A 53824-nucleotide genomic window follows, 5' to 3' on the forward strand; every position below is an offset into this window, starting at 1 on the left:
GATCTTGAATTCTTCGGGGTAACGCTGACGACTCATGGCACCTCCTATTTGGGCCTCATTATGAGGCTTGGAGGTGTCTACGAAACCAGGGGCGATTCAGGTTTTACCCGCACCGTTGGCTCCGTAGATGACGTTAACCGCCCTAAGGTCATCGAGTTTTTCAAAGGTATCAGGGCTGTAAGTTGCTATTTTTTTGAGGCTTATAGACTCGATCATCTGTCTCGCGTCCATGAGAAGCAGCGATGCGTATGCCGCTGCTTGGCTTGTGAAAAGGGTTGGCCCAATCGCGTGCGCCACACCTGGCTTCTGGCGGCCAGGGAGGGTCTGATGCTGGCGATTGGCCTCAACAAGCATAGGTGGTTTGGTAGGGCTTGCTGGGTGAACGGATGAGTGGGTGGACAGGGAGGTTGGTTTGCGGCGGAGCTGTGAGCCTGGGGAGCCAGAGGAAAATATAAATCATGAGCAAAGTACAGGCCCTTGGGTTTGCACGTTCTCATTTGTGCCAACCTCATCGCCTTCGAATTTCCGCTCATTGCACCATCGACTGCGCTGCCTTATACATGCGCTTTCGCCCATGATCGGGCATCAGTCCAGACAAGGATTTTCATGACCCTCGCGCGCTGCAAGGCTGCCCTCCTTCACCTTATCGACGACCAAGAAAACCGCGTTATTGCCCTTTCGGGAAAGTGGGGAACCGGTAAAACAGAGCTCTGGAAGCAGGTTCGCGGACAAACGGTGGACGCCAAAGCCAAAGACGCTGTATTGGTTTCCCTCTTCGGCGTCAGCACGATCACTGAGCTAAAGCTCAAAATCGCTGAAGGGCTAGCGCCCAAGCTAGGCAAACGACACTTTGACTCGATCAAGGCCGGGATCACAGGGTTCAAAAAAGTGTTGAAGGGCGTTCATTCCGGCTTCTCGGCACTCGACGAGTTATCCCTCTTGGCGGTGCCCTTTATGCTGAAAGACCGATTCATCATCATCGACGACGTTGAGCGCAAACACACAAAGCTGTCCATCGATGAAATCCTGGGATTTATTGATGAGTGCGTACAGAACCACGGCTGCCGCATTCTTTTGATCCTCAACAGTGACAAGCTGAAGGATCAGGAAATTTGGGGGCAAATCCGGGAGAAGGTTGTCGATCAGGAGATTAAGCTGGAGACCTCTCCGTCCGAGGCCTTCGACATCGCACAAAAGCTGACACCCTGCCCGTGGCCTCAGCAAATGAAGCTGTCACTTGAGCCCTTTCAGATCACGAACATCCGAATCATTCGCAAGGTCATCCGCGCTGCTAACCAATTGCTAGGCAGCGACCCTACACTCTCAACGTTGATTCTCAAGCGCGCTCTACCCTCGATCAGCCTGTTAGGCGCTATTCATTATGAAGCGGTCGAGGATGCACCCAGCTCCGATTTCATCCGAAACTATGATGGATCGAAGTCGGCAACGCTCATTGCCATTAGAAAAAAGCAAACGGAACCGCTCACCAAGGAGCAGAAAGACCATGATCGCTGGCACCAGGTGATGAACCGAGCTGGCATCGCCAGCACCGACGAGCTGGAGATGCTGATCATGGCCTTCTTTGACTCAGGAGTGCTGGATGCCCCGAAAATCCAGAACTTCGTGCGAGAGTACCTGCAGCGGGGTGAACACATTGAAGCTCGCAAAAAGGCGATCACGTTCATTGATCATTTGGAATGGCATCCGCAGCTATCAGAAGAGAATCTGGTAGAGGAACTAAGGGCCCTCCTCCCAAGCGCAGGGGCGCTTCACATGGGAATGCTATCGAGGCTGGTACCTATGATCGATCAGTTAACGGATGACAAAAGGCTAGGTTTGGCTTTCGTTGAGGCCTGGAGAGCTGAGTTTCGAGCACAGCATCCTGAGGGAATCAGCGAAGATTGGCTTCAGTTAAATGGTCGCCCCCTGGAGGATCTACATTCTCTGATCCGAAACGAGATTGATTCCGCGCGCACCAGGTACGAAAAGCCCAGCACCTCTCTGGAAGTCTTCGAAAAGATAATGAAGGGGAAAGCGTTGGGTACACGCGAGGAGGAGTGCTTGAGGTCGGTCTCCTCCCAAGAGTTTGAAGCAGTACTCAAAGCAGCCAATGGCCCTGACCTGCAGCAGCTTCTTTACAAGGGAATGGAGATCGTGAACGGATATGGGGCCCCCCTTGAGCATTACGCAGGCGCCTCCCAAAATTTCCTGCAGGCTTGCCATGACATCATTCATCTGCAGCCGGGTTCACGGCTGGCCAAAATCATCGATCGAGAGCTCAAGGTTGCAGGCCTAGATGCGCAGCCTAGGACGAATGTCGAGCCCGAGTATTAAGTAGATTTCGACCCGACTTCTTGTCGTGACTGACCTGTTTAGAAGAAATCCGAAGGCAGAACATGCTGGATTGGGCAGCTTGTTGGATGACGCTGTCCAAGGATTTCATGGGTTCCGAGGGATCCAGGGTCGCACTGAGGGTTGGAATTTCAGGCTTAGCAGGGTCACCCTAAGCACTGCTATGCGTCTTTTCTATCAGTTCGGGCGGATGCCAAGTGTGCAGCTGGGATTCTGATAGGACTCTCGGGGTCAGAGGTATGCATTAGTGTGCATCCGAGAGCAGTTGACTCACGTGCATGCTTGGACAAGGGACGCTTGCGCCAAGGGAGGAAGGGTAAAAAATAGCCACAAAAAAAGGGCTCAGATCTCTCTAGCCCTTGATTCGCTTGTGTTTGGCGGGGAACCAGGGATTCGAACCCTGGGAACGCTCTCACGTTCGCCGGTTTTCAAGACCGGTGCATTCAACCACTCTGCCAATTCCCCGATGCAATTCTGAGGGTATCCTGAAGTGTGCATCTGGGGACTACCTGAGATAAGAACCCTAGGATAGTTGCCCATCGACGGTTTTCAAGACCGTACCATAAGCATCCATTTATCAAGGCGTCAACGCAGAAATCGATTCCAAAACTAACCCGAGGTGGTTCGGCTACAGGCCGCATAGCCCAAGGGTCGTAATTTCAGTTTTGGAACCGATTTTAGAAGCTCTAGGAAACCAGAGGAGATTCGGGCCTTTTTGCCTTCACGCTTTTTTCACGTCAAATCCTGCACAGTAAACGCTCATCCGATCTCCTACGTTCGCCCGCGCTCCCCTGCGGGCTTTTTCTTTTCTGGATAAGACGAAACTGGCTAAATCCAGTCGCCTTCAGCGCACATCAGCAGCGCTGCATTAGCCTGGCGAACCATTGCAATCCACTCAGTTGAGCTTACCAAGCCGGAATGCTGAAGACGCTGGGCTACTGCTAGGGCTTGATCATACTCTGACTCTCTTAGCACACCCGCACCAAGGTACCTACCCGTCCAGTCAGCAATGACCAGATTTTGCTCTTGCTCTACCACCCCAAAGCCCCCGCGAAGCCTAGCGCTAAATGTCGGCGAGATTACATAATGTCCGCCGAGCAAGAAATTGGGGCTTACTACCGCTCATCCGGATTTTCCTGCAAAAAGAAATAATACCAAGGTCTAGCTGTAATAAATTATTTCAAGCACAGAAATCGGAACGATTCGCAGCAATACTGCTAAGGCTGCCTAAAGCCATCGGCAGGCTAAAACAAGCAGTCCAACCCATCGCTGCGTGTGAATGACCCGCGGGCCATAACAGCCCGATGCCCTGTTGAGCGGAACGAAGCTCAATGGCGGGAAAGTGGCTGGTGACCCAAGGCGTAAAGCTGATAATCAGTCACCGCTTGATAGCTCGACTCTGCAATCTGACGTAGGCGCTCGACCTCTTCTGCCGGGTATCCGGTGTCCTGAGCGTTATGGTAAGTGCGCAAAGCCTCAATGGCCTCACGGATAAGTGGCTCACCCGCCTCAATCATTCCTTCGATGGTTCGCTTCACGGGCATACCTCATGACTTGACCAGGCCATTATAGGAGCAACACTCCCGGAGACCATGCCGCATCAGATCAGCATGCGATGCCAGGCCACAGTAGCCAGCGCAATACAGCTAACCCAAAACGCAACCATGGCCCAAGCCTGCGCTTCCCTCTTCAGCTCATCCCTTTGCATACCCTCTCCTGAACTGGCATGGCACCAGTAGTATCTTGTTTTTGTAGTGACACACCGGGTTGTGTGGCGTTCATTCTTATTGCGTGCTTCGGTCGCTATCAAGCAGGCGGTCGTAAGCCGCCTCACAGGCCAGGCCGGCTACTCTGGCACGGTCAAACGCTGCCGCCAGCTCTCCCGCTCGAGCATCAGCCCGTGCGAACAGGTCGGAGAGCACCATGGCGGCGCGGCGGGCTGCCTCGCTTCGAGCGGCAATGGCGGGATCCTGGCCGGGGCAACCGACGGCGGTGGCGAATTTGCCGGCTTCGTCGCGCAACCGCTGGCCAGCAGCATCAGCCCAAACAGCATCGTTATCGGCAACAGCTTGTTGTTCATGAGCATGGGCCTTCACTTTTTCATGTGCCGCGGTGCGGCGCTGTTCCTCTTCCCGGGCGCCGCGCTCACCCAGCACCTCGGCCAGGCGATCGCTGCTGTCCCGCTGTGCAGATGCTGTGGCGGCCTCGGCGCGCTCTACTGATCTCCCGTGCTGGTAGACGAGCCAGTACGAACCGATCACTGCCAGCAGCGCAATTACGCGAATGGCCCAGCCGTTCACTCCAGTGCCCTCCGTACACCCTCATCGATGATCGCGCCCTTGTACGGGTTGCCGCCGTTCTCGTGGATGATGATGCTCTCCACGAACACCCTGAGCGTGGAACGGTCCTTGATGTTGATCGGGTCGGTGGTGCGCACACCCAGCCGCTTGGCCACAGCGGCGGCGTAGGTCTGGGTGTCGTTCTCGTTGCTCGGCGCCCACCGGTTGATGGTTTCCAGCACCGTGTCGATGCCACTCCCGCCAACACAGTGCATGCCGTCTTTGCTGCGGTAGTTGATTAGCAGTTTGCCCAGGGCACGGATTCCATTCTCGGGCGAGTCGAAGCGGGCGAAGCGCGGCTTGGCCACGCCCACCTCAACGCCCAATTGCCCCTGCCAGGCGTTGCGGGGGTTGTAGTCGATGTTGCCGGGGTTGTTGTTGCGCACGCCGCGGGCGGTGGACTGGTTCATGGTTTTTTCTCCGGATAAGAAAAAGCCCCGTCAGTGCGGGGCTTCATTGGGTTTGTTCGGCGACCCAGGGTGGCGCGACGGGCCGGTGCTCGATCTCGGGGAAGTGTTCCGATTGGGGCCAGTCACGCAGCGCCTGCAGGTATGCCAGTAGCTCACTGAACTGTCCATTTGTGAGGGTCGGAGTAACCCCCAGGTCTACCTGGTCACGATGCCTGTCCCTGATCCACTGGAGACCCAAAATGGTATTAGCTCGCCAGCCGCGCTCACGTGCCTCTAAGAATTCCTCTGTATACCCCAACATCAACTGGCCGTTTTCCAGCTTGATTTCTTGTCCAGAGTTACGGCCAGCCACGAGCGCCTGATATTCACCATCCGACACTTCAATAGCATCTGCAGGTATATCTTTGTGAATACGAGAACTGTAGAAACAGCCTGTAGAAATACTGAACTTCATAGTTTGCTTCATTGCATCACCCTACCTTCCAACTGCTAAAATCCAGCCCTTGCCACCACCGCCGAACGTTCCGCCAGCCGTCCAGACGTAACGGGTGTTGTCGACTACCTGAACAATAGTTCCGTAGCTTCCGGCAAAGCCATTAATGGTTCCAACCTCAAGTTGCAACCACCCTCCGAACGCGAAGTTCGGGAAAGGCACGGGAAAGTATCGATAGTCGGTGGCAGAATTGGACTCATCACTGTAAGCCCACTGAAACATAAAACCGCCAAGCCAGGTCGGCAACTTGACAAAACCATTCGAGCCAAACGTGTAAGAGAATCCGGCGACGAGGTACGCAGGGGCCACAGCAAGATAGCCTGAAGCCCCGGTCACCACCTCATTCAACGTGGCGAAGCGACAAAAACCAGCAACCGTTTCGCTTGCAGCCTTTAGCTTTGCAGCAACATAGTAAGCAAGGCCAGCGACGCTCACCCACTTCGCGGGCGTTACGCCTGCATCAAGTTCAGGAACCGTAGCCTCCATGCTGGAGTCGATGATACGCGATGCTGTGAAAGCGGGTGCTCCAACAGCCCAGGTCCGAACATATGCCTTACCATCCTGAACACTAAGCGCCACCGAATCTTTAGAAGCGTTGTGCTTTTTCCAGTCGACCCCGTCCCAATAAGCATTCTGACAAACGCTTGATTCAAGCGGCGAACTGACAAACGCATAGTTGGCTCCGTGAAGATCGTAACTACCGTAGGGCAGCGGATTCACGTTTGGAATGGCATCAGTAATGCCGTAACCGGCAAGTGTGGTGGCTTTGTTGGCCTTGCCGGACAGTGAGCTGTCAATGTAAGGCTTCGCATAAACATCCTGAGAGTTGGCTTTTGCCGAAAGCGCGCTATCAATGAAAGTTCTGGTGTAGGCATCACTGATGCCATAGCCGCCCAGCGTTGTCGGATTGCTACCGGCAGTCACGCGCCCCAGCGCATCAACAGTCACCTGCCGGTAGCTGCCGGCCGCAACGCCGGTTTTGCCAAACAACATGCCGAAGGTCAGCGGCGTGGTCCCCACCTGCGGCGGCTGGCTGTTGCTCAGCTGCCACATCGTTCCGGCGTAGGCAGCGCCGGCCTGGACGATGATCAGATGCCCCGGAGTGCATTCGGCGTCGTCATTGGCGTCGAGCGCACGCGACCAGGCGGCGGCGGACGCGGTATAGATCCAGTTCTGCGCGGCGTTGGCCTGGTCTTTCACCAGCACCCGATCACCGACCACCAGGGCCACGCCGTCAATCGTCTGCAGGCCCGACAGGGCAATCGGCCCGGTAGTGGCCACACGCACGGCGCGCTTTACATCGCTGGCTGCGAGCCCCTGGATGGCCTGCAGCAGCTGGGCGCTGTCGTCTTCGTTTGGTGTAAGGCCAGCGGCCTTAATCACGGCCAACAGTTCGTCAGTGACCGCGTTACCCCAGGTCGCGGGAATCAGCGAACCAGGCTGGCCGGTACTGGCGTTCTCGTCAGCGAACTTGCCGCCCACCAGACCGATACCGGGTGTACGTTTCGGGTAGTCCATATCGCGTTATCCGTAGTTGATTGTTTCAAGGGTGTGCGCCGGGGCGGCGCGGCTGACCAAGCATTCCAAGGCGCCATTGGCAGCGCCGCCGAAGGTCTGCCCCCAATGGCTGAAGCCGAAGCGGCTGCCCTGGGCCAGACGCGCCCCTGTCTCCAGGGTCCACATGAATTGAGCACTCCAGGTGCCGAAACGGGCCGAGCCGAATCGCGACCGGCCGAAGCGCGGCGCTCGGTGCTCGATCACGCGGGCATTGCGGTAGCCCAGGGAGAAAGCCAGCTCCACGAAGTAGGCCGGCGTCTGCCCGCCGACTTCCAGCAGCCGGCGGCGCACGGCCAATTGCCGATCGGCAAACGCCGGTGAATCGCCCATGCAGGGATCGGGCAGGTACATGACCCGCTCCCAGTCCGGGACCAGCTCGCGCACCGTGGCGGGGTCGCTCTCGGCCAGTAGGTCGGCGGCGCGGCGGTCCTCGGTGGCCAGCTCCTGGGCTGCCGCCTGCAGCACCTGGTCAACGCCTGGGTTGAACTCGCGATCCCAGGCCGGCCCCGGCGGCAGTAACGCACACAACTGCGCGTGGTAGTCCTGCACCGTCCTCACGACCACAGCACACCCCCATAGGTCAGCAGCTCATTAGGGGCCGCCTGCACGTCACCGGCGGGGCTGATGACCTTATGATCGCGCTCGCCCGTGGCGCCGCTGATAGCCTCGGCAATGTGGGTAGCCAGCAGCGTGGCGCCCAGCTCCGATTCACGGTTGTGCAGGTCCACCAGGGCGGCTTCCACGGCGCGGCGTACCGCGCTGCTGTCCGGTGTGACTGACAGCTGGTATTGCACCGGCTTCTCTGCCGGCGGCAGCACGTACACCTCGGCCGTGACGGGCCGCTCCTGCTCGATGTACGCCGCCACGGCCGCCAGGGCCTCGGCGCTGGGAATGATGTCGATATCGCCATCGCGCACGAAGAACACCCCCACCGTTCCAGGCCCCACCCAGTGGCGCACCACCCAGGCCCGGGTCACCCCGGCAACCTCCAGCGCCCAGGTCTCGTAATCGCTCTTGCTGCCGCCGTGGGCAATAACCCGGTACGAACGGATCACCCGAGCGCGCAGCGCCTCGATACTCTCCTGCTCGGTGCCGCCGGTCAGGCCCGGTGCCGCCACGGTGAACGTGTCATTGACCCCCAGCACCGGCGACACCACGCGCAGCGGGGTGCCGGCCGGCGTGTTGCCCAGCTCGCCCGGCTCCAGGGCCTCGACCTGGGCCACGCCTTCGGTGCTGCTCAGCTTGACCGAGGCCCGCACCCTGAACAGCACCTGATCATCGCGCTGCAGCAGCGTGCCGGCATCGAGCAGCGCCGAAGCGGCGCCGGTGAAGGTGGCCGCCCCGCTCGCCTTCACGGCCTCCAAGCGCCCCCGCTTAAGCCGCGCCTGGGCCATGCGCAGCAGGGTTTCGTCGTCGGCCGTGTCCGGCAGGATCTGGTCAGCGATGTAACGCTGATGGCCGTAGCGGCCGGATGATGCCGCGCCCAGCACCCGGGCCAGCACCTCGGCATCGGAGCGGACCAGGGCGCTACCGCCGGCCAGATCAGCCTGCGCCCTGGCCACCAGGGCGGGCAGTGTTGGGATTTCAAACGGCATTGATCACCTGCCACAGGTTGTCTAGTTGAACATCGATCACCGGGCCATCGCGCAGGCCCACCCGCACCTGCATGTCGAGGCGGTCGACCTTGCGCGACGCCGTTACGGTAACGGCGCTCACCCGGTCGTCATCCACCGCCCACTGCAGGGCCTCGCGGGCGAACGCCTCGGCGGTGCGCACCGTGTCGTCGGTCAGCGTGCGCCGGCGCAGCTGCCACAGGCGGGAGCCAATGCGGTCATTGGCCAGGGTCGGGAACGTGTCGCCCCACCAGCCGTAACGCTGGTCGTCGTCCAGCAGGTCGCCGTCGTCGGCGCGCCGCCAGGTCAACAGGCTGATCACCACGGCGCGCTGCCAGGCGCGTTCGGACTCGGCATCAAGCAGCGTCATGCGGTCACCACCGGCTTACCGCTCTGCTGATTGCCCTTCGCCACGCCCTCATGCGGGTGATCGATCTGACTGACACCGGCGGCAATCTGGTCGCCCTGCGACACGATCTGGCCCGTGGTGCGAATCACCGGAGTGTCGAACTCCACGGCTGTGTCGGCCTTGACCTTGAGCGTCAGCGTCTGGATCTCGATCACGCGGCCGCGCTTGAAGTGCAGGCAGTCGCCCTCGTCGGTGTACACGGCCACCTCGCCGCTCTTGAGCGCCTGCAGGCGAAAGCGCCGGTCGGCGACGCAGACAACCACCCCGTGGGAGCGGTCGCCGCCCAGGAACGCCGCCAGACCCTCGGCGCCGGGCAGCGGGTTGGACGTGAAGCCGTAGGGCTCGAAGTGCTCCATGCCGTCCTTCACTTCGTCGGCGGTCAGGCGCATCTGCAAGCCCTGCAGCTTGCGGCCGGCATCGACCAGGGCGACCACGCCCCGGGCGAGAAAATTTCTCATGGGTTTCATTGGCCAGGCTTCCAGTCGGCGGGGATCAGGTATTCGAAGTTGTCGGCCTTGCCGCCCTTCTTGAGCTTGCGCGACTTGTGCGGGTCTTTCGGTTCGGGATCGAAGCCATCCGGCGGACCTACCACGATGTTGGCCACGGTGCCGGCATCATCGAGCACGTACTCGATTTCGCTGATGAGCATGTCGCGGTCGATGCCGATAAGCGGGTCGACCACGCGCACGATCATGTTCGGCACCCACAGGGCGCCGGTGGACTGCCGCCAGCCCTGAATTTTGTAGCGCAGGGTCAGCGCCTTCCCCATCCGGCTGCCACGCTCCCAGTTGGCCCGCGCCTGGGCCAGCTCCGGGGTCATCTGGCCGCTTTCGTGGATCAGCAGCACCCGGCGCCGTGAGGCACGCGGATCGGTGACGCCGGCCTTCACTTCGCTGGCCGCCGCACCGTAGTCAGTGTCGGTGCCCGAGCGCTGGCCGGTGACGCGGTACTCGGAAAACACCCCCGAAAAATCCAGCTCGGCACTGCCGGTCAGCAGGTTCTGTCCCAGTTCCAGACGGTCGACGGCGCGGCCGGCGCTGCCCGGCTTGATGATCACCACCCGCCCCCGGGCGTCATCGGTCGACAGCAGCCGCGATAACGTCAGCAGACGGTCGATGGACTCGAAGGCGGTTTCGCCGGGCTCGATCTGGTGGTCGGCCAGCTTTGTGGTTTCCGCCACCTCGCTCAGCACGCGTACCCCGTAGGGCTCGGCCAGGGCCTGCACGATCTTCTGCACGCTCTGCCCGCGCCACTGGCCGGGCTTGTTCACCGCCGAGCAGTCCACAAGGTCGGCAGTCAGCGAGCGGCCGGCGACCGAGCGTTCGACGCTGCGGGCGTCGTAGCTGATCGGCGTGCCGAACACCCAGCCCGTCAGCACCAGGTCGGCGCCGATCCGTACTTCGCAGTGGTCGCCCTGGCGCACTGGGATTTCCTGTACCTGGCCCGGCCAGCTCCACGTTACGCCCAAGCGAAAATCCCGGGCTTGGCGTTCGATGCCGGCACTGATGCTGACTTTCTTCCAGCCGCGATAGTCCAGGCCGTTCACGCTCAGCGTGACAGCATTTTGGTTGTCCATGGATTCACTCTCGAGCGATGGTCAGCGCGCCGACAGGCAGAAAGCCCGGGTGCTGCACCTTGTTACGCGTAACGATTTCCTCGGCGCGGGTGGCGTCGCCATAGTGCTGATACGCCAGCACCACCGCCGGCAGGCTTTCCCGCGTGGTGACCTCGGCCAGACGCACACCAGCGCGGGCCACTTCGGTCAGGTGCGCCCGCACCTGGTTACGTACCACCTCCAGCCGCTCGACGTGCTCGACCGGCGACGCCAGGGCGGCCAGCCACAGGGCGTCGCTGATGGCGTCACGCAGCGCGACCACGTCGGCAGTCACCGGCACCTCGGGGCGCTGGATCGGGGACACCACCTGCTGTTCCAGGGTGGCAAAGCCGGTCAGCGGCTCGGGCGCCTGCATCACCGGCATGGCCACCGCCTCGCGCACGGCCAACACGATCAGCGCATCGCGCACCAGCTCGCGGGCAGCGGTGACCACAGCCGCGGTGTCGGTTCCTCCGGCCGGTGGCGGCGCATTGGCCAACTGGCGGGCCTGCTCCACCTGGCCGGTGATGGACCGGCCGGACTCGGCGAAACTGGCAAACTCCGGCGTCGCTTCGGGCAGCGCCGCGACGGTGCGGGCAAACTCCGGGTCAGCCTCCAGGCTGGCCGAGTCGCCGCCGCTGGACGGCCCCCAGCGATAGCCCGACGACCGTGAACTGCCGCCGACACTGGCGAACTGCCCCCGAATCATCGCCGCGAAGTTGCCCGGGGCGTTGATCAGCATGTCGGCCAGCGCCTCCACCGAGCTGACCAGGCCGGTCAGCTGGCGAAGCTCTGAGGCAATGGCCATCTGCACCCCGGCAATGCCATTCTGCAGCGCGACCACGGCCAGGCGCGCCCGGTTGACCACCGCCATGGCAGCCTTGTACCGGGCAATCGCCGACTCAAGCAGGCTTTCCGATGAGTCCTCCAACTGCCGCGCCGTGTTCGGCACCCCGGCGGGAAAGCCCTTCTCGCCGTCCTCCACAAACACCAGGTCAAAGCGGACCATGCCGCCCTCGCGGCGCTCATGGCTGACGCTGCAGACCGTCGCGGTGGCCGTCAGCCGGCCATACCAGGGGTGGACCAGCTCCCCCGCCCCGGGCTTGTCCAGGGCGTTGAGCAGGTTGTCACGCTGGAAATAGCAGTCCTCCCCGATCACGAAGGCGGCCAGCTTGATTTCCCGTGTGACGCGGCCCAGGTCTTCCACCAGCGGCTTGTCCCGCTGCGGATACTCATGCGTCTGTGTGCGCCGTCCCGCCGGCATGCTGTCGCTGTCGACGTGGAACGGCACGCCCCGAAATGACGCCGGATGCAGCTGATCCCGCCAGGTACTCATGACGCCCTCCCCAAGGATCGGTAGCCCACTTGCGGGCTGACCTGCAGCCCGGGTTGATTGGTGTCGGCCTGCTCGACCCGCATGCCCGGCGGTGCGTTGTCGAAGCGCACCACCATTTGCCCCTCCAACTGGGCTTTGCTGGCCTGGGCTGCCTGCTGCACCAGGGAGCCCCGCGACGCGGCCAGGGCACCCGCTGCAGGTGCTGCCAGGCTGTTCTGCCCAGGCAGGCCCATTTCAGCGCGTTTCATCGCCTCCCCCGGGGTCAGCCCCTTGGCCAGGCTTTCCTGCGCGTGCTCGGCCATCTGAGAGGCCGACAGGGGCATCGCTGCCCATGGCCCTGGCTGGTCCGGCGCACGCATCAGGCTGGCCACGCTGGTGGCCTCGGGCATCAGTTGCACCGGCTGCGCCATCGGCTTGACCAGTGCGCCCGGTACCGGCTCGCCGGCGGCGTTGCGCGCTTTCTGCTGCTCGGCCCAATCGTTGACCTTGGCCGTCGCCGCGCTGATCACGCCGTCGCCGCTCGACTCGCTGTCGAAGCCCAGGAACTTCATCATTGGCTCGATGATGGGGCGAAGCTTGTCCCAGATCCCTTTGAAAAAGCCGGTGATGGGCTCCCAGTGCTTGATGATCAAACCCAGCGGCGACCAGTCAAAGACCGACTTGAGGAAGTCGAAGAACGGCACCGACAGGGCTTTGACAAGTTCCCACAGCGCGCCGAAGAACGCCGTCAGTGGCTCCCAGTTGGCGACGATCAGGCCCAGCGGCGACCAGGCGAAAGTGGTTTTCATCCACTCCCACACGGCCATCGCCGGGGCCTTGATCTTGTCCCACACCGCTTGGAAGTACGGCGCCACGGTCGACCAGTTGGCGATCAGGACGCCGGCAGCGATGGCGATACCACGGACGATCATCCCCACCGGGCTCATGCTCGCCACACCGTTCATCAGTGATAAGGCTGCTGTCGCCCCGGCCGTGGCCAAGCGCAAGACGGTGAAGCCCACGGCTGCGCCCAACAACCCCTTGATCAGCCAGGGGTGCGCCCCGGCTAAGCTGGTCACACTGCTGATGATCGGCCCCACCGTTGCCATGAAGTCATTGAGCGGCGGCAGTAACATGCTGCCGACCGTGATCCCCAGGCGCGTGACCCGGTTCTGCAGCAGCTGCATGGCGTTGGCCGTGGTTTCCGACCGTGACTTGTACTCAGCCTCCATCGAGCCGGCATAAGCCGTGGCATCGCCCACCTTCGTCAGGTTGCCGCTCAGCAACTGCAGGTTGGTCACCAGTGGCGTGATGGCCGCCACCGACTCGCTGCCAAACAGATTGGTCAGCAGCGCCGGACGCTTGGCCGCGTCCACCTGGGAGATCCGCTTGAGCAGGTCCAACATGGTCGCCTGGGAGTCCTTCTGCATCGCTTCCGCGACCTGCTTGGAATCCAAACGCAGCGACTTGAAGGCCTCGGCCTGCGACTTGGTGGCCGCCGAGCCCTTGGTCATCGCCAACATGAAGTTCTTGATGCCGGTCGCCGCCACGTCCTGCTTGACGCCGACGCCGGCCATGGTCGCGCCAATAGCCGCCACCTGCGCGGATGACAGCCCCGCCACCTCGCCCAGCGCGCCCACTTCGGTGATGATCGCGGAAATCTGCTTGGTGTTCGCCGGCCCGGTGTTACCCAGGTAATTGATCCGGTCGGCCAGCGCGACCACTTCCGTCTGGTTCATGCGGAACGCCGTCCGCCACTTCGCCATCATTTCCCCGGATTCCGAGGCCGTCTGGTCGAAGGCGACGCCCATTTTCACCGCGTCTTCGGCGAACTGGTTCAGCTCCTGCCGGGCAATACCGGACTGGCCGCCGGCGGCGACAATCTGCGCGATGCCCTCGGCCGCCATGGGCAGCCGCTCGGACAGGTTCAACACGTCATCGCTCATCGCTTTGAACTGCGCCGGCGACTCGAAGTTGACCACCTTTTTGACGTCGGCCATGGCGCTTTCAAAGCCAATGGCCGCCTTCACGCCCATGACGAACGGGGCAGCAATCGCCCCGCCCTGCAGGGCCTCGCCGAAGGTGATCTTGCCCAGGCCCGAGCTGTTCAGCTGCTTGCGCAGCACCGCCGCGTTCTTGCGCACCCCGTTCAGTACCGGGGACAGCTTGTCGACGCCGGTAATCAGCGCCTTGAGTTGGAATTTATCCGCCACCGCCTCCCCCATTCAGCGCGTTGATGCGCCACGCGTTTTCCTCACTCTCGAACAACGTGTCGAGGGTCCAGCCCAGCACCTCGCCCGGGGTGGCTTTCCACCACCAAGCGAGGTCGTAGGCCAGCTCGGTCAGGCCGCCGACTGCTTCGAATCTTGGGGCATGAAAAAACCCACGATCAGCCAGCCGATGGTGTTCAGGTCAGCCAGGTCCAGCTGGTTCACCGAACTCGCCGGGATGGCGGCGCAGATCGCGATGTACTTGCCGACCGCTTCCACTTCCATGATCGGGTGGCCGCTCTCGCCAACGACGTAAGGCAACGCCTTGATTGCGCGGCACTCCTGCACGGTCGGCCGGCGCAAGGTCAGTTCGGTGACCTCTTCACCGTGGGCCTGGATTGGGGTAGCGAGGGTGTGAGTTACAGTGGTCATTACTGCCAGTCTCCTTGGATGCCTTCGAATTTGAGCGAGACCTTGGCGTCATCGCCGGTCACTTTGATTTCGTCCACCAGGTACGCGCCGCTCAGCACGTAGACCGAACCGTCAGCCAGTTCGGCGGTGACGGTCATGCCGATCCCGTTGGCCAGCTTGGCCCGGGGGAAGTTGGCGGTTTTCACCGCGTCGACCACCACGAAAGGGATCAGGTCTTCTTCCTTGAAGAAGCCCCGCGTGATGGTTTCGCGCTTCTTGTCCGAAAGCGGACATTCCACGCCGCCGGTGATGACCAGCTGATCGCCGTCGACCTTGATAAAACAGGTGCCCGCGACTTTCTGACCCATAAAGGGCACTCCCATAAAAAAGCCCGCACAGGGCGGGCTGGGGTTGAACGATGAGGGTTACGCCGCGTCCGGGTACTGCAGACGGAACTGGTACAGCAGCGCGAACACGCGCAGCTGGTTCACCAGGTCCGGCGGGAACAGCACGTTCAGGCGGTTCGGGTTGTTCGGATCGCGCTCTACGACCAGGTACTTATTGAACGCCTCGGCGTTCTCGGTAATGCCGTCACGCTCGAGCGCGCCATAGGCCGCGACCAGCTCGCCGCGGATCACCTTCGGCGTGACGATGGACTGGCCGGGACCGAAGCGCGTGCCGTCGTTTGCCAGCTTGTGACGCCCGTACTTGCTAGTGATGATGCTGCGCAAGTTGCGGATCACGTAAGCCGACTGGTGCAACGGCTCGCTGTCCAGGTAGGAGTCATCCGGCTGGCCGTAGGCGTTACGCTGGTAAGTCGTCACGGCCCGTTCGATGCGGTAGCTGCCGCCGCTGTAAGTGGCGGTGGCCATACCGCTGGTCAGCAGCGATTGCCGCTCGGTCAGGGTGAAACGGTCACTGGCCTGCGCCGGGTCGATGCCCGTCAACGCGCCGGTCTGCGTCGGTCGCGCCGGGTCGGCACTGATGAATACAGCAGTGCGCGCCGCCCAGGCCGCCGCGACTTCCCACGCAGGCTGCGGCACGCCGCGCTCGAAGCCATGCACCGAGACGTGCGGGTCGTTGCGCAGGCGCCCGGCGGCGACCAGCTGGCCCAGCGTGCCGCGCTGCGCGCTGTACACATGGCCGTAGAGCTGCTTCGCCCAGGACCAGCGGCCGGCGCTGTCGTCCATCGCGGTTTTCCAGGCCCCCAGCGTGTCGGCATCGGTCCAGGGCTGGGCGATGAACTCGAATTCTTCGTCGCCCAGCGCGGCCAGGGCCGCCGACACGGCCGGGGTGCCGGCGCCGTTGGTCATGGCCGTGGCCACCACCGTCAGGCCGGCCGGCGTGGTTTCGCCATTGGCCCGCCCCAAGCGGTTCAGCTGCACTTGGATATCGTTGCCCAGCTCGCCCTTGAACTTCGCCTGCAGGGTGACCACGCCGGCGGCGGCCGTGGCGGTTACTGGCAGGTCGATAGCGGCATTGACCGCCGCCGCCAGACTGGCCGCCACGGCCTCGGCCGAGGCCCCGACCACGGCATCAGCACGCACGCGCTGGCCCGCCACGTACAGATTGACCAGGCCGGCTGTGGCGACGCTGCCCGTTACCGTAACGGTCGCAGTCGCGGCCACGCCGGTGGTTACCTTGAGCGGCAGACACCAGACCTCGCCGGCCACGTCGATGGCCCGCCAGCGTGCATGCATGGCCGCCAGCATCGAGCCGGTACCGCCAATGTCCTTGGCGTCGCTGGTCTTCGACACCAGCACCAGACGGCCGACTTCGTCGCTGTCGGCATCGTCGTTGACCTGGCCGACGATCAGCCGGCGAAGGCTGGACCCGCCGCTGTTGGCCATGGAGTTGTCGACTTCGGCATAGAACAGCGGCACGCGAATGTCGCTGGGGATGTTGCTGAAACTGACGCTCATCGCGCTTTGCTCCCCCGGGTGGTGGCTTTCTGTTCCAGGGCGTCGCCATCGATGACGCGGCGCTCCCAGTAGGCGTCTCGGGGCACGACGGCCCCCTCGGCGGGCAGGTACTTGCCCGGCTGATCCGGCAGCGGGCAATCGCGCCCTGGTGCCGGCTTGAGGTGAATGGTGATCATGGGTTCAAGTCCTCACGGATGGTGAACTCGACCCGCCCGTCTGGCCCGGGGGCGTCGACGTTGGGGTCTTTCAGGGGGTTGAGGAAGTCCAAACGGGTGTCGATACCTTCCAGGGCTGGTAGGCCGGCCAGCTGCCATTCCTGCCAGGTCTGCGGCTTGCCTTCGCCGGTCTGCTCCCAGCGGCCGAGCTGGAAGTCGGCATAGAAGCGATAGCGGTAGACCATGCGGTCGCGGTCGAGCAGCAGCAGTTGACCGCCGTCGTACAGCAGCGGCCCCGATTCGTCGTCCGGCTCGAAGCCCACCAGGGCACGCCACAGCTGGGCGCGCACGTCGTGCAGCACGTCGGCTACCGACTGGCCGCGCTCATCATCGGTCGGCAGCACGACACACACGTCAATGACGTCGCGCACGGCCTGGGTGTAAACGTTCTGCGCTTGCGGCTCGTCGGCCGAGTCGCCAACGGCGATCACATAGGCCGCCGGCGGGGGCATCTTGGCGCTGTCCGCGGTCGGGTCCCAATCCAGTCCGCCGGCCACGCGCCCTTCGAAGCCAGACGCATAGGCGCGCAGCTGCTCGATCACAGGCGTGATTTTCATGTCAGGTACTCAGTTGAGCAGCGCGGCGGCAAAGGCCTGCTGCAGGATGCGCCGCACCTCGTCGCGGCTGTCGACCAGGGCGTCGGCCATGTAGTTGTCGCGGGGTTTGATCCGCCACCCGCCCCCACTCTTGCGGCGCACGCCGTAGTGCAGGTAAGCGGGATAGAAGGCCCTCATGCTCGCGGTCTTGCTGGGTGCGACACGCACCAGAAAGCCCGAGCGCGACACCTTGTAGCCGATGGAGTCGGTGGTGGCCCCGCTACGGTTTACGGGGTAGCCGTCCTGGCCACCGCCGAGCGCTAGATTCATCTGTGCCCGGCCTGTGATCAGCTGGCCAACCTTGCGCATGCCAGCGCGGATCTTTCGCTTGTTGAAGGCCTCTTGGTCGAACTTGTCGAAGCCCTCGACATGCAGATAGCCGTCAATCGAAACGGAGTTGGCCACGGCCACCTCCCGCCGGCGCATTCGCCGCCTGCAGCTCCTCGACCTCGATCACCGACCACACCTGCCGCCCGCGCATACCGGTAGCCCGCTTGACGCGGAACACCCGGCCGCCGGCGACCAGTTCATGCCGCGTGTCCAGGTCCCGCACGAATCGACAGTAGATGCGATGCGTAATGGTCGTCCCGGTCTGCACCGACCCGGTGTAGGTGGCCGTGCCTAACGGCTCGATCTTGCACCACCGCTTGGCCACTACCTCGAAATGCGAGTCCAGGCCGGAACCGCTGGGCGTGTCGTTGCGGATGCGCACCACCGCCCGGGTGCGCAGTTCGCCCGCTTCCGGCTCCCTCACAGCGTAAACCAGCGATAAGGCTGCACCAGGGCGTCATAGGCCAGCGGCAGCGCCTTGGTGCCGTTGCTGGTCGACTCGGTGACCGGCTCGCGGTTGCGGTGCCAGTGTGCGACCAACAGCAGCATGGCCAGCTCCACGTCATCCGTTACGGGTAACGCGTTCTCCGGCGCATCGATCGGCAGCAGCCCACGCAGGTAGGCTTCATCGCCGGTCGCATCTGTCGGCGCGTCGGCCGGCAGCGTGACCCAGTACAACCGCCGGCCGCTGTCCTTCTCGACCTGGCGACGCGCTGCGCGGGCGTAGGCCTGCAGCAGCGTGTCTTCGTCGGTTTCATCCAGCTCCAGCTTGCAATGGCTCTTGATCTGCTCAAGCGTCAGCATGGGCACCCCTCCCGTCAGGCGGTCTTGCCCACCAGGTGCTTGATGGCGGCCGTGTCCTGCAGCACCAGGCCGAAGCGCACGAACGCCAGGAAGCCGACCTGGCCGTACTCGGCGTAACGCTCCACCAGACGCTTGAGGGTCAGGCTACGGACCGCGCGCAGCACCAGTTCGTTGAAGTCGCCGGCATACATGAATTTCTTGCCGGCGCCGATATCGGCGATGGCCTGATCGATCACGTACTGATGCTTGAGGATGGTGGCCGGACGGTCGCTGTCGATGCCGGGCAGCCACAGCGGGCGATTGTTGGCGTCCACCATTTCTTCCATCGCCTGCAGCGTCTTGTCGTTGAACGCCAAGCGGAACTTGGCGGCCGCACGATACGCCGGGTCAACGGAGTGAATCAGGTTGTTGACCTCCTGCCAGGTGAAGGCGGTGGCCTTGGCCGTCATGGCACCTTGAGGGGTCGAGTATTCCAGGCCCTTCGGTTGCGCCGGCGTATCGGCGGTTTCACCGGCGCCGGTGCCCTGGACGATCAGGCGGTTACGGGTACGCGAAACGCGCTTACCGATACGGCCGGCCAGGTAGCCTTCCATGTCAATGCCCGAGTCCTGCAGCAGCTGTTCAGAGACGCGGATAATCTTCGAGCTGATGGTGTGCGACCCCATGGTGCCCATCCCGAACTCGACGTCCTTTTCGCCTGCTGCCTTGTTCTCGCCGATCAGCTCGCCTTCTTCCTCGCCGCCGTTGCTGGTGGCCCAGGCGATAGGCGCGCCGTTGTCGGTCTGCAGCAGTTGGCACACCGAAGCAATACCGCCGTAGGTCACCAGCGATTCGATCACCTTGGCCTGCAGGGTGGTCGGCACGGTGAAACCACCCGCCTCGTTCGGATTGGTACCTTGAGCACGCATTTCCAGAACCACGGAACGCTGCTCGGGGGTCAGATACTCCAGGCCGCGACGTACCCAGTTATCCCAGGCGCTGCGCTGCTCAGCTTCCGCCTCGTTCTTCGGCGCGCCGGCCGGACGCTCACGGTCCAGACCTTCGACAAAGCTCTGATCCTGGGCGCGCAGTTCTTCTTCACGCTCGATCTTCTCGCGCAGCCCCTTGAGGTCGGCTTTCATGCCTTCCCACTTGGCGCGGACTTCGCCGGTCCAACCGTCGTCCGGGGTAGTGTCATGCAGCGAGCGCATTTCGGCCGACAGCTTGTTATAGGCTTCTTTCATTTGTTGCAGGGTCATAGCTCCCCCTTGGGATCACAGTTCAGTTAGGTCAAGCAGGCGCTCGCGGGCCTCGCGCTCGAAATGTGCGCGGGCTTCGTCGCCTTCGGTTTGCGCCTGCTTCCAGGCAGTCAGGGAGCGCTGGGCAGCGCTGGAGTCGGGGTAAGCCGGGAACGCCACCGGCCCTACGTCGCGCAGCTCGGCGATCTTGAAGATCGTGCGCACGATCAGGCCGTCTTTCTCTTCGTGCCAGGTGTCGCCACCCTTGGCCACGCGCATGGCGAAGCTGCTGCCGCTCATGTCGCCACGGCGCAGCGGCTCGACCACCAGGTCGCGGATGGTCCGCGTATTGGGCGTGTCGATTTCATAGGCAAGGCCGCGTTCATCCACGGTCAGGCGCAACGTGCCGCTGGCTGTGCGACCCAGCAGGTAGGTCGGATCGTGGTTGAACAGCGCTCGGGTGTCCTGGTTCAGCACGTCATCGAACGCGCCCGGGGCGATGATTTCCACGAAGGTGCCGCCCAGCAGGTCGCTACGCTGGTTGAAGACAGCGGCATAGCCGGCGATCTTCGGCGCGCTGCCCTGCTCATCCGGCTGGACAGCACGAAGCTCGCAATGCTGCGCCTGCAGCATGCGTTGTTCGAATTCACTCATGGGTTATTCCTGCTTCGTTACGGGTAACGGCTTGCCGTCTGCGCCGAGCAACTGCGTGTTGACGTTGAGCAGCATCGAGTCGAGGCCTTCCAGCTGGTTGAGGTCTTCCAGCACGCGCACCTCGTTACGGCTCATCCAGCCGTCTTGAATAGCGATGCGGTAGAACTCGGCGCGCTCTTTCGGGGTGCCGCGCAACAGGCCCGCCAGGTTGAACTTGACGTAGTAGCCAGCCATGCGCTCGGCGCGGGTGAAGACGCGGCGGTTAACTTCTTCCTCCCAGTTCTTCACCCACGGCATGACGGTGTGGCGCACAAACTGGATGGCCTGTTCGCTGATGTTCGAAAACGTGGCCTTTTCCAGGTCGTTGATCATGTGCGCCGGCACGTTGAAGATGCTGGCAATCTCGCTGCGGGTCAGCTTGCGAGTCTCGAGAAATTGCGCATCCTCGGGCGCGATGGTCAGCGCCTTGTAATCGAGGTCGGCGGGCAACAGCAGCGTCTTGTTGTCCGAACGCTTGAGCCGTTCCACGGCGGCGCGCCAGACCGTTTTCAGGCGCTCCCAGCTGGTGTTATCCAGCTTCCCGTCCTTGACGGTGACCAGGCCCGTGGGCCGGCCGCCGCCCTCGAAAAACTCCTTGCCGTAGCGCACAGTGGCCATGCCCAGGCCAATGGTGTCGGCGTTCTGCCGGATGGGGCTGATACCCATGCGCCGGTGCGAGCCGATGGCGCGCAGGTGAATCATGTCCTCGGGCGACACCGCCAGCGGCGCGCCGTCTTCATCCTGGGTCGAGTACACCCAGCGATTGCCGTTCTTTACCAGTTCGGTGTGTTGCGGCTCGTGCATTTCCAGCGACAGCAATTCACCGCGGCGGCTGCGCACCGTGCGGGTGTAGCCGTTGCCCCAGCCGAGCACATGGGCCTGCTTGGTTTCCCGCCAGCGGTAAGAGGTCTGCCAGGTGTTCGGCTCATCGTGAAGCAGGTAATGGGCCGGGTGGTCGGTGGCTACTTCGATCCGCCCGTTGACCTTGCGCAACACGCTCAGCGGCAACTGGGCCATGGAGCTGGACAGCACGTAGATGCACGCATACACCGCCGTCAGACGCATGGCCGAAGCCGGGCTGACGCTGATGCCCTGCCCTTCGAACAGGTATTCGGTCAGCTCCTTGCTGTTCATCGGCGTGCTGGGCACCTCCAAGCTGCTGCGCTGCTCGAACATCGCGCCCAGGATCATCGCCACACCGCCTTGGCGGCGCCGGCCACCAGCAGGCCGCCACCGACCATCAGGGCCACACCCTCCCCAAACTGGACGTAGAGGCCCGCGACGAACAGGCAAAAGCCTGCCGTCCCGATAGATTCAGGAAGCCATTTCATCGTAGGGGCTCACATAGCTAATAGGTCGTCTTCGGTCAGGCTGGCCAACAGCCCTTCCGGCTCAAATTCGCTGACCATGGCGCGGTTCATCGCCATCAGCGCGGCGACAATGCCGTCGATTTTGCGCATGTCGGTCTTGCCTTCGTCGGCCTTCATCGGCGTGATGCAACCCTTGAACGGACGCACCACGACGTTTCCGGCCTGCCAGGCCAATACCGGGTCGCTGGAGTGGCGCACGCGACCGGACAGCAGCGCCGCTTCCAGCTCGCGCATGGGCAGGTTCATGCTGGCCACGCCGCCGCCCATTTCGACTACCTCGGCACCGTCCTTTTGCAGCTGGTGGGCCACCTGGGTGGCGCGCCATTTGTCGTAGGCCACTTCCTGCACATCGAACATGCCAGCGAATTCGCCCACCATGTCGCGCACCAGGTCGAAGTCCATTTCCTCGCCGTCGCAGACTTCCAGCAGGCCGGCGTTGGCCCAAGCCTCGTAAGCGGCCTTGTTCGGCCCGCCCCGCTCTATCGCGCCTTCGGGCAAGAACGACTTGCAGAAGATGGTCCAGCGGTTGACCCACTTGCCGCTCCCCGGGACCAGCTCCACCTTGTCCAGGAACACCAGCGACACCGCGCAGATATCCGACTTACTGGCCAGGTCAATGCCGATCCAACAGCGCTGGCCCAAGAACTGGTCCAGGGTCAGCGTAGGGTCGCCGCACGCCTCCCAGTCGGCCATGTTCAGCCAGGCTTCCTTGGCGCTTACCCAGATGTTGAGGTGCTTGGTCTTGAACGCGTTTTGCCGTGATGGGTAACGCGTTGCATCAGCCTGGCGTTTCAGCAGGTACTCAGCCCCGACTGAGACGCCATAGTTGGGGTTGGCCTTGCGCAGGACCGCCGGGTCTTTCCAGTCGTCGTCCTCGTCAATCGTGTAGATGATCCCGAACAACTCATCGTTCGGCACCGTCCCTTCCAGCTTGTCGATCACCTGGGCGCGCTGCAGGTAGCACGGCCCGGCGATGTTGTAGCCCGCCGTGGTGATAGCGAACATCATCGGCTGATCGCGGGCGCCCATGCCGGTCAGCATGGTTTCGTAGAGCGCGGCCGAGGTGTGTTCGTGGAACTCGTCCACGATGGCACAGCTCGGCGACTGACCGTCGCCGGGGTCGCCGATCAGCGGTTCGAACTTGCTTTCGTCACCGATCACCGACAGGTTCTTCGCCGCGACTTGGATGCCGAAGGCCTCGACCAGCTCGGGCGTGCGCCGCACCATCTGCCGCGCCGGCTTGAACACCTCCCAGGCCTGCCGCTCGGTGGTCGCACCGCAATACACCTCGGCGCCGAACTCCCCATCCATGACCAGCATGTACAGGCCGACACCAGCGGCCAGCACGCTCTTGCCGTTCTTGCGCGGCACCTCGATGTACACCTCGCGGTACCGTCGGCGGCGGGTCTTCTTATCGACCCAACCGAAGATGCTGCAGAAGATGAACAGCTGCCACGGCTCAAGCTTGATCAGCTCGCGCAGCGCCGCCCATTTGCCCTTGGCGTGCGGTAGCAGCTGGATGAACACCGTCACCTGCTCGGCGGTGTCGCGGTCGAAGGTCCAGCGAAAATTGCGCTTCTTCGACTTGGCCAGGTCATCCAGATGGAGCTGACAGGCCCGACGCACGTACTTGCATGCTGCGATCTTGCCGGCCACTACGTCGCGGGCGTACTTGTTCGCCGCGTTTACGTTCGGGTAGCTGGCCATGTCCTAACTCACTTAGAGGCCCGCCCTCCTTTGAGCACGATGAACGGGTTTTCTGGTTTCTCCGGCCCGCCGCTGCCCATCAGGCGCGCACGGCTGGCCGGGTCCAGCCCGAGGGCTGCCCCGAAGCTGGCCAGCTGACGCAGCGCCTCATTGATCACGGTGCAGGCGGGGTTCTTCTTGAGCACGCCTTTGGCGTCCACGACGGTGATGCCCTTGCTGGCCACTTCTGCCTCAGCCAGCCGCCACCGCTCATAGGCGGCGCAGAAGACCGCTAGGTTGTGCGTGTCGGTGCGGGTCATGATCCCGGTCTGGGTCAGCCAGGGCGCAATGGTGTCCCACATTTCAATGGCCCATTCCCCCAGCCACTCCGGGGCGTCTGGGGTTTCCGCCAGCGGCGCCGGCGCGGGGCCGTCCTTCTTGAGTTTTCGCTTGCCGGGGTTGCCCTGCAGCAGCTTGAGGGCGGTAGGTTTCGCGGGTCGCCCCATCGTTCAGGCCTCCCGATTTTCTGGAATGCGATTTTTTTTAGTTTCGCGGGTGTGTGAAAAAGGCTGGGCGATCGGTGGAGGGAGACGAAAGCTGTAGAGATTTTGCCCCGCCCCCTCATTTGACCGATTTTTGACCACTTTCCGCTAATTTTGCCCGCAGACTCTCGCCATCGATTAAGGCAGCCAGATGTATAAACGGACGCTCTGGCACTCCGTCAGCGGCATGCATGTATGCGTCAATTGCTGCCACTAACTCATGTAGAACACGCGAAATCAGCTCGGGAATTCCAAGCTTATGAATGTTTTTCCAGCAGTACAGCGCTCGATCCAAGTGCCAGTCACCATGGCAGATCAGCTCGGTACTTCGGCTGCGCTTGATCGCTTTTTCGCGCAAGCGCATTGCCTCACGCGCCAGGCGGACGGCCTGACCGCGCCCGTGCCGACTCTGCCGCCGTTTTGAACTTGTGGCAATTTTCATTGATGGCAAACAGGTTGGATGGGTCATTCGTTCCCCCTTCAAACTTCGGTATACGGTGATCAACCTCTGTCGCTGGCAGGCGGCGACCATTGCAGGCAGGGCACTGGCACAGATAACGATCACGTTTGAGTACTGCCTTGGCAAGCTTGCGCCATGCCCAGTCATAGCCACGCTGCTCAGCAGTGCCACGGCGCGGGTTACTCCAACCAATTGCTAACGAGGCATGCGCGTTACAGTAACCGTGGTTATCACTGGTCTTACCGGGACACATAGGCACACGACAAGGACGCTTGGCTTTCGGCGGCATGACATCAGCCGCCAATCTGTCGGACGGTCACGCGATCATAGTAGCCGCGCACTTTCTCGACCCCCAGAAAGCCCACAGTGCCACCGGCGAATGTGGCCATGCTCTGCGGCAGGCCAAGCCATTCCAGTAGCGGGACAAGCGACAGCGTCACCAGTCCACACAAAGCGCCCTCCAGGTACATTTGACGGCGGCTACCACCGCCATACATAACACGCAGTACGGCGATACCAACGGACAAGCCGGCTGCATAAAGCTGTGGCTGATGGGCGATCAACCACGCGAGCACAGCGGCCCACAGGCCCGGGTCCTTTTCTGGCATGTTCGACATCTCGATTCCTCCCGTTGCGGGGAGCTAAAATGAAAAAGGCCCGCCAAATGGCGAGCCTCTCGAAGGGTTCAATGCAAATTTCAAGCTTATGCCATCAGTGCTAAGCAAGCTAATGCGATGAAAAGATACTTTATGCTACCGATCCATCTGCGTTGAGGAAGTCCCACGAAACATGACACTTAACAGTATACGAAGCCGGAAGCAGGAAATAAACTCCATTACCAGCCGGAACAAAGTAGTCGTCAAACTTAACGCAATCTGCCAAAAACCTAACGCAAGTAGTATCGAATCGACCCAGTGGTTTGACTGGACCATAAACATAAGCGTAATCGTAAACAGGGTTATGCAAAGATCTAATCACTAGACCATGCAAATTCTCCTCTGGGGTAACGATAGTATGCACCTGCTTTGCGTTACCATTTACGTCTTCGTTCTTGAAATTTTTACCGAGCGTGCGAACTGTCATAGATTTACCTTAGAAAATGATTGAATAGATTTATCAGGCAGTATTAGCGCCTAACCACTATCGCTCGAGACTCAAAGGCCTTCTCTAGGAAAATCCAACATGCGCATTGCGCGCACCGTGTGGATCTGACAATGGAGCAATCGGATTATCTCACCCAGGCACTGTACATGCAACCAGTATTTTAGCCTTGATTAATCCTACTCCCTGCAGGTTATCCCTCCACGCGTCTGCCGGGGTTTAAGCATCTCCTGAAACGACAAAGCCCGACACAATGGCCGGGCTTTTGTTGATCAGTCCTAAACACACGCAGGAATGACAGGATGGAGATAATTTCTCTCACTCTATCAGTGATGTCAACAGGCAATTACGCAGCATCCTTGATCAGCAGCCCTTCCGCCTCAAGGATGGTGCGCACCTCAACCAAAGCGTCGTCAATCATTCCGTCGAGCTTGTCCTTGATGCCGGCCCGCCAGCGGTACCGCGTCGGTTCGGGAGTAGCATCGGTATCCCAGGTGTTCATGTCGTAAAAGCTGGCCGGCAGGACGATCAGGTCCTCGGCCAGCGCCTCGGCCTTAGCCCGCTCAGCCTGGCCAGCGGCGAGGGCCGCGTTGACCAGCCGCTCGCGTCTCCACTCTGGCGCATCCAGGGGGATGTCCACGACCACCGACCGCGGGCCTTGGCGACGAGTGCCCTTGAGCTTCGGCACGGCCCAGGCAGTCACGGCCTTGTAGATGAACAACTGCGGCGCTGGACTGGCGATCAGTGGCGCGATGCCTGAGATCCCGTGAAGCCGCTTGGCCTTGTTGGTGGCGTACTTGGCGTTGAGCGCGTTCCAGTGGCGCGGGATCAGCAAGTGGTGCAGCCGCGCTGACAGCCAGTAATCCACCTGAGCGCGGTCAAAGCCGCCGCTGCCGCCGCCAAGTGAGGCGAGGCACCCACCCTCTTCCTCTGCCGACTTATAGAGCTTCTGCCATGCCTGGCCCTTAGCAGCACCCTTTTCTCCTGCCGCCAGAGCGGCAACTACTGCACCCGATACGCTGCTGTAGATCATTCCTTTCCCCTCAATCCCCGGTGTAGTTGGTGCCGCCGGCGCCGCGGCGGTTATTCTCGTGATACTGCCGCTCCGGCCCCTGCGAACTGCCCGCACCAAGCAATTGCCTGGCCTTTGCAATCTCGGCCAGAGCGTCCCTGAGACGACTGTTGAGCACCGGAACGATGTCGCTTGCCGCAAGAGGCTTGAGTGAGTGTCCGCAAAGCCATCCAGCCCCCAAGCAGTGCGGACAATCCATCTGATGGAACACACCAATGAAGAGTCCGCTTCCGCCGCAGGTGGTGCACTCGATGATGAACTTGAGCTCTCGCCGGAGAGATGGTCCATGGCGCTTCCCTGTCATTTAGAATCCTCGCTAGTAACAAATTCGGTAAGGTCGCTCGAAGCCCCGCCATTAGCGGGCTGCGCGCCGTTATGAGAAATCTCGGATAAGGCCTCTGTAAGGCCGTGAATGGCACCGAAGCCAATGCCGTCTAACCAGGTGTGCCACTTCTCCAGGGCTGCCCGGCGCTGCTGCATGGCCTGGGTGTGGATGTAGGTGCTGGCGATCTTGCCCAGCGAGTGATTCAGCAGCATCTCGCCGATGTGGCCGTCGATGCCGAGGTCGGTCCAGGTGCTGCGGGACACCTTGCGTAGGTCGTGACTGGTCCAGGCGCCCTGCCCCAACCGGGTGAAGACGGCACTGGCCTGCGTCTCGCTAAGCGGCAGCCCGCGTCGACTCGGGAACAGGTAGGCACCTTGGTAACCCTGAGCCTGCTGAATCGCCCGGTACCGGGTCAGCAGTGCTTGCAGCTGGGCGGTCAGAGGCAAGCGGTGCTCGGTGCGGGTCTTGGTGTTCGCCGCAGGGATGAACCACTCGGCCGCCGCCAACGAGACATCAGCCCACCGCGCCACACGGGTCTCACCGATTCGGGTGCCATGGGCCAGCATCATCAGGGCCAGCATGGCGTCACTGGGGGTCGCGTCGAAGGCGTGAGCCAGTTGCTGCATCAGTTCGGGTAGCTGCACGTCACGCAGGCGCGCCGCCTTCGGCAGGATCTTGGCCTTGGTAAAGTCGTTGAAGCGCATCCCGGCCATGGGGTTCCCGTCGATCAGGCCCAGTTTCAAGGCCTGGCGGAAGGCGGTCAGCAACAGGGCGAACATCTGCCGCAGATACGAGAGCGACACATCGGCCTGAGCCGGCCACATCAGTTGCTTGTCGAGAGAGTCGGCACTCACCTCCGTCAGGGCCAGATCCGCCAGTCGCGGTTTCAAGTGCTGAGCGATGGCAGACCGTGCGCCTGCCTTGCGCTTCGCCGACAACGAGCGATCGCGGGCCATCCGGTCACCGTACCAGTCCAGCAGCTGGCCCACGGTGGCCATGCCGGACGCCACGGGCGCGGTGGCCGGATCTCGCAGCAGGCGCCGACGCAGCGCGGGCAGTTCGGCAATTACCGCTGCAACGCCCAAGTCGGGCCAGCGAGCGACCGGCACCCATTTCTTGCCGCGCACCAGGTGCCAGGTGCCGCGCTCGCGAGTGATCCAGAACCGTAGGTACAGGCCAGGGTGACGAGGGTCGCGCAGGTCGCGTACGGCCTTGTCGGCAGCCTGCCGGCGAACTTCGGCCTCGCTGAACTTCACTTCCCGGGTCGCGCTCATGCGATCAGCACCCCCTCATTGATCAGAGAGGCTTGGGTACGCATCACGCCCTCGGCGTGGTACTGCCGCGCTGTGTCGCGGTCGACATCGCGGCTACGGCCATCACAGGCGTCATGGCAGGCGCTGCAGGCCCAAGCGCCCTGCATGTAGTGTGGTTTCATACCGACGCCGCAAGTGCCCGCCATGCGGTAATGTGCAAGCACGGTGGTTTCGGGGTTGCCATTGCACACCCCGGGGATGCGCACTTGGCACTCCCGGCCGCGTGCGGCCTTGGTCAGTTTCGATTGCCGCATGGGCTGTCTTCTCCATGAAGGTCGATGACGGTGTAAGCGCTCGGCCACATGAGCTGGCCATGCGCGACGGCCGAAGCTTTGTCGCGATAGAGCGCAATGGGTGGATGCGAGGTACAGGAGAGCCCGAACAGATCGGAGCGGCAGTACAGCGCGTATCGGTATTCGATGAGGTCAGGTGCGGGAAGCTCGATCATCGGCCGAGCATCCTGGCTCGGATCGCCGCCAGGGCTTCATTCCCCACTTTTGGCGTGCGCTGGCCTGGCACCTCCGCAGGGAGAGCCAGCGGCATCTTCTGCAGCGGCTCACCTGCGACCAGGCGCCGAACGGCAATCGTGTAGTTGCGCTCGAACAGCTTGGCGCTCACATCGGTAGCCAGCTTGTTCAGGTTCTCGAAACCACTTTCCTTGGCGGCATGCCAGACCGCGTCGTGGGTCCATTTGCCCTTCCCTGCCATCGCAGGATGCGCATTACGGCAAGCCTCACGGAAGGCGACAGCCAGCGGGGGAAGGCCCAGCATTTCCGGCGAAGGCTGGCACCACTCGATGAACTTCCCAGGCGCCGGGATGAACTCGCGGCCGGATTGCCGGCAGCGCATCAAACCGAACTGCAGTTGCTCCGGGGTGTTGATACCGGCCTCGAGAAACGCTGTCAGCCATTGCTGCTTGGCGGCCTTGTACGTTGCTTCGTCCGGCCACGCTCGCTGCCAGGCGCTGCAGATCGTGCGCAGATCACGGAACAGATCGTTGATCACCGCCGCAGTTTTGCGATTGAGCTCGGCCTTCACATCGGCTGGCAGCGAGTAATCCGAGGGCACGTATTGGCCAGCCTGGACCTTTGCCCACAAGCCATGGGCCACGGTTGCAACCTGATTCATTGGCCGCCCCCTTCCCCGATCCACGATGTGTCATCGTCATCGAAGCTGGAACGCTGCGATCCGCCGGTGCGAACAACGGGCGAGCGGGCAGCACGGGCGAGATCGGATTTGACCCAGCTGACCAGAGCGGCCAGCCACTGCTTTTCGGTTTGGGCCACGCCCTTGGCATCGTGGTGGAGCACGAAGCCGGATATGGCAACCGCGTTGAATTGATCCAGGGTCAGACCTGCCCGACGGGCGTAGGCTTTCAGCAGTTCCGGATTCGGTTCCCAGTCAAGGGACATTGCGAACGGCTCGCGCTGAGAGAGAGTAGATTGGTTCAATGACGGATTGGGTGCAGCTCCTGCACCCCGTTCGGTCGTGAGCTGCACCCCGTTCTGCTGTGAGCTGCACCCCGTGCGGTTTCCTGCACCCCGTTCAAGACGAGGTGCAGCAGATGCACCTCGCTTAATCAGCAGGTCGTAAACGACGGGGCGACGGTCGCGGCGGTCGATATGGGCGGCAGCAATCGCCTGGTTGCCCTCAGCGATCCAGCCGGCCTGGGCGAGCTCATCTAGTTTCAGCCGCACTGTTCGCTCAGAAAGGCCGGTGTCGTCGGAGAGAGTCGCGGCAGAAGGGAAAGCCCCTCTTCCATCGCTGCCTGCGTAGTTGGCGAGGCAGAGCAGGACATGACGCGCTGCAGGATTCTCAAGTGCAGCTTTGGGAATGGCGAGTGCCCAGGTCATAGCTTGTACGCTCACGCTTGCCACCATTGCGATAGACATAGAGCGACAGGCGCAGCATTGCGCGCATCATGGGAGAGATGCATAATTAGCCCCGTTTGAAGTAGTAGAGAAAGCCGGGCTGCCACCCGGTTTTTTTATGCCTGCGATTCGAGTACTGGATGAATCAGCAGGTGTGTTGGTCATCTAGTGACTCATGACCCGACAATGCAAAATTCCCCTGTCAGGCCATCAGCTCAGGCCAAATCACATGCCAATCACTGGGGCGGAGCTGCCGCCTAGTCACCGCTCCAGCACTAGCTAGCTCGGTCTTAGCAGACATCTCTGCTGAAGCGGACTTATGTCCATAAGCAACCAGCCTCAGGTATGCCCGAGACGTTCCTGTTTGTGCGATCTGGTCATCAGTCGCCGTTTTGAGCCACTCCAGCAGCCCGTTGTTTCTGGTCCGCATGTCCGGGCCTCCATCATGGTCCGCCAAATTATTACCGACAGGTAATGATTAAACAATACCTACAGGGAATTTACCTTTTGGTAACGTTTTCAGATCATTGCTCAATGGAAATCTCAGATACCCGCCGCGACAATTTGCGGCTCCTCATGAACTCGCGCTTCGAAGGCAAGCAGGCCCGTATCGCTGACGCCCTAGGGAAAAGTGCGAACTACATTTCCCGGTGCCTCGCACGCCCTGATAGCGCAGGCGCAAAGAAGATCGGGGAAGACCTTGCCCGCGAGATCGAGGAAACCCTCGGCCTCCCTCGCTATGCGATGGATCAACCAGGGCTATCTGCTAAAGGCGTGACAGAAATTCAGGCGAATGCCGAGGTCGTCGGCTCATTTGACGTCTGGGACGACAACACGCCGCTGGCTGACGACGAGGTCTATGTGCCGTTTCTCAAGGAAGTAGAGCTTTCCGCAGGCCGGGGCCGCACTGCAGTGGAACAGGCTAGCGGCCGTAAGCTTCGCTTCGGCAAGCTAACCCTCCGCCGGCAAGGCGTTCAGCCGAGCGATGCCGTATGCGTGACCGTAAGCGGGAACAGCATGGAGCCAGTCCTTCCAGACGGGAGCACCGTAGGAGTAGATCAAGGCAGAACCGCAGTGGTAGACGGCAAGATGTACGCCATAAATCACGGCGGCCAATTGCGCGTGAAAACGCTATACCGCCTGCCAGGTGGTGGGGTACGCCTACGTAGCTATAACCGCGACGAACACCCGGATGAGGAGTATTCGGCGGAAGAGCTTGTCTCCAAGCAGATCCTAGTGATTGGCCGAGTGTTCTGGTACTCAGTGCTTCTTTAGCCCGCCCCTACCCCAATCAAAGCCCGCCATCGCGGGCTTTTTTTTCGCCCGCCTCAAAAAAGATTACCCATAGGTATTGACCAAATATGTTACCCAGAGGTAACTTTGCTTCATCGCCGGATCGACACCGGCCAGCAACGAAGGCAGCGATGGACAGGCCTCAACTGTTCAGAGGGGTGGCAACTGCCCTGGGCGTGCAGCGTAAAGCGCCAATGCAGTTTTCCAGCGGGTGAGCACCGCGGCTGGAGCAAAAACAGATTTCACTGACTGGCCTTGGAAACAGGGCCAGGCGGGAAATCAACCGGAGAAGGACATGACAAAACAAGCAGTTGTGGCCATCGACCCCGCATCCAAACGATGCGTACGGATCGGCGATGCAGGAGCTGAGCGCCTCAAGGAGCTTTTCGACCTTGGGTTGATATTGGTCCCTACCGAATCTAGCGAGGCAGCCAAAGCGTTACACGAGATTCACCCAGACGTATTCAAGCTCAACAGCGAGCGCGGTGGACATTCATACCCAGCTCTCACTCCGCCAGGGCTTTCGGGGAGAATCGAAGCGGCATTTGTCGCCATTACCCACCAGGGCGACATCGGCTTGGCAACTCGACTCAAGCTGATGCACCCAAGTACAGAGGTTGATCGAGACAGCTGCGCGAAATACGCGACTGTAGTGCTTAGTCGTCTAGTAGCTGCCTTGCTAGCAGCTCTGCCTCTTGAGCAGTCTGGCCGGATTCAGCAAGAACTAGCTGAGTACCTGTCTTCAAATTTCGAATGTCTGTGATGACGTGCCAAAAACCGCTTTCCAGCTCGATCACATCACCAACGTCGAGCCTCTTGGCTGATTCGAAAGTTGGTTGTGCCGAGTCGCCCTCAATCGACAGATACTTCAGTTTGTAAATGTGCATGCGTGCACCGCCCTCCTTTGCTGGCTGTGTTGTGTGAGAGCGCTCAGCCTACCGCAAAGCCCGTCACCTGGGCAGTGGTGAGCAGCCGGGGCTGACCGGCCCCTTCCCTTGACTGCCAGGAACAGACTGGCCCGATCACCTGGTCTTCCCCAGCACCAGGCTGCATCGGAGAGCCCTTCCCGACCCTACATCAACATGTTCAGGGAGACAGGCGGGATAGGCTCTCCAATGCAGCCCACCAAGGACCACTGATGGAAACGATTACTTGCGGCACATGGACAGGCCACCTTGGCAAAGGGCTGGCTCCCCGAGAGCTAGAAGCGCTGCTTGGCGTCGCCCAGGGTATGACCGCCAAACAGATTGCCCAGCAGATGCAGATCACCCCGGGCACTGTGGCCAACCGCATTGAAAACGCCATGTTCAAGCTCGGCGTAGCGCGTCGAGCAGCTGCCGTGGCAGAAGCTATGCGCCGGCAGATCATCAGCCCGCTGTGCATCGCCCTGGCCGGCCTGATCGCTATGCATGCGGTCATCGATGACAGCGACCCACTGCGCCGCGACCGCAGGGCGCCCGAGCGGCGTACGGCCCAGATTCGAATCGTTCGCAAGGCCGAGGCCTTCGAGCACTACGCCTGAATCCCAACAGAGGATCACTCCATGCACCACTCCATGCAACAGCGCGTGGACGGCCTGGCCGCCCTGCGTGCACGTTCCCTCATGGCTACCGCCGAGTTCTACGAACTGATTGGTCGCCCTGCCCCGGCGCCCAAACCTTTGTTCCAGGCAGTCGCCAAGGGCAAGGCTTGGCACATCATCGAGATCGCCACGGGCAAAACCAAGGGTTTCTGCTTCAGCTACAAGGCCGCGATGGTGTTTGTGGATGCGATGGAGACGCATCTACCTCTGGGGGAGGATCGGCACGTAAATCCGATCTTCGATCTTCGCTCGATCTGTTAGGTACTCAAGGTCTTTGCTTAATGCTTCAACAGAGTCCTTGATATCCGAGAGCTCCCTTGCAGATCCAGACGACGACCATTCGGCCGCAAACGTCGCTTCCCGAGCATTCTTCCTGGCTTCATATGCGAAGTAGCAGGCAGTGATCGCGACTAGCAGTGTCGCAAAATTGCAGGCCATCAAGAGTTTAATTGCTCGGTTCATTCGGAATCCCTGGCTGGTGTTAACTCGCCATCGTATTACCCCATCCCACCCCAAATTGCCACCATACCGCCACCAGCACGGAGGGCGGCGCATGCAAATCGAGAGGCATCGGTCATGACGGAGCAGAAGGCGGGAGCCGCTAAGCACTCTGCGGACTACCGCGAGCGTGCTGATAGCTGGGATCGAGCCCCATGGCTACGACCAGGAGCAGGAGCTTTGGCAGGATCTGGCCTTGTCGTAGATCATCCAGGATCCTGAAGAACGGGCGCGCCGCCTTAAACAAGCTGACGCGCCAGCTTTTTCGTCTCGCCGAAGCTAGCACGTCAGTTTGACGCGGCAAGCATAGACGAGTTGAAGCGGGACCCGGGATGCAAAGTGATCGACCCGCTTACTTCTTCTGTTGCGCATAGACCGCAAGACGCCAAATGATCGGCTTCTGATTGGCGTGCTGGTAATGATTCTGCGCGGGAAGAGTGTGACCACCAGCGATGGCGATTTCATCGCCGCAGTTGATGCAGTGGTAAATGCCAGGCCATTCAGCCTTTTCACCGGGTTTGAATTCACGCTTGTAAGCGTCCGAATTGCTCTTCTGGACATCGCTGTCGCGGTGATACCAAGCCATACATACCTCCTTTTGTATTGAGTCCCAAATAAACCACGGCAGGCAAAAGGCCACAATGCTGTGATTTTAAACAGCCACCATGCCGTCGTTATCACGGAGGGCGCCGCATGCCCAGGAGATACACCATTCAACTCGACATCAACATCGAAGGAATCGTAGCCGACTCGGTAGCCGCCGCGCTGAGCCCGGAAAAGCTGCAGCCGATCATCGACAAGAACGTTGAAAGCGCGGTCACGAGCGCGATCAAGGAGCAGTTCAGCTACAACTCGCCGTTCAAGAAGCTGCTGGAAGAGAGCCTGGCGGGCGCCATGCCTACCAAGATTGAGGGCCTGGGCCGCTACGGGGATCTGGTGCTCAAGACCGTGTCCGCGATGATCAATGACTACCAGGAACAGGCGCTACGCCAGACCATCACGGAAAAGCTCGCCAAGGTGCTTGTGCCACTGCCAGCTCGCATCAAGCTGTCGGAACTGATCGACCAGCTGACCAAGGCCTTCGAAGACAGCCATCTCCGCGACAAGCACGGCAGCGAGGCGCCGACATTTATCATCGAGAAAGGCACGGGCTACTCGTCCACTTCCGACTACTGGCACCTCTATGCCGATGCCAACGAAGGGGTGGACAAGTATTCCTGCCAGGTGCAGATGGCGTTCACTGGCGAGGGTGAGTGCTACTCCCTGCGTGTTGGCGAGACCGACATGAAGAAGTCGCTGATTCTCGGCAGCGCCTACGGTGCCGAGGCCCTGGTGTTGAACCTGTACACGGGAGGCACCCAGGTCGAGTACGAGCAGGTGTACGTCGGCGACATTCGCTATGCCGAAGCAGACGAATACTGACCTTCGGCGCCGCCCGCCAGCGCCTCAAGCCTGGTCTGAAGACTCAGGCCTATGGCAGTACTTCTCATGCTCCTGCTGAGAATGGCAGCCCTGGTCACAGTTCAGATAGTTATCCCAGCTCGAGCCCCAAATTCTGACTCCGGCAACCCCAGTAAGCATAAAGCCCCAAGCCCAGGGCTTAGGGATCCACCCGGCCATAACCAAGCTTGCAGCGGCAATGGCGATACCACCCCACCATCGCTGCCTCTTCGAGAATTTCAAAACCACTGCCCGCTCTCCCTGCAAGTAAGCGGCGAAGCATACCACTCGCCCAAAGAATCACCCACGGTGCTGCCCGCCAGCGCCTTCCCCTATTCAACGATAACGCCGACCTGCGAGGGCGGCGCCTGCACGCAAGGACCACGCGATGGCCGAATTCAACATCGTCAGCATGAGCGGCGGTAAAGACAGCACGGCCACTCTGTTGGTCGCCCGCGAGCTGGAGGTGCCGAACCTCAGCGCCGTCTTTGCAGACACTGGGCACGAACACCCGGCTACCTATGACTATGTGCACTACCTAGCCGATGCTGTTGGGGTACCGATCCGCTGGGTAAAAGCCGACTTCACCAGGCAGATCGCCGGCAAGCGCAAGTTCATCGAAACTAAGTGGCGGGAGAAGGGAGTGCCCGAGGCGGTGGTGATGTCTGCCCTGGAGGTGCTACATCCCACCGGCAACCCATTCCTCGACATGTGCCTCTGGAAGGGCCGCTTCCCCAGCACCAAGGCACGCTTCTGCACCGATGAACTGAAGCGAAACCCGATCATTGAAGATGTCTTCCTGCCGTTGATGACTGGCGAGAACCTGGTGCTGTCTTGGCAGGGCGTGCGAGCCGATGAGTCGTTGAACAGACGATATCTCCCAGAGTGCGACGAGGTCGGCGGAGGCCTATTCAACTATCGCCCCATTCTGAAATGGACAGTGGATGTGGTGTTCGAAGCGCACCGAGCCGCAGGCATCAAGCCAAACCCGTTGTACCTTCAAGGCTGCAACCGCGTAGGCTGCATGCCTTGCATCATGTGCGCGAAGGATGAGCTGCGCGAGATCGCCGCCAGGTGGCCGGAAGAAGTAGCCAGGGTGCGCGAGTGGGAGCGCCTGGTGAGCATCGCCAGCAAGCGAGGCGCTGCCACGTTCTTCGCCACGGTCACCGACCCCACCGTTCGATCCGACGACAAGGTCAGCGCTCAAACCCACGGCATAGACCGCATGGTGGACTGGGCAAACACATCACGCGGTGGCCGACAATTCGACATGGTCGACCTGATAGCCCGCACCGAAAGCAAACAGAAATGCTCTTCGGCCTACGGCCTCTGCGAATAATCCATCAGGCCCCGGCTGGGAGAGGCTAGGCATGAAAGCGCTTCGGTGAGTTCCTGTCGTACAGCTGCCAGATCTGCCGCCGGATATGGTGCTCATCAACGCTTCCGACGTCGCCGAGATCAAAACTCTTGATGGCGTTTTGGATGGCAGCAAAACACGTCTGATCGATGTGATGTTCGAAGTCAGTTAGCTGGATGCCTCGCAGATTGCTGACGGCAACTTTCAGCCGCTCGAGGTCTGACCCGGGATGGGTCAACAAAGCCTCGACGGCATTCTTTAGCTCAAAGTGAATTTCATTTTTCCCGTACAAAGCGCTTTCCTCCCGGCGTTCGCCACCCGACACATCATTAGCCCATGCGAAGATGATTCGCCAGTACCGCGAGGCATCCCCATGCCCACAGAAAACCATTCCAGCACAAAGTCGAACGCAAAGCAGGCTCTCCGCGACTACTGCTACCGCTGCGCCGAGATAGTAGCGCCATGGCCGGTGTGGAAGCGCCAGGCAATCAAGTCACCTCCCGTGCCTGCTGTTGTGTGCCGGCCCGGCATGAATTGCGGGAAGTGCTAAGGGTGCACCTACAGGGCGTCAGGCAAACAGCCCTGACCGAAAGAGCACACTTGTACTCCGCTCCACTGTAACCCCTCTCCCCTCTGTTTCGAGGCAACGAGGCCTTCAGCAGGAGCGGTCCAGCAGCACACTAGAGGTGATGTAATCCATCACCTAATCGATATTTCCAAGTAACGACTTGCCCAAGCATGGCTTAAACCTCGCTTTGGTCTTTGTGATCACCGGATGGCTGAGCACTGCAGGCCAGGATCTCAAGCGTGGCCAGCGTCTTCGCATAATCCGCCCAGTCGTCAAACGCCTTTTGCTGCACAAGTAAGGCCTCCCCCCACAGAGGACCGCCGATCTGGCCGTAGGCGACTTGATTCATGATTGAAGACGTTGCGGTATCCAGCTGTCGGAGCAGCTGGTACGCCCGGTATTTCTGATCTGAATTAGGCATTTTTAGCCCCTAAACGCGTAACGCAAAAAGTGACCACCACATCAAGGATGAGTGGCACTACGCCATGTTGACAACGAAGCATCACGCTTTTCTCCCTCCCCCTCAACAATTCAAGCCTGCCGATATGCGCGGGCATGGAGAGCTATTGCCATGACGAAACACAAGCACACCCCAGGCCCCTGGGAAGCCCTGAACGAGACCGAGGTTTTCACCGGCCTGGGTGCCGACAGCGGCGACGGCGTGAAAGCACTCCCAACTGACGGCTGGATGATTGCCGACTGTGGCGATGCAATGACATTCACCGAGGTTGGGCTTGTTGAGCTCGCCTTGGATGTGCGCAGAGCGAATGCCCGGCTGATCGCCCAGGCACCGAACCTCCTGGCCGACTTGGTTGAGGCGGCCGCCCAGCTGCGCAAGTACGAAACCCTGCACCGCGCCAAGGCCACCACCGACAGCCTGGCCAAGGCCGAGGTAAACGCCGAACTGGCATCGCGCTTCGAGCAGACCATCGCCCAGGCTACGGCCTGACACAACCTGCCGCCACCGGCGGCGTGGAGACCATCACATGCAAACCGAGATTCTTTCGGACGAAGAGCTAGCCGAGCTGACTGGCTATAAGGCCAGGGGATATCAGCGTCGCTGGCTAGAGGAACGTGGCTGGGTATTCGTTGAAACCCGCAGCGGGCGCCCACTGGTTGGCCGCCATTACGTTCGTATGAAACTGGGCATGAGCCTTGGAGTAATGCCAACGGCGTCACCACCACCTGTAGTCCCTGCGTGGACACCTGACATTTCGAAGGTGAGGTGAAATGCGTCCTAGAAAGACCGAAAACAGGGACTTGCCTCCGGGTGTGTACCGACGAAAGCGGACCAGTAAGAGCAAGAAAAAACCCGACAAGGAATGGATTAGCTACTACTACCGGGACAAGTCGGGCAAAGAGGTAGCGCTGGGCACCGACTTGAGCCTTGCCAGACTGAAGTGGGCAGAACTTGAAGCGAAGGAGAAGCCCAAGGATCTGGTCACCATGGGCGCCATCTTCGACCGCTACGAGCGCGACATCATTCCGAAGAAGGCGCCGCGCACACAGAAGGACAACCTGGCCGAGATACGCCAGTTGCGAAACTACTTCGAGAAGGCCCCAATCGACGGCATCACCCCTGCGCATGTGGCGAAGTATCGCGATGCGAGAACCGCCCCAGTCAGGGCGAATCGCGAGATCGCCACCCTATCGCACATCTTCAACATAGCCCGGGAATGGGGGCTCACAACCAACGAGAATCCGTGCCAGGGCGTGCGCAAGAACAAGGAGGTGCCGCGAGACTTCTACGCTAACGATGCGATCTGGAACGCGGTTTACGCGAAAGCGGTGGGCGAACTGAAGGATGCCATGGATTTGGCGTATTTGACGGGCCAGCGTCCGGCGGACGTGCTGGTGATGAGGAGGGACGACATCGAGGACAAAGCCCTCGGCGTAAAGCAGAAGAAGACCCAAAAGAAGCTACGGATCATGCTTGAGGTGGACGGAGTAGAAAGCAGCTTGGGTGCGCTGATAAGAAAGATCCTGGAGCGCAATGCTCCGCATGGCTCGCCATACCTGCTGCTGACTGATAACGGCAAACGTGTCACGGCACCGATGCTTCGCCACCGATGGGACGATGCCCGGGAGGAAGCCGTGAAGCAAGCGGTCGCCGCAGGTGACCCGGTGCTGGCCGGCCGTATCAGCCAATTCCAGTTCCGCGACATTCGCCCGAAAGCAGCCTCGGAAATCACCGACGTTGACCACGCCAGTCTGCTGCTCGGCCATACCAAGGGCGACATCACAGAGCGGGTGTATCGCCGAGTTGGAGCCCTGGCGAAACCCACCAAATAGGGAAAGTTTCGGAAGCGCTTCCACAACAAACCATTCCCAAGGGTGTTCCCATGGGTAGTTTTACTATGCCCCAAAAACGCAAAAAGCCCTGAAAAATCAGGGCTTTGAATGTGGCGGAAGCGTAGAGATTCGAACTCTAGGATAGTTGCCCATCGACGGTTTTCAAGACCGTTGCCTTAAACCACTCGGCCACGCTTCCAGCTTGTTTTGCGGCGGCAATCATACCGTAATGTAACAAGCTGTCAAACTCTCTGTGTCGCGCCCTGCGACAGCTCTGATATGCTCTGCCTCATACGTTCCACTACCGTCGGTCCCGGACCGCGGTCTCACCCCAAAGGAGTGCGCCATGCGCGAACAGGATTACGCCGTCCAACACGGCCAGCAGGTCGAGCAGCAGGAGGTCAGCAAGGTCCTGCGCAACACGTACAGCCTGCTGGCCCTTACCCTCGCCTTCAGCGGCATCATGGCCTTCGTCGCCCAGCAGATGCGTGTCGGCTACCCGAACATCTTCGTGGTGCTGATCGGCTTCTACGGCCTGTTCTTCCTCACCAACAAGCTGCGTGATTCGGCCTGGGGCCTGGTGTCCACCTTTGCCCTCACCGGCTTCATGGGCTTCATCCTCGGCCCGATCCTCAACCGCTACCTGGGCATGGCCGGTGGCGCCGAAGTGGTCAGCTCGGCCTTCGCCATGACCGCCCTGGTGTTCGGCGGCCTGTCGGCCTACGTGCTGATCACCCGCAAGGACATGAGCTTCCTCAGCGGCTTCATCACCGCCGGCTTCTTCGTCCTGCTGGGTGCCGTGGTGGCCAGCTTCTTCTTCCAGATCAGCGGCCTGCAACTGGCGATCAGCGCTGGCTTCGTACTGTTCTCGTCGGTCTGCATCCTGTTCCAGACCAGCGCCATCATCCATGGCGGCGAGCGCAACTACATCATGGCCACCATCAGCCTGTATGTGTCGATCTACAACCTGTTCGTCAGCCTGCTGCAGCTGTTCGGCATCATGGGCCGCGACGACTGATAGAATCGGTTGACAGCGCCTCACAAAAAGCCCGCTTCGGCGGGCTTTTTCGTGCCTGCTGAACAGCGGTAGCAAAGCCAGCGAAGATTGACTTAAAAGTCAGCTTATTGCCCCATTCCCCTTCGATTGTGCGGCCATCGTGCTTGCCTCTACCCCTATGGGCTTTCTGCCCGTAGAATGCGCTCCTTTTTTCTTCCGGGGCGGCATTTTCCCATGAGTTCACACGAACACGGCCCAGGCGCGGCGGCGCCTGCCAATGAACTGGTCCTTGGCCTCGAGGACAAGCCTCGCCTACTGATCGGCCTGCTGGCGGCCTTGCAGCACCTGCTGGCGATCATCGTGCCGATCGTTACGCCGGGCCTGCTGATCTGCCAGGCGCTGGGCGTGTCGGCGCGTGACACCAACCTGATCGTGTCGATGTCGCTGGTGATCTCGGGTATTGCCACCTTCGTCCAGTGCAAGCGCTTCGGGCCGTTCGGCGCCGGGCTGCTGATCGTCCAGGGCACCAGCTTCAACTTCGTCGGCCCGCTGATTGCCGGCGGTGCGCTGATGGTCAAGCAGGGCACGCCGGTAGAAAGCGTGATGGCGGCGATCTTCGGCGTGGTCATCGCCGGCTCGTTCGTGGAAATGGGCGTGTCGCGCATCCTGCCCTTCGTCAAGCGCCTGATCACCCCGCTGGTGACCGGCATCGTCGTGCTGATGATCGGCCTGACCCTGATCAAGGTCGGCCTGATCAGCATGGGCGGCGGCTTCGGCGCCATGGCCAATGGCACCTTCGCCGATGGCGAGAACCTGCTGCTGTCGGGCGTGGTACTGGCGATCATCGTCATCCTCAACCGTATTCCGGTGGTGTGGATGCGCAGCTGCGCCATCGTCATCGCCCTGGCCGTGGGCTATGCCCTGGCCGGCTACCTGGGCCGCCTGGACTTCACCGGCATGCACCAGGCCGCGCTGTTCCAGGTGCCGACGCCGCTGCACTTCGGCCTGGGCTTCTCCTGGTCGCTGTTCATCCCGATGCTGGTGATCTACCTGGTCACCTCGCTGGAAGCCATCGGTGACGTGACCGCCACCAGCAAGGTCTCGCGCCAGCCGGTGGAAGGCCCGGTGTGGATGCAACGGATCAAGGGCGGAGTGCTGGTCAACGGCGCCAACTCGCTGCTGGCCGGGCTGTTCAACACCTTCCCCAGCTCGATCTTCGCCCAGAACAACGGCGTGATTCAGCTGACCGGCATCGCCAGCCGCCATATCGGTATCTGGATCGCCGCCATGCTGATCCTGCTGGGCCTGTTCCCCAGCGTCGCCGGGGTAATCCAGGCAGTGCCGGAGCCGGTGCTCGGTGGCGCGGCCATGGTGATGTTCGGCGCCGTGGCGGCCTCGGGCATCAACATTCTTGCCAGCACCCGCCTCGACCGCCGCGCCCTGCTGATCATCGCCGTGTCGCTGTCGCTGGGCCTGGGCGTGGCCCAGGTGCCGGAGTTCCTCTCGCACATGCCGGCGGCGCTGCGCAACGTGCTGGAGTCGGGCGTCGCCACCGGCGGCATCTGCGCCCTGCTGCTCAACTGGTTCCTGCCCGAGGGCAAGGAACAGGCCTGAGCCGCGCCAGCCAGAGCAAAAAGCCCGCGCCCACCAGCGCGGGCTTTTTGCTTTATCATGGCCGCATTCATTTGCACGAGCCTTCCATGAAATTCGCCATCGCGGTCTTTTCCCCGGCCCATGCGCCCTCCTCGCGCCGCGCCTTGCGCTTTGCCGAGGCGGTGCTGGCCGGCGGGCATGAAATAGCCCGATTGTTCTTCTACCAGGATGGGGTGCACAGCGCCTCGGCCAATATCGTCACGCCCCAGGACGAGCTGGACGTGGCTGCGCAGTGGCGCGCCTTCGTCAGCGACCACCGCCTGGACGCCGTGGTGTGCATCGCCGCGGCCCTGCGCCGGGGCGTGCTCGATGACACCGAGGCCAATCGCTACCAGCGCCCGGCGGTGAACCTGCCGATGCCGTGGGAGCTGTCCGGCCTAGGCCAACTGCACGAAGCCGCGCAACTGGCCGACCGTCTGGTCTGCTTCGGAGGTGATTGAGATGGCCAAGTCCTTGTTGATCATTAGCCGCCAGGCGCCGTGGAGCGGCCCGTCCGCCCGCGAGGCGCTGGACATCGCCCTGGCCGGTGGCGCCTTCGACCTGCCGCTGGGCATGCTGTTCCTCGACGACGGCGTGTTCCAGCTCGCCGCCGCGCAGCAACCCGACGCCCTGCAGCAGAAGAACCTGACCGCCAACCTCCAGGCCCTGCCGATGTTCGGGGTCGAGGAGCTGTTCGCCTGCGGCCACAGCCTGGCCCGCCGGGGGCTGGACGGTGACGCCCTGGCGCTGCCGGTCGAGGTGCTCGACGACAGTGCGCTGACCGCGCTGATTGCCCGTTTCGACCAGGTGGTGACGCTCTGATGACGACCCTGCATGTAATCGCCCACTCGCCCTTCGGCGACGAGCGCCTGGCCAGCTGCCTGCGCCTGCTGGGCCCGCAAGACGGGCTGCTGCTGTGCGGCGACGCCACCTACGCGCTCAAGGCCGGCAGCGAGCCGTTCGCCATCCTGCAGGCCGCCAACCTCGGCGGGCGGCTGTTCGCTCTTGCCGAAGACCTGCAGGCCCGTGGCCTCGACAGCCAGCTGGCCGAGGCCGTGGACTATGCCGCCTTCGTCGAACTCACCCTGCACCACGACAAGGTCAACAGCTGGTTATGAGTACCCTGACTGTCGGCGATCGCCACATCGCCCTGGACAAGGACGGCTTCCTGGTCGAGCTGCAGGACTGGTCCCACGAAGTCGCCGAGGCCCTCGCCACGCGCGAAAGCATCGCCCTGACCGCGGACCACTGGGAAATCCTCGAGCTGCTGCGCCAGTTCTACCAGGAGTACCAGCTGTCGCCAGCCACCCGCCCGCTGATCAAGTACACCGCGCTCAAGCTCGGTGCGGAAAAAGGCAACAGCCCGCACCTGAACCGCCTGTTCAATGGCACCCCCGCCAAACTCGCCGCCAAGCTGGCGGGCCTGCCCAAGCCGACCAACTGCATATGACCGAGCCACAGCTGAACGACACACGCCCGCTGACCCTGGAAACCCCGGCCGAACACCCGTTCGCCGAGTTCGTGCGCATCCTCGGCAAGGGCAAACGCGGCGCCCGCGGCCTGACCCGCGAGGAAGCCCGCGCCGCCATGACCCTGCTGCTCGAAGGCAAGGTCGAGGACACCCAGCTGGGCGCCTTCCTGATGCTGCTGCGGCACAAGGAAGAAAGCGCCGAGGAGTTGGCCGGCTTCACCGAGGCCCTGCGCGCCCACCTACAGGCGCCGCGCATCGCCGTTGACCTGGACTGGCCGAGCTACGCCGGCAAGAAGCGCCACCTGCCCTGGTACCTGCTGGCGGCCAAATGCCTGGCAGGCAATGGCGTGCGCATCCTGATGCACGGTGGTGGCGCCCATACGGCCGGGCGACTGTACACCGAACAATTGCTCGACCTGCTGGAGATCCCGCTCAGCCGTGACTGGACGGCCGTGGAGCAGACCCTGGACCGCCACCGACTGGCCTTCTTTCCCTTGCAGGACTGGGCGCCGCAGCTGCAACGCATGATCGACCTGCGCAACACCCTGGGCCTGCGCTCGCCCATCCACTCGCTGGCCAGGGTGCTCAACCCGCTTGCCGCCCGCTGCGGCCTGCAGAGCATCTTCCACCCCGGTTACCAGGCGGTGCACCGCGAAGCCAGCCGCCTGCTCGGCGATCATGCCGTGGTCATCAAGGGCGACGGTGGCGAGATCGAGGTCAACCCGGATGTCATCAGCCACCTGTACGGCACCTCGGCCGGCGAGGCCTGGGACGAAGAGTGGCCGGCGCTCAGCGCCCAGCGCCATGTGAAACCGGCCAGCCTGCAGCCCGAGCACCTGCTAGCGGTGTGGCGCGGCGAGGCGCAGGACAGCTACGGCGAACTGGCCGTGGTCGCAACCATGGCCCTGGCCCTGCGCGGGCTCGGCCAGGAGCGCGAGCAGGCGTTCAACAATGCCCGCGCCTACTGGGCCGCCCGCATAGACATCGAATAAGTCGATAGGAATAGGGCAGTCTTTGCGCTATTTCTTCGAACGCTTTGCCCTAGACTGAGCTCCAACGACAAACGATTGTGTTTCGAGGAGCTCCGAGATGGGCCTTTTGATCGATGGCCACTGGCATGACCAGTGGTACCAGAGCAGCAAGGACGGCGCCTTCCAGCGCGAGAACGCCCAGCGGCGCAACCCGCTGCCCGCCGCCGAGGCCGGCCGCTATCACCTGTACGTGTCGCTGGCCTGCCCGTGGGCGCACCGCACCCTGATCTTCCGTGCCCTCAAGGGCCTGGAGCCGTTGATCGATGTCTCGGTGGTCAGTTGGCTGATGGGCGAGCATGGCTGGACCTTCGACCAGCAGCAAGGCTCCAGCGGCGATCAACTGGATGCGCTGCAGTACCTGCACCAGCGCTACACCCAGGACGATCCGCACTACACCGGGCGCGTGACCGTGCCGGTGCTGTGGGACAAGCAGGAGAAGCGCATCGTCAACAACGAGTCGGCCGAGATCATCCGTATCTTCAACAGCGCCTTCGACGGGTTGACCGGCAATACCCTGGACCTCTACCCCGAGCCGCTGCGGGCGACCATCGATGCGCTCAACGAGCGTATCTACCCGGCCGTGAACAACGGCGTGTACCGCGCCGGCTTCGCCACCTCGCAAGACGCCTACGAGGCCGCCTTCGACGAAGTATTCAACGAACTGGATCATCTGGAAGGGCTGCTGGGCCACCAGCGCTACCTGGCCGGCGAGTACCTGACCGAGGCCGATGTGCGCCTCTTCACCACACTGGTGCGTTTCGATGCGGTGTACCACGGGCACTTCAAGTGCAACCTGCGTCGCCTGAGCGACTACCCGAACCTGTCCAACTGGCTGCGCGAGCTGTACCAGTGGCCGGGAGTGGCGGGCACGGTGAACATGGAACATATCCAGAAGCACTATTACATGAGCCACAAGACCATCAACCCGAACGGGATCGTGCCCAAGGGGCCGTTGCAGGACTTTGGCTTGCCGCATGACCGGGAGCGGTTGTCGGGCAGAGGGATCTGGCAGAGAAGATGAAGACCCCACGTGGCAGCGGGCTTGCCCCGCGATGGCGCCGGATCAGGCAACAATGTTGCCGCCTCTGACGCTATCGCGGGGCAAGCCCGCTCCCACGTGGATCTACAACGTGCTCAGGCGTCCTGCGCCCCTTCAAACCACGCCAGCTTCTCGCGCAACTGCACCACCTCCCCGACGATCACCAGGGTTGGCGCATGCACTTCATGCCGCGCCACCAGCTCCGGCAGGTCAGCCAGGGTGCCGGTGAACACCCGCTGGTTGCGCGTGGTCCCCTGCTGCACCAAAGCCGCCGGCGTGCTCGCCGCGCGCCCATGACGGATCAGCTCGGCACAGATGGTCGGCAACCCGACCAGCCCCATGTAGAACACCAGGGTCTGGGACGGCGCCACCAGGTCATCCCACGGCAGGTTGCTGGTGCCATCCTTCAGGTGGCCGGTGACGAAACGCACCGACTGGGCATAGTCGCGATGAGTCAGCGGAATCCCGCCATAGGCGGAACAGCCGCTGGCCGCCGTGATACCCGGCACCACCTGAAACGGAATCCCCTCGTCGGCCAGCTCCTCGATCTCCTCGCCACCACGGCCAAAGATGAACGGATCGCCACCCTTGAGCCGCAGCACGCGCTTGCCCTGGCGGGCCAGGTCGACCAGCAGACGGTTGATCTTGTCCTGGGGCACGGCATGGTCGGCGCGGCGCTTGCCAACATAGATGCGCTCGGCATCACGCCGGCACATCTCGATGATGGCCGGGGCCACCAGGCGGTCATACAGCACCACGTCGGCCTGCTGCATCAGGCGCAGGGCACGGAAGGTCAGCAGGTCCGGATCGCCCGGCCCCGCGCCCACCAGGTACACCTCGCCACCCTGCTGCACCGGCGCGCCGTCGACCATCGCCTGCAACAGCCGCTCGGCCTCGGCGCCCTGCCCGGCCAGCTGGCGCTCGGCAACCGGGCCCTGGAACACGCTCTCCCAGAAGCCACGCCGCTGGTTGACGTCCGGGTACAAGGCCTTGACCTTGTGCCGGAAACGCGCCGCCAGCCCGGCCAGTTCGCCGTAGGCGGACGGGATCCAGGCTTCCAGCTTGGCGCGGATCAAGCGCGCCAGCACCGGGGCGTCGCCACCGCTGGAGACCGCCACCACCAGGGGAGAACGGTCGACGATGGCCGGGAAGATCACCGTGCACAGGGCCGGGGCATCCACCACGTTGACCGGCAGGCTGCGCGCCTGGGCCTCGGCCGAGACCTGGGCGTTGAGCGCGGAGTCGTCGGTGGCCGCGATCACCAGGCGGCAGCCCTCCAGGTCGCTCGCCTGGTAGCCACGCACCAGCACCTCGCCACCGCCCTCGCGGGCCAGCGCGGCCAACTGGCCGTCGACCTCGGGCGCCACCACCCGCAGCGCGGCGCCGGCATCGGCCAGCAGACGCGCCTTGCGCAAGGCGATCTCGCCGCCGCCGACGACCAGCACACGGCCGCCCTGCAGCTTATGGAAAAGCGGCAGGTAGTCCATTCAGCGAATGACCTCGACGCCACCCATGTACGGCTTGAGCACCTCCGGCACACGGATCGAGCCGTCGGCCTGCTGGTAGTTCTCCAGCACCGCCACCAGGGTACGCCCGACGGCCAGGCCCGAACCGTTGAGGGTGTGCACCAGCTCCGGTTTGCCGGTTTCCGGGTTGCGCCAGCGGGCCTGCATGCGGCGCGCCTGGAAATCACCGCAGTTCGAGCACGAGCTGATCTCGCGGTACTTGTCCTGGCTCGGCACCCACACTTCCAAGTCGTAGGTCTTCACCGCGCCGAAGCCCATGTCGCCGGTGCACAGCGCCAGCACGCGGTACGGCAGCTCCAGCAGTTGCAGCACGCGCTCGGCGTTGGCGGTCAGACCTTCAAGCGCCTCCATCGACTTGGACGGTTCGACCACCTGCACCATCTCGACCTTGTCGAACTGGTGCTGACGGATCATGCCGCGGGTGTCACGGCCCGAGGCACCGGCCTCGCTGCGGAAGCACGGGGTGTGGGCGACCAATTTCAGCGGCAGCTGCTTGGCGTCGAGGATCTCGCCGGCCACCAGGTTGGTCAGCGACACTTCGGCAGTCGGGATCAGGTAGAAGTCGGCCTCGCCTTCGCGGCTGATCTTGAACAGGTCTTCCTCGAACTTCGGCAGCTGGCCGGTGCCTTGCAGGGCCGGAGCCTGCACCAGGTACGGGGTGTAGTGTTCCTCGTAGCCGTGCTCGCCGGTGTGCAGGTTGATCATGAACTGCGCCAGGGCGCGGTGCAGGCGGGCGATCGGGCCGCGCAGCACGGCGAAGCGGGCGCCGGACAGCTTGGCCGCGGCCTCGAAGTCCAGGCCACCGCTGACTTCGCCCAGGGCGACGTGGTCCTTGATCTCGAAGTCGAAGGTGGTCGGGGTCCCCCAGCGGCGCACTTCGACGTTGTCGTCTTCGCTGGCGCCGACCGGCACGCTGGCGTCCGGCAGGTTGGGGATGGTCAGCAGGATGCCGTCCAGCTCGGCCTGGATACCGTCCAGTTCAGTCTTGCCGGCGGCCAGCTCATTGGCCATGCGCTCGACGTCAGCCATCAGCGGTGCGATGTCCTCGCCCTTGGCCTTGGCCTGGCCGATCGATTTGGAACGGGCGTTACGCTCGGCCTGCAGTTGCTCGGTGCGGGTCTGCACCGATTTGCGGCGCTCTTCCAGCGATTCGATGCGCGCGACATCCAGGCTGAAGCCACGGGTGGCCAGGCGGTCCGCCACTGCCTGAAGTTCAGTGCGTAACTGTTTGGAATCGAGCATGTCGTTCTCTCGTTATGTGTAGATGTTGGTTCAGAATCGGGTCAGGGACAGGCCGGCCCAGGTCGCGAGCAGGCCGCCCACCACGCTGATAATGGTATAGCCCAAGGCCAACGGGACCTGCCCGCTTTCCATCAGGCGCACGGTATCGAGCGAGAAGGAGGAAAAAGTGGTCAAACCGCCGAGAAAGCCGACGATCAGCCCGGCGCGCAGTTCGACCGGCGCCAGCGGCTTGTGCAGGAACAGCCCGTAGAGCAGGCCGATCAGCAGGCAGCCGACCAGGTTGACCGCCAGCGTACCGGCATAGAAGTGCCGTGGCCAGTGGGCCGCGACCCAGTTGGCGGTGGCGAAGCGCAGCAGCGTGCCGGCAATCCCGCCAGCGCTGACGGCAGCGATGAGTGCGATCACGGTTTTCTCCGCTGACGAGGGCTGTTGCGGTCCAGCTCGGCCAGGTGCTTGAGCTTCTCGCCGATCTTCAGCTCAAGCCCCCTCGGCACCGGTTGATAGTACTGGCGCGGCTCGAGCTGTTCGGGGAAATAGTCCTCGCCGGCGGCGTAGGCGTCCGGCTCGTCGTGGGCATAGCGGTACTCCTCGCCATAGCCCAGTTGCTTCATCAGCTTGGTCGGCGCGTTGCGCAGGTGCAGCGGTACTTCCAGCGAACCGTGCTCGGCGGCCTCGCGCATGGCCGCCTTGAAGCCCACGTACACCGCGTTGCTCTTCGGCGCGCAGGCGATGTAGGTGATGGCCTGGGCCACCGCCAGCTCGCCTTCGGGGCTGCCCAGGCGCTCCTGCACGTCCCACGCCGCCAAGCACAGGCTCAGGGCGCGGGGGTCGGCATTGCCGATGTCCTCGCTGGCCATGCGCACCACGCGGCGGGCGATGTACAGCGGGTCGCAGCCGCCGTCGAGCATGCGCGCGTACCAGTACAACGCACCGTCCGGATTGGAGCCGCGCACCGATTTGTGCAGCGCGGAAATCTGGTCGTAGAACGCTTCACCGCCCTTGTCGAAACGCCGACGGCTGTCGCCGAGCAGGCTCTGCAGCAGCTCGACGCCGATCTCGCCGCCGTCTTCGGCCAGGTCCGAGGCATTCTCGAGGAAATTGAGCATGCGCCGGCCATCGCCGTCGGCGGCGGCCATGAGCATCTTGAACGCCTCATCACCCACCCGCAGGTTGCGCTTGCCCAGGCCGCGCTCCTCGCTCAGGGCGCGATCGACCAGCTTGCGCAGCGCCGCCTCGTCCAGGCTCTTGAGCACGTAGACCCGCGCCCGCGACAGCAGCGCGTTGTTCAGCTCGAACGACGGGTTCTCGGTGGTGGCGCCGATGAAGATCAGCGTGCCGTCCTCCACGTAGGGCAGGAAGGCATCCTGTTGCGACTTGTTGAAGCGGTGCACCTCGTCGACGAACAGGATGGTGCGCCGGCCATACTGGCCGGCCTGCTGCTTCGCCACCTCGACCGCCTGGCGGATCTCCTTGACACCGGCCAGCACCGCCGACACCGTTTCGAAGTGGGCGTCGCAGAACTGCGCCAGCAGCCGCGCCAGGGTGGTCTTGCCCACCCCCGGCGGCCCCCAGAAGATCATCGAGTGCAACGCACCCTGCTCCAGCGCCTCGCGCAGCGGCTTGCCGCGCGCCAGCAAGTGCTCCTGGCCGACGTACTCGTCCAGGTTGGACGGACGCAGGCGGGCGGCCAAGGGCTGGGCGACGGGTTCGCTTCGAAACAGGTCCATCACAGGCTCCGCTTACTCCTTGATGACGTCAGCGCCCTTGGGGATGTCGAACTGGAACTTGCTGTCCGGCACCGCCTGGTTGGCCTTGACGCCATTGAACAGGATATTGGTGCGCTGGCCGACGCTGTCGATCAGCTGCATGTCATTGATCAGGCCCCTGCGGAACGACACGCGCAGCGAGTCGAACAGGGTGTCCTTGGTCTTGGGCTTCAAGGTGAAGTCCATCACTTCGCCCTGCTCCTTGGAGGTGATGTCGAAGCTCTGGCTGATCTTCGACACATCGCCGGACAGCAGCAGCGCCGGGGTCTGGTTCAGGCGCACGTCGAGCTTCTTGATAGTCGCCTGCTCGAGGTCCGGGTCCCACAGGGTGACGTTCTTGCCGTCGGACACCACTACCTGCTCCTGCGGCGCATCGGTGTGCCAGTAGAACAGGCCCGGGCGCTTGACGGTCATCTTGCCGTTGGTCTCCTGCAGGCTGGTGCCACCGGCATCCAGGGTCAGCTGGGAGAAATTGGCTTCGATGGTCTGCGACTTTTCCAGCAATTGCGTCAGGCGCTGGACGTCCTGTTCGCCGGCCTGGGCCGACAGGCTGGCCGTAGCCAGGGCAGAAACCAACAGCATGCGAATCGCGCGCATGGAAATCCTCATTGCACAGTGGAGGGGCCGGGCGTCATCAATGGCGCCCGGCAGGTTGTTCATCAGTCGCGCGGGCCGCCCGGGGCAATCACTTCCCGCGAGCCGTTGCTGTTCATCGGCGTGACCACGCCGGCCATCTCCATCGACTCGATCATCCGCGCGGCGCGGTTGTAACCGATCTTGAGCTTGCGCTGCACCGCCGAGATCGACGCCCGGCGGCTTTCCAGCACGAACTGCACGGCTTCGTCGTAGAGCGCGTCGGCTTCCGGGTCGTCGCCATCGCCGCCACCGCCACCGCCGCCGTCGAAGCCGCTGCCGGCCTCCTCGACGCCGTTGAGGATGTCATCGTTGTAGTCCGGCGCGCCGCGCAGCTTCCAGGCCTCGACCGTGCGATGCACCTCGTCGTCGGAAACGAACGCGCCATGCACGCGAATCGGCAGGCTGGTGCCCGGCGGCATGTAGAGCATGTCACCGTGGCCGAGCAGCTGTTCGGCGCCACCCTGGTCGATGATGGTCCGCGAGTCGATCTTGCTCGATACCTGAAATGCCATGCGGGTCGGGATATTGGCCTTGATCAGGCCGGTGATCACGTCCACCGACGGGCGCTGGGTGGCCAGGATCAAGTGGATACCGGCTGCACGGGCCTTTTGGGCGATACGTGCGATCAGCTCTTCGACCTTCTTGCCGACGATCATCATCATGTCGGCGAATTCGTCGACCACCACCACGATGGTCGGCAGGGTTTTCAGCGCCGGCGGCTCGTCGTCCATGCTTTCGCGACGGTACAGCGGGTCGTGGATGATCTCGCCGGCCTCCTGGGCATCCTTGATCTTGCGGTTGAAGCCGGCCAGGTTACGCACGCCCATGGCCGCCATCAGCTTGTAGCGGCGCTCCATCTCGGCGACGCTCCAGCGCAGGGCGTTGGCGGCGTCCTTCATGTCGGTGACCACTGGGCACAACAGGTGCGGAATGCCTTCGTAGATCGACAGCTCGAGCATTTTCGGGTCGATCATGATCAGCCGCGCGTCTTCCGGGCCCGACTTGAACAGGATCGACAGGATCATCGCGTTCACGCCCACCGACTTACCAGAACCGGTAGTACCGGCCACCAGCAGGTGCGGCATCTTGGCAAGGTCGGTGATCACCGGCTTGCCGCCAATATCGTGGCCCAGGGCCAGGGTGACCGGCGACTTGTTCTCGTCGAATTGCGCCGACGACAGCACCTCGGAGAAGCGCACCATCTGGCGGTTTTCGTTGGGAATCTCGATACCCACGGTGGTCTTGCCGGGAATAACCTCGACCACGCGCACGCTGGTCACCGCCAGGGAACGCGCCAGGTCCTTGGCCAGGTTGGCGATACGGCTGACCTTGACGCCCGCGGCCGGCTGGATCTCATAGCGGGTGATCACCGGGCCCGGGTGGATCGAGTCGACCGAGACCTCCACGCCGAATTCCTTCAGCTTGATTTCCAGCAGGTGGCCGACAGCGGCCAGGGATTCGGGCGAGTACTCGACCTTCTTCTGTTCGGCCGGGTCGAGGATGGAGATCGACGGCAGCGTGCCTTCGACGGCGCTGTCGACGAACAACGGCGCCTGCTTCTCCTTCATCACCCGCTTGCTCGGCTCCGGCGCCTTGACCGACGGAGTCGGCAGGTTGATCACCGGGGCTGGTTGCTGTTCACGCTGGGCGATGTGCTTGGTCAGCGCCTCGTCGCGCTCGATGATGCGTTCGCGGGCCTTGACCTGCTCGCGCTTGTCGGCGACCACCGGGGCGACCACTTCATCGACCTGCTCGTCCACCTCGCGCAGCTGCGCCACCAGGCGCTTGCGCTCGTTGCGCGCCTCCCACCAGCGGTTGGCGGCGCCCTGCACCAGCTCGAACAGGTCGAGGGTGATCTTGCCGGTGATGTCCATCACCTTGAACCAGGAAAGGTCGGTAAACACGGTCAGGCCGAACAGGAACAGGGCGATGAACATCAGCGTGCTGCCCTGCACGTTGAGCAGGTTGCGCGCCAGATCGCCGAGGCTCTCGCCCAGGGCACCACCGGCGGAGAACGGCATGCTCGCCGGCGGGTGGAAGTGGATATGTGCCAATGCCGCGCCCGACAACACCAGGAACACCAGGCCGATCAGGCGCCAGGAGAACAGCCAGCCGCTCCACTGCCAGGGCTGGTGACGCTCGCGAAAGATCTGCCAGGTCTTGATCGCCAGCAGCAGCGGGAAGATATAGGCGAAGTAGCCGAGCACCATGAACAGGATATCGGCGAAGTAGGCCCCGGCGCGGCCGGCGGCGTTCTGCACTTGCTCGGCGTTGCTGGTGTGGCTGAAGCCCGGATCGGCGGTGTCGTAGGTGACCAGTGCCATCCACAGGTACAGGCACAGGGCGCCGACGGCGATCAGCGCACCTTCCTTCAGGCGGTAGTGCAGCTGTTGCCGCCACAGGGGCACTGGCAAGGGGGCTGGAGTTGCGGTGGATTTCTTCAAAACGCGTCTATTCCTGCGCGTGCTGCGCGTCCAATAGTGATTGGCCGGTCACTGGCCAATTAACCACTACTTTTAACATTACTGCCCGCCAGCCGCCATGGCGGCACGCCGTGTGGGGCGCGAACGGGGGCTACTTTCATATAGATGCAATTTGAGCATGCATTTTCTTTTGTGACAAAGGCTTATGCTGTGTTTTTGCACAGGTATGACAGCAAAAGCGCCAGATGGTGCCTGGCGCTGCCGAAGCCGAAGGCAATTTGTCGATCTGGCAAGGCGTTGACCTCATTCTTAACCCACGCCATGCTGCCCTCTCCCCTCCCCCGCCGCTCAAGAACCCCATGCTCACCTGGCTGACCCGCGACTCGCTGACCTTCCCCCCCCTGGAAAAGGCCCTGCACGACCCCAACGGCCTGCTTGCCGCCGGCGGCGACCTGACCCCGGACCGCCTGGTCGCGGCCTATCGCCACGGCTGCTTCCCCTGGTACCAGGACGGCCAGCCGATCCTCTGGTGGTCGCCCGACCCGCGCACCGTGTTGTTCCCGGACGAGCTGCACGTCTCGCGCTCGCTGGCCAAGCTGATCCGCCAGGGCCGCTACCAGGTGAGCTTCGACAGCGATTTCGCGGCGGTGATCGCCGCCTGCGCCGCGCCGCGGAACTATGCCGACGGCACCTGGATCACCGACAACATGCGCGCCGCCTACTGCGAGCTGCACCGCCGCGGCATCGCCCATTCGGTGGAGGTGCGTCGCGACGGCGAGCTGGTCGGCGGCCTCTACGGCCTGGCCATGGG

65 protein-coding genes and 2 tRNA genes (1 of these 67 cut by a window edge) are annotated in these 53824 nt (G+C 62.3%); 20 read left to right on the forward strand and 47 right to left on the reverse strand.

Annotated features, from left to right (window positions below):
• Together AC25MA_RS23090 and AC25MA_RS23095 are read left to right on the forward strand one after the other, a co-directional pair.
• Positions 1–390: hypothetical protein (locus AC25MA_RS23090; protein WP_486972408.1), on the forward strand; the 390-nt coding region annotated here is incomplete at its 5' end.
• 216 nt (positions 391–606) lie between these two features.
• On the forward strand, positions 607–2334 hold the full coding sequence (locus AC25MA_RS23095; RefSeq protein ID WP_486972409.1) for a hypothetical protein: 1728 nt from the start codon (positions 607–609) through the stop codon (positions 2332–2334).
• 393 nt (positions 2335–2727) lie between these two features.
• On the opposite strand, the gene AC25MA_RS23100 is transcribed toward AC25MA_RS23095, so the two are convergent.
• From AC25MA_RS23100 to AC25MA_RS23280, 37 genes are all read right to left on the reverse strand, one after another.
• Positions 2728–2817 (reverse strand) — tRNA-Ser (locus AC25MA_RS23100).
• 863 nt (positions 2818–3680) lie between these two features.
• Complete coding sequence (locus AC25MA_RS23105; RefSeq protein ID WP_486972443.1) at positions 3681–3869, reverse strand: hypothetical protein; 189 nt, start codon at positions 3867–3869, stop codon at positions 3681–3683.
• A gap of 267 nt (positions 3870–4136) precedes the next feature.
• A complete protein-coding gene (locus tag AC25MA_RS23110; RefSeq protein ID WP_486972410.1) occupies positions 4137–4652 on the reverse strand; it encodes a DUF2514 domain-containing protein in 516 nt (171 codons plus the stop codon).
• Positions 4649–5101, reverse strand: coding sequence for a structural protein P5 (locus tag AC25MA_RS23115; protein WP_486972411.1), 453 nt, complete (start codon positions 5099–5101; stop codon positions 4649–4651). The genes AC25MA_RS23110 and AC25MA_RS23115 overlap by 4 nt, the downstream gene beginning before the upstream one ends.
• A gap of 43 nt (positions 5102–5144) precedes the next feature.
• The gene (locus AC25MA_RS23120; RefSeq protein ID WP_486972412.1) at positions 5145–5555 is read right to left on the reverse strand and encodes a phage tail assembly chaperone; all 411 of its coding nucleotides are present in this window, start codon (positions 5553–5555) and stop codon (positions 5145–5147) included.
• 21 nt (positions 5556–5576) lie between these two features.
• Entirely contained in the window at positions 5577–7112 is a 1536-nt protein-coding gene (locus AC25MA_RS23125; protein WP_486972413.1) for a phage tail protein, read from the reverse strand.
• 6 nt (positions 7113–7118) lie between these two features.
• The gene (locus AC25MA_RS23130) at positions 7119–7715 is read right to left on the reverse strand and encodes a YmfQ family protein (RefSeq protein ID WP_486972414.1); all 597 of its coding nucleotides are present in this window, start codon (positions 7713–7715) and stop codon (positions 7119–7121) included.
• Complete coding sequence (locus AC25MA_RS23135; protein WP_486972415.1) at positions 7706–8746, reverse strand: baseplate J/gp47 family protein; 1041 nt, start codon at positions 8744–8746, stop codon at positions 7706–7708. The genes AC25MA_RS23130 and AC25MA_RS23135 overlap by 10 nt, the downstream gene beginning before the upstream one ends.
• Positions 8736–9134, reverse strand: coding sequence for a phage GP46 family protein (locus AC25MA_RS23140; RefSeq protein ID WP_241412641.1), 399 nt, complete (start codon positions 9132–9134; stop codon positions 8736–8738). Before AC25MA_RS23140 ends, AC25MA_RS23135 begins: the two co-directional genes overlap by 11 nt.
• A complete protein-coding gene (locus tag AC25MA_RS23145) occupies positions 9131–9640 on the reverse strand; it encodes a phage baseplate assembly protein V (RefSeq protein WP_486972416.1) in 510 nt (169 codons plus the stop codon). The genes AC25MA_RS23140 and AC25MA_RS23145 overlap by 4 nt, the downstream gene beginning before the upstream one ends.
• Positions 9637–10749 carry a phage baseplate assembly protein gene (locus AC25MA_RS23150; RefSeq protein WP_486972417.1) on the reverse strand — a complete coding sequence of 371 codons (1113 nt, stop codon included), beginning with the start codon at positions 10747–10749 and terminating at the stop codon, positions 9637–9639. The genes AC25MA_RS23145 and AC25MA_RS23150 overlap by 4 nt, the downstream gene beginning before the upstream one ends.
• A 4-nt stretch (positions 10750–10753) precedes the next feature.
• The gene (locus AC25MA_RS23155) at positions 10754–12103 is read right to left on the reverse strand and encodes a DNA circularization protein (protein WP_486972418.1); all 1350 of its coding nucleotides are present in this window, start codon (positions 12101–12103) and stop codon (positions 10754–10756) included.
• Positions 12100–14295 (reverse strand): phage tail tape measure protein, encoded by a 2196-nt coding sequence (locus AC25MA_RS23160; protein ID WP_486972419.1) that lies wholly within the window; start codon positions 14293–14295, stop codon positions 12100–12102. Before AC25MA_RS23160 ends, AC25MA_RS23155 begins: the two co-directional genes overlap by 4 nt.
• Before the next feature lie 129 nt (positions 14296–14424).
• Positions 14425–14724, reverse strand: a complete 300-nt coding sequence (locus AC25MA_RS23165) for a phage tail assembly protein (protein ID WP_104444102.1) — start codon at positions 14722–14724, stop codon at positions 14425–14427.
• Entirely contained in the window at positions 14724–15071 is a 348-nt protein-coding gene (locus AC25MA_RS23170; protein ID WP_486972420.1) for a phage tail tube protein, read from the reverse strand. Before AC25MA_RS23170 ends, AC25MA_RS23165 begins: the two co-directional genes overlap by 1 nt.
• A gap of 57 nt (positions 15072–15128) precedes the next feature.
• Positions 15129–16625 carry a phage tail sheath subtilisin-like domain-containing protein gene (locus AC25MA_RS23175; RefSeq protein WP_486972421.1) on the reverse strand — a complete coding sequence of 499 codons (1497 nt, stop codon included), beginning with the start codon at positions 16623–16625 and terminating at the stop codon, positions 15129–15131.
• The gene (locus AC25MA_RS23180; RefSeq protein ID WP_486972422.1) at positions 16622–16801 is read right to left on the reverse strand and encodes a DUF2635 domain-containing protein; all 180 of its coding nucleotides are present in this window, start codon (positions 16799–16801) and stop codon (positions 16622–16624) included. The genes AC25MA_RS23175 and AC25MA_RS23180 overlap by 4 nt, the downstream gene beginning before the upstream one ends.
• Positions 16798–17397, reverse strand: coding sequence for a phage tail terminator protein (locus AC25MA_RS23185; RefSeq protein ID WP_486972423.1), 600 nt, complete (start codon positions 17395–17397; stop codon positions 16798–16800). The genes AC25MA_RS23180 and AC25MA_RS23185 overlap by 4 nt, the downstream gene beginning before the upstream one ends.
• A gap of 9 nt (positions 17398–17406) precedes the next feature.
• Positions 17407–17841: a hypothetical protein gene (locus AC25MA_RS23190; RefSeq protein ID WP_486972424.1), complete on the reverse strand. Its 435-nt coding sequence runs from the start codon at positions 17839–17841 to the stop codon at positions 17407–17409.
• Complete coding sequence (locus AC25MA_RS23195; RefSeq protein WP_158216155.1) at positions 17819–18190, reverse strand: head-tail adaptor protein; 372 nt, start codon at positions 18188–18190, stop codon at positions 17819–17821. Before AC25MA_RS23195 ends, AC25MA_RS23190 begins: the two co-directional genes overlap by 23 nt.
• Positions 18187–18570, reverse strand: a complete 384-nt coding sequence (locus AC25MA_RS23200; protein WP_486972425.1) for a head-tail connector protein — start codon at positions 18568–18570, stop codon at positions 18187–18189. The genes AC25MA_RS23195 and AC25MA_RS23200 overlap by 4 nt, the downstream gene beginning before the upstream one ends.
• Before the next feature lie 14 nt (positions 18571–18584).
• Positions 18585–19808: a phage major capsid protein gene (locus tag AC25MA_RS23205; RefSeq protein ID WP_280093402.1), complete on the reverse strand. Its 1224-nt coding sequence runs from the start codon at positions 19806–19808 to the stop codon at positions 18585–18587.
• Between the two features lie 15 nt (positions 19809–19823).
• Positions 19824–20441, reverse strand: coding sequence for an HK97 family phage prohead protease (locus AC25MA_RS23210; RefSeq protein ID WP_258801887.1), 618 nt, complete (start codon positions 20439–20441; stop codon positions 19824–19826).
• A gap of 3 nt (positions 20442–20444) precedes the next feature.
• Entirely contained in the window at positions 20445–21671 is a 1227-nt protein-coding gene (locus tag AC25MA_RS23215; RefSeq protein WP_104444110.1) for a phage portal protein, read from the reverse strand.
• Positions 21668–21811, reverse strand: coding sequence for a hypothetical protein (locus tag AC25MA_RS23220; protein WP_258801886.1), 144 nt, complete (start codon positions 21809–21811; stop codon positions 21668–21670). Before AC25MA_RS23220 ends, AC25MA_RS23215 begins: the two co-directional genes overlap by 4 nt.
• A gap of 9 nt (positions 21812–21820) precedes the next feature.
• Positions 21821–23557 (reverse strand): terminase large subunit, encoded by a 1737-nt coding sequence (locus AC25MA_RS23225; RefSeq protein ID WP_486972426.1) that lies wholly within the window; start codon positions 23555–23557, stop codon positions 21821–21823.
• 8 nt (positions 23558–23565) lie between these two features.
• Positions 23566–24042 carry a phage terminase small subunit P27 family gene (locus tag AC25MA_RS23230; RefSeq protein WP_486972427.1) on the reverse strand — a complete coding sequence of 159 codons (477 nt, stop codon included), beginning with the start codon at positions 24040–24042 and terminating at the stop codon, positions 23566–23568.
• Positions 24043–24157: 115 nt separating this feature from the next.
• Positions 24158–24547, reverse strand: coding sequence for a hypothetical protein (locus tag AC25MA_RS23235; RefSeq protein ID WP_486972444.1), 390 nt, complete (start codon positions 24545–24547; stop codon positions 24158–24160).
• Positions 24447–24827: an HNH endonuclease gene (locus tag AC25MA_RS23240; RefSeq protein WP_486972428.1), complete on the reverse strand. Its 381-nt coding sequence runs from the start codon at positions 24825–24827 to the stop codon at positions 24447–24449. Before AC25MA_RS23240 ends, AC25MA_RS23235 begins: the two co-directional genes overlap by 101 nt.
• Positions 24828–24831: 4 nt before the next feature.
• A complete protein-coding gene (locus AC25MA_RS23245) occupies positions 24832–25155 on the reverse strand; it encodes a phage holin, lambda family (RefSeq protein WP_486972429.1) in 324 nt (107 codons plus the stop codon).
• Positions 25156–25985: 830 nt separating this feature from the next.
• On the reverse strand, positions 25986–26672 hold the full coding sequence (locus AC25MA_RS23250) for a hypothetical protein (protein WP_486972430.1): 687 nt from the start codon (positions 26670–26672) through the stop codon (positions 25986–25988).
• A gap of 10 nt (positions 26673–26682) precedes the next feature.
• On the reverse strand, positions 26683–27015 hold the full coding sequence (locus tag AC25MA_RS23255; RefSeq protein ID WP_486972431.1) for a hypothetical protein: 333 nt from the start codon (positions 27013–27015) through the stop codon (positions 26683–26685).
• Positions 27012–28310, reverse strand: coding sequence for a tyrosine-type recombinase/integrase (locus tag AC25MA_RS23260; protein ID WP_486972432.1), 1299 nt, complete (start codon positions 28308–28310; stop codon positions 27012–27014). Before AC25MA_RS23260 ends, AC25MA_RS23255 begins: the two co-directional genes overlap by 4 nt.
• Complete coding sequence (locus AC25MA_RS23265; RefSeq protein ID WP_486972433.1) at positions 28307–28603, reverse strand: DUF1364 domain-containing protein; 297 nt, start codon at positions 28601–28603, stop codon at positions 28307–28309. The genes AC25MA_RS23260 and AC25MA_RS23265 overlap by 4 nt, the downstream gene beginning before the upstream one ends.
• Complete coding sequence (locus AC25MA_RS23270; protein WP_486972434.1) at positions 28585–28797, reverse strand: hypothetical protein; 213 nt, start codon at positions 28795–28797, stop codon at positions 28585–28587. The genes AC25MA_RS23265 and AC25MA_RS23270 overlap by 19 nt, the downstream gene beginning before the upstream one ends.
• A complete protein-coding gene (locus tag AC25MA_RS23275; protein ID WP_486972435.1) occupies positions 28794–29477 on the reverse strand; it encodes a replication protein P in 684 nt (227 codons plus the stop codon). The genes AC25MA_RS23270 and AC25MA_RS23275 overlap by 4 nt, the downstream gene beginning before the upstream one ends.
• Positions 29474–30217 (reverse strand): helix-turn-helix domain-containing protein, encoded by a 744-nt coding sequence (locus AC25MA_RS23280; RefSeq protein ID WP_486972436.1) that lies wholly within the window; start codon positions 30215–30217, stop codon positions 29474–29476. The genes AC25MA_RS23275 and AC25MA_RS23280 overlap by 4 nt, the downstream gene beginning before the upstream one ends.
• 579 nt (positions 30218–30796) lie before the next feature.
• Here AC25MA_RS23280 and AC25MA_RS23285 point away from each other — a divergent pair.
• The 4 genes from AC25MA_RS23285 (at position 30797) to AC25MA_RS23300 (ending at position 33356) form a co-directional block, all read left to right on the forward strand.
• The gene (locus tag AC25MA_RS23285; protein WP_104445283.1) at positions 30797–31495 is read left to right on the forward strand and encodes a S24 family peptidase; all 699 of its coding nucleotides are present in this window, start codon (positions 30797–30799) and stop codon (positions 31493–31495) included.
• A gap of 313 nt (positions 31496–31808) precedes the next feature.
• Positions 31809–32276: a hypothetical protein gene (locus AC25MA_RS23290; protein WP_288522444.1), complete on the forward strand. Its 468-nt coding sequence runs from the start codon at positions 31809–31811 to the stop codon at positions 32274–32276.
• Positions 32277–32651: 375 nt separating this feature from the next.
• Positions 32652–33035: a helix-turn-helix domain-containing protein gene (locus tag AC25MA_RS23295; RefSeq protein WP_288522442.1), complete on the forward strand. Its 384-nt coding sequence runs from the start codon at positions 32652–32654 to the stop codon at positions 33033–33035.
• 21 nt (positions 33036–33056) lie between these two features.
• A complete protein-coding gene (locus AC25MA_RS23300) occupies positions 33057–33356 on the forward strand; it encodes a hypothetical protein (RefSeq protein ID WP_288522440.1) in 300 nt (99 codons plus the stop codon).
• Between the two features lie 589 nt (positions 33357–33945).
• Here AC25MA_RS23300 and AC25MA_RS23305 read toward each other — a convergent pair.
• On the reverse strand, positions 33946–34179 hold the full coding sequence (locus AC25MA_RS23305; protein WP_288522438.1) for a hypothetical protein: 234 nt from the start codon (positions 34177–34179) through the stop codon (positions 33946–33948).
• Positions 34180–34286: 107 nt separating this feature from the next.
• Here AC25MA_RS23305 and AC25MA_RS23310 point away from each other — a divergent pair, with 107 nt between their 5' ends.
• The gene (locus tag AC25MA_RS23310; protein ID WP_486972437.1) at positions 34287–35015 is read left to right on the forward strand and encodes a hypothetical protein; all 729 of its coding nucleotides are present in this window, start codon (positions 34287–34289) and stop codon (positions 35013–35015) included.
• A 406-nt stretch (positions 35016–35421) separates the two neighbouring features.
• Entirely contained in the window at positions 35422–36372 is a 951-nt protein-coding gene (locus AC25MA_RS23315; protein ID WP_486972438.1) for a phosphoadenosine phosphosulfate reductase domain-containing protein, read from the forward strand.
• A gap of 25 nt (positions 36373–36397) precedes the next feature.
• On the opposite strand, the gene AC25MA_RS23320 is transcribed toward AC25MA_RS23315, so the two are convergent.
• Together AC25MA_RS23320 and AC25MA_RS23325 are read right to left on the reverse strand one after the other, a co-directional pair.
• Positions 36398–36715, reverse strand: coding sequence for a hypothetical protein (locus tag AC25MA_RS23320; RefSeq protein WP_486972439.1), 318 nt, complete (start codon positions 36713–36715; stop codon positions 36398–36400).
• Positions 36716–37133: 418 nt separating this feature from the next.
• Positions 37134–37307 carry a hypothetical protein gene (locus AC25MA_RS23325; RefSeq protein WP_486972440.1) on the reverse strand — a complete coding sequence of 58 codons (174 nt, stop codon included), beginning with the start codon at positions 37305–37307 and terminating at the stop codon, positions 37134–37136.
• Positions 37308–37529: 222 nt separating this feature from the next.
• Here AC25MA_RS23325 and AC25MA_RS23330 point away from each other — a divergent pair, with 222 nt between their 5' ends.
• Genes AC25MA_RS23330 through AC25MA_RS23340 form a run of 3 tightly spaced genes read left to right on the forward strand, consistent with a single transcriptional unit; the run spans position 37530 to position 39250 of the window.
• Complete coding sequence (locus AC25MA_RS23330; RefSeq protein ID WP_088852955.1) at positions 37530–37907, forward strand: hypothetical protein; 378 nt, start codon at positions 37530–37532, stop codon at positions 37905–37907.
• Between the two features lie 37 nt (positions 37908–37944).
• Positions 37945–38187: a DUF4224 domain-containing protein gene (locus AC25MA_RS23335; RefSeq protein ID WP_088852954.1), complete on the forward strand. Its 243-nt coding sequence runs from the start codon at positions 37945–37947 to the stop codon at positions 38185–38187.
• Position 38188: 1 nt separating this feature from the next.
• The gene (locus tag AC25MA_RS23340) at positions 38189–39250 is read left to right on the forward strand and encodes a tyrosine-type recombinase/integrase (protein WP_486972441.1); all 1062 of its coding nucleotides are present in this window, start codon (positions 38189–38191) and stop codon (positions 39248–39250) included.
• Between the two features lie 111 nt (positions 39251–39361).
• Here the strand turns inward: AC25MA_RS23340 and AC25MA_RS23345 are convergent.
• A tRNA-Ser gene (locus AC25MA_RS23345) sits at positions 39362–39449 on the reverse strand.
• Positions 39450–39596: 147 nt separating this feature from the next.
• Here AC25MA_RS23345 and AC25MA_RS23350 point away from each other — a divergent pair.
• The 8 genes from AC25MA_RS23350 to AC25MA_RS23385 all read left to right on the forward strand — a co-directional run bounded on the left by AC25MA_RS23350 (position 39597) and on the right by AC25MA_RS23385 (position 45402).
• Positions 39597–40268 carry a Bax inhibitor-1/YccA family protein gene (locus AC25MA_RS23350; RefSeq protein ID WP_028692373.1) on the forward strand — a complete coding sequence of 224 codons (672 nt, stop codon included), beginning with the start codon at positions 39597–39599 and terminating at the stop codon, positions 40266–40268.
• Between the two features lie 213 nt (positions 40269–40481).
• Positions 40482–41861, forward strand: coding sequence for a nucleobase:cation symporter-2 family protein (locus AC25MA_RS23355; RefSeq protein ID WP_028692374.1), 1380 nt, complete (start codon positions 40482–40484; stop codon positions 41859–41861).
• Positions 41862–41947: 86 nt separating this feature from the next.
• Positions 41948–42340, forward strand: a complete 393-nt coding sequence (gene tusD / locus AC25MA_RS23360; RefSeq protein WP_028692375.1) for a sulfurtransferase complex subunit TusD — start codon at positions 41948–41950, stop codon at positions 42338–42340.
• Position 42341: 1 nt separating this feature from the next.
• A complete protein-coding gene (gene tusC / locus AC25MA_RS23365; RefSeq protein WP_050706344.1) occupies positions 42342–42701 on the forward strand; it encodes a sulfurtransferase complex subunit TusC in 360 nt (119 codons plus the stop codon).
• Positions 42701–42997, forward strand: coding sequence for a sulfurtransferase complex subunit TusB (gene tusB, locus AC25MA_RS23370; protein WP_028692377.1), 297 nt, complete (start codon positions 42701–42703; stop codon positions 42995–42997). The genes tusC and tusB overlap by 1 nt, the downstream gene beginning before the upstream one ends.
• Positions 42994–43329, forward strand: coding sequence for a TusE/DsrC/DsvC family sulfur relay protein (locus AC25MA_RS23375; protein WP_028692378.1), 336 nt, complete (start codon positions 42994–42996; stop codon positions 43327–43329). Before tusB ends, AC25MA_RS23375 begins: the two co-directional genes overlap by 4 nt.
• 29 nt (positions 43330–43358) lie before the next feature.
• Positions 43359–44342, forward strand: coding sequence for a glycosyl transferase family protein (locus tag AC25MA_RS23380; protein WP_175406192.1), 984 nt, complete (start codon positions 43359–43361; stop codon positions 44340–44342).
• Between the two features lie 97 nt (positions 44343–44439).
• A complete protein-coding gene (locus AC25MA_RS23385; protein ID WP_197866078.1) occupies positions 44440–45402 on the forward strand; it encodes a glutathione S-transferase family protein in 963 nt (320 codons plus the stop codon).
• Between the two features lie 113 nt (positions 45403–45515).
• On the opposite strand, the gene cysG is transcribed toward AC25MA_RS23385, so the two are convergent.
• The 6 genes from cysG to ftsK form a co-directional block, all read right to left on the reverse strand.
• Entirely contained in the window at positions 45516–46907 is a 1392-nt protein-coding gene (gene cysG / locus AC25MA_RS23390) for a siroheme synthase CysG (protein WP_069017328.1), read from the reverse strand.
• On the reverse strand, positions 46908–48188 hold the full coding sequence (gene serS / locus AC25MA_RS23395) for a serine--tRNA ligase (RefSeq protein ID WP_028692382.1): 1281 nt from the start codon (positions 48186–48188) through the stop codon (positions 46908–46910). It abuts the gene before it with no gap.
• 30 nt (positions 48189–48218) lie between these two features.
• Entirely contained in the window at positions 48219–48593 is a 375-nt protein-coding gene (crcB, locus tag AC25MA_RS23400) for a fluoride efflux transporter CrcB (protein WP_028692383.1), read from the reverse strand.
• Positions 48590–49915, reverse strand: coding sequence for a replication-associated recombination protein A (locus AC25MA_RS23405; protein WP_028692384.1), 1326 nt, complete (start codon positions 49913–49915; stop codon positions 48590–48592). Before AC25MA_RS23405 ends, crcB begins: the two co-directional genes overlap by 4 nt.
• A 12-nt stretch (positions 49916–49927) precedes the next feature.
• Positions 49928–50551 (reverse strand): outer membrane lipoprotein periplasmic chaperone LolA, encoded by a 624-nt coding sequence (gene lolA, locus AC25MA_RS23410; protein WP_028692385.1) that lies wholly within the window; start codon positions 50549–50551, stop codon positions 49928–49930.
• 62 nt (positions 50552–50613) lie between these two features.
• Positions 50614–53034: a DNA translocase FtsK gene (gene ftsK / locus AC25MA_RS23415; RefSeq protein WP_081791634.1), complete on the reverse strand. Its 2421-nt coding sequence runs from the start codon at positions 53032–53034 to the stop codon at positions 50614–50616.
• A gap of 338 nt (positions 53035–53372) precedes the next feature.
• On the opposite strand from ftsK, the gene aat reads away from it, so the two are divergent.
• Positions 53373–53824, forward strand: partial view of a leucyl/phenylalanyl-tRNA--protein transferase gene (gene aat, locus AC25MA_RS23420; RefSeq protein WP_486972442.1) — the 5' portion only. 229 nt of this gene lie beyond the right edge of the window; the window shows 452 of its 681 coding nt (coding positions 1–452); the start codon lies at positions 53373–53375; the stop codon falls past the right edge of the window.

This window comes from Pseudomonas sp. P65(2024), assembly GCF_057480955.1.

Excerpts from the sequence above, each read along its gene's own strand:
- tusB (WP_028692377.1), top strand. The coding sequence starts at position 42,701 with ATGACGACCCTGCATGTAATCGCCCACTCGCCCTTCGGCGACGAGCGC.
- AC25MA_RS23115 (WP_486972411.1), bottom strand. The coding sequence starts at position 5,101 with ATGAACCAGTCCACCGCCCGCGGCGTGCGCAACAACAACCCCGGCAAC.
- AC25MA_RS23315 (WP_486972438.1), top strand. The coding sequence starts at position 35,422 with ATGGCCGAATTCAACATCGTCAGCATGAGCGGCGGTAAAGACAGCACG.
- AC25MA_RS23120 (WP_486972412.1), bottom strand. The coding sequence starts at position 5,555 with ATGAAGTTCAGTATTTCTACAGGCTGTTTCTACAGTTCTCGTATTCAC.
- AC25MA_RS23295 (WP_288522442.1), top strand. The coding sequence starts at position 32,652 with ATGGAAACGATTACTTGCGGCACATGGACAGGCCACCTTGGCAAAGGG.
- AC25MA_RS23310 (WP_486972437.1), top strand. The coding sequence starts at position 34,287 with ATGCCCAGGAGATACACCATTCAACTCGACATCAACATCGAAGGAATC.
- AC25MA_RS23205 (WP_280093402.1), bottom strand. The coding sequence starts at position 19,808 with ATGACCCTGCAACAAATGAAAGAAGCCTATAACAAGCTGTCGGCCGAA.
- AC25MA_RS23215 (WP_104444110.1), bottom strand. The coding sequence starts at position 21,671 with ATGATCCTGGGCGCGATGTTCGAGCAGCGCAGCAGCTTGGAGGTGCCC.
- AC25MA_RS23170 (WP_486972420.1), bottom strand. The coding sequence starts at position 15,071 with ATGGGTCAGAAAGTCGCGGGCACCTGTTTTATCAAGGTCGACGGCGAT.
- AC25MA_RS23285 (WP_104445283.1), top strand. The coding sequence starts at position 30,797 with ATGAACTCGCGCTTCGAAGGCAAGCAGGCCCGTATCGCTGACGCCCTA.
- AC25MA_RS23165 (WP_104444102.1), bottom strand. The coding sequence starts at position 14,724 with ATGACCACTGTAACTCACACCCTCGCTACCCCAATCCAGGCCCACGGT.
- AC25MA_RS23155 (WP_486972418.1), bottom strand. The coding sequence starts at position 12,103 with ATGAGTACCTGGCGGGATCAGCTGCATCCGGCGTCATTTCGGGGCGTG.
- AC25MA_RS23355 (WP_028692374.1), top strand. The coding sequence starts at position 40,482 with ATGAGTTCACACGAACACGGCCCAGGCGCGGCGGCGCCTGCCAATGAA.
- AC25MA_RS23125 (WP_486972413.1), bottom strand. The coding sequence starts at position 7,112 with ATGGACTACCCGAAACGTACACCCGGTATCGGTCTGGTGGGCGGCAAG.
- cysG (WP_069017328.1), bottom strand. The coding sequence starts at position 46,907 with ATGGACTACCTGCCGCTTTTCCATAAGCTGCAGGGCGGCCGTGTGCTG.
- AC25MA_RS23220 (WP_258801886.1), bottom strand. The coding sequence starts at position 21,811 with ATGAAATGGCTTCCTGAATCTATCGGGACGGCAGGCTTTTGCCTGTTC.
- AC25MA_RS23145 (WP_486972416.1), bottom strand. The coding sequence starts at position 9,640 with ATGAAACCCATGAGAAATTTTCTCGCCCGGGGCGTGGTCGCCCTGGTC.
- AC25MA_RS23275 (WP_486972435.1), bottom strand. The coding sequence starts at position 29,477 with ATGAATCAGGTTGCAACCGTGGCCCATGGCTTGTGGGCAAAGGTCCAG.
- AC25MA_RS23175 (WP_486972421.1), bottom strand. The coding sequence starts at position 16,625 with ATGAGCGTCAGTTTCAGCAACATCCCCAGCGACATTCGCGTGCCGCTG.
- lolA (WP_028692385.1), bottom strand. The coding sequence starts at position 50,551 with ATGCGCGCGATTCGCATGCTGTTGGTTTCTGCCCTGGCTACGGCCAGC.
- AC25MA_RS23230 (WP_486972427.1), bottom strand. The coding sequence starts at position 24,042 with ATGGGGCGACCCGCGAAACCTACCGCCCTCAAGCTGCTGCAGGGCAAC.
- AC25MA_RS23135 (WP_486972415.1), bottom strand. The coding sequence starts at position 8,746 with ATGCCGTTTGAAATCCCAACACTGCCCGCCCTGGTGGCCAGGGCGCAG.
- AC25MA_RS23095 (WP_486972409.1), top strand. The coding sequence starts at position 607 with ATGACCCTCGCGCGCTGCAAGGCTGCCCTCCTTCACCTTATCGACGAC.
- AC25MA_RS23340 (WP_486972441.1), top strand. The coding sequence starts at position 38,189 with ATGCGTCCTAGAAAGACCGAAAACAGGGACTTGCCTCCGGGTGTGTAC.
- AC25MA_RS23325 (WP_486972440.1), bottom strand. The coding sequence starts at position 37,307 with ATGAATCAAGTCGCCTACGGCCAGATCGGCGGTCCTCTGTGGGGGGAG.
- AC25MA_RS23270 (WP_486972434.1), bottom strand. The coding sequence starts at position 28,797 with ATGATCGAGCTTCCCGCACCTGACCTCATCGAATACCGATACGCGCTG.
- AC25MA_RS23405 (WP_028692384.1), bottom strand. The coding sequence starts at position 49,915 with ATGGACCTGTTTCGAAGCGAACCCGTCGCCCAGCCCTTGGCCGCCCGC.
- AC25MA_RS23350 (WP_028692373.1), top strand. The coding sequence starts at position 39,597 with ATGCGCGAACAGGATTACGCCGTCCAACACGGCCAGCAGGTCGAGCAG.
- AC25MA_RS23305 (WP_288522438.1), bottom strand. The coding sequence starts at position 34,179 with ATGGCTTGGTATCACCGCGACAGCGATGTCCAGAAGAGCAATTCGGAC.
- AC25MA_RS23235 (WP_486972444.1), bottom strand. The coding sequence starts at position 24,547 with ATGACCCATCCAACCTGTTTGCCATCAATGAAAATTGCCACAAGTTCA.
- tusC (WP_050706344.1), top strand. The coding sequence starts at position 42,342 with ATGGCCAAGTCCTTGTTGATCATTAGCCGCCAGGCGCCGTGGAGCGGC.
- AC25MA_RS23250 (WP_486972430.1), bottom strand. The coding sequence starts at position 26,672 with ATGATCTACAGCAGCGTATCGGGTGCAGTAGTTGCCGCTCTGGCGGCA.
- AC25MA_RS23185 (WP_486972423.1), bottom strand. The coding sequence starts at position 17,397 with ATGAAAATCACGCCTGTGATCGAGCAGCTGCGCGCCTATGCGTCTGGC.
- AC25MA_RS23265 (WP_486972433.1), bottom strand. The coding sequence starts at position 28,603 with ATGCGGCAATCGAAACTGACCAAGGCCGCACGCGGCCGGGAGTGCCAA.
- AC25MA_RS23255 (WP_486972431.1), bottom strand. The coding sequence starts at position 27,015 with ATGACAGGGAAGCGCCATGGACCATCTCTCCGGCGAGAGCTCAAGTTC.
- AC25MA_RS23290 (WP_288522444.1), top strand. The coding sequence starts at position 31,809 with ATGACAAAACAAGCAGTTGTGGCCATCGACCCCGCATCCAAACGATGC.
- AC25MA_RS23200 (WP_486972425.1), bottom strand. The coding sequence starts at position 18,570 with ATGCTGACGCTTGAGCAGATCAAGAGCCATTGCAAGCTGGAGCTGGAT.
- AC25MA_RS23210 (WP_258801887.1), bottom strand. The coding sequence starts at position 20,441 with ATGAGTGAATTCGAACAACGCATGCTGCAGGCGCAGCATTGCGAGCTT.
- AC25MA_RS23375 (WP_028692378.1), top strand. The coding sequence starts at position 42,994 with ATGAGTACCCTGACTGTCGGCGATCGCCACATCGCCCTGGACAAGGAC.
- AC25MA_RS23260 (WP_486972432.1), bottom strand. The coding sequence starts at position 28,310 with ATGAGCGCGACCCGGGAAGTGAAGTTCAGCGAGGCCGAAGTTCGCCGG.
- serS (WP_028692382.1), bottom strand. The coding sequence starts at position 48,188 with ATGCTCGATTCCAAACAGTTACGCACTGAACTTCAGGCAGTGGCGGAC.
- AC25MA_RS23385 (WP_197866078.1), top strand. The coding sequence starts at position 44,440 with ATGGGCCTTTTGATCGATGGCCACTGGCATGACCAGTGGTACCAGAGC.
- AC25MA_RS23225 (WP_486972426.1), bottom strand. The coding sequence starts at position 23,557 with ATGGCCAGCTACCCGAACGTAAACGCGGCGAACAAGTACGCCCGCGAC.
- AC25MA_RS23330 (WP_088852955.1), top strand. The coding sequence starts at position 37,530 with ATGACGAAACACAAGCACACCCCAGGCCCCTGGGAAGCCCTGAACGAG.
- AC25MA_RS23300 (WP_288522440.1), top strand. The coding sequence starts at position 33,057 with ATGCACCACTCCATGCAACAGCGCGTGGACGGCCTGGCCGCCCTGCGT.
- AC25MA_RS23335 (WP_088852954.1), top strand. The coding sequence starts at position 37,945 with ATGCAAACCGAGATTCTTTCGGACGAAGAGCTAGCCGAGCTGACTGGC.
- AC25MA_RS23180 (WP_486972422.1), bottom strand. The coding sequence starts at position 16,801 with ATGATCACCATTCACCTCAAGCCGGCACCAGGGCGCGATTGCCCGCTG.
- AC25MA_RS23240 (WP_486972428.1), bottom strand. The coding sequence starts at position 24,827 with ATGCCGCCGAAAGCCAAGCGTCCTTGTCGTGTGCCTATGTGTCCCGGT.
- AC25MA_RS23105 (WP_486972443.1), bottom strand. The coding sequence starts at position 3,869 with ATGATTGAGGCGGGTGAGCCACTTATCCGTGAGGCCATTGAGGCTTTG.
- tusD (WP_028692375.1), top strand. The coding sequence starts at position 41,948 with ATGAAATTCGCCATCGCGGTCTTTTCCCCGGCCCATGCGCCCTCCTCG.
- AC25MA_RS23140 (WP_241412641.1), bottom strand. The coding sequence starts at position 9,134 with ATGACGCTGCTTGATGCCGAGTCCGAACGCGCCTGGCAGCGCGCCGTG.
- AC25MA_RS23245 (WP_486972429.1), bottom strand. The coding sequence starts at position 25,155 with ATGTCGAACATGCCAGAAAAGGACCCGGGCCTGTGGGCCGCTGTGCTC.
- AC25MA_RS23150 (WP_486972417.1), bottom strand. The coding sequence starts at position 10,749 with ATGGACAACCAAAATGCTGTCACGCTGAGCGTGAACGGCCTGGACTAT.